This window comes from Eisenbergiella sp. OF01-20, assembly GCF_003478085.1.
Lineage (GTDB): Bacteria > Bacillota > Clostridia > Lachnospirales > Lachnospiraceae > Eisenbergiella.
The window spans coordinates 269,317-326,987 of record NZ_QUES01000002.1 but is presented as its reverse complement, the minus strand read 5'-3'; the positions used below and the strand labels follow the sequence as shown (position 1 = coordinate 326,987).

General features: G+C 50.1%; 44 protein-coding genes (1 of these 44 running past the window's edge). 37 read left to right on the top strand and 7 right to left on the bottom strand.

Annotated elements, in window-relative coordinates:
- The 12 genes from uvrB to leuA all read left to right on the top strand — a co-directional run.
- Positions 1-447, top strand: partial view of an excinuclease ABC subunit UvrB gene (gene uvrB, locus DXA36_RS05000; RefSeq protein ID WP_118676921.1) — the final stretch only. 1,539 nt of this gene lie to the left of the window's left edge; the window shows 447 of its 1,986 coding nt (coding positions 1,540-1,986); its start codon lies beyond the left edge, outside the window; it ends in the stop codon at positions 445-447.
- Positions 448-504: 57 nt separating this feature from the next.
- Complete coding sequence (gene uvrA / locus DXA36_RS04995; RefSeq protein ID WP_118676920.1) at positions 505-3,390, top strand: excinuclease ABC subunit UvrA; 2,886 nt, start codon at positions 505-507, stop codon at positions 3,388-3,390.
- A gap of 376 nt (positions 3,391-3,766) precedes the next feature.
- Positions 3,767-4,762, top strand: a complete 996-nt coding sequence (locus DXA36_RS04990; protein ID WP_009251444.1) for a rod shape-determining protein — start codon at positions 3,767-3,769, stop codon at positions 4,760-4,762.
- Between the two features lie 89 nt (positions 4,763-4,851).
- On the top strand, positions 4,852-7,101 hold the full coding sequence (gene recD2, locus DXA36_RS04985) for an SF1B family DNA helicase RecD2 (RefSeq protein ID WP_118676918.1): 2,250 nt from the start codon (positions 4,852-4,854) through the stop codon (positions 7,099-7,101).
- Between the two features lie 9 nt (positions 7,102-7,110).
- The gene (locus DXA36_RS04980; protein WP_118676916.1) at positions 7,111-7,836 is read left to right on the top strand and encodes a ComF family protein; all 726 of its coding nucleotides are present in this window, start codon (positions 7,111-7,113) and stop codon (positions 7,834-7,836) included.
- A 2-nt stretch (positions 7,837-7,838) separates the two neighbouring features.
- A complete protein-coding gene (locus DXA36_RS04975; protein WP_118676914.1) occupies positions 7,839-8,243 on the top strand; it encodes a hypothetical protein in 405 nt (134 codons plus the stop codon).
- Positions 8,244-8,300: 57 nt separating this feature from the next.
- Positions 8,301-9,281, top strand: a complete 981-nt coding sequence (locus DXA36_RS04970) for a hypothetical protein (protein WP_118676912.1) — start codon at positions 8,301-8,303, stop codon at positions 9,279-9,281.
- Between the two features lie 15 nt (positions 9,282-9,296).
- Entirely contained in the window at positions 9,297-10,166 is an 870-nt protein-coding gene (gene cdaA / locus DXA36_RS04965) for a diadenylate cyclase CdaA (protein WP_118676910.1), read from the top strand.
- The gene (locus tag DXA36_RS04960) at positions 10,150-11,460 is read left to right on the top strand and encodes a CdaR family protein (protein ID WP_118676908.1); all 1,311 of its coding nucleotides are present in this window, start codon (positions 10,150-10,152) and stop codon (positions 11,458-11,460) included. The genes cdaA and DXA36_RS04960 overlap by 17 nt, the downstream gene beginning before the upstream one ends.
- Before the next feature lie 90 nt (positions 11,461-11,550).
- Positions 11,551-12,900 carry a phosphoglucosamine mutase gene (glmM, locus tag DXA36_RS04955; RefSeq protein WP_118676906.1) on the top strand — a complete coding sequence of 450 codons (1,350 nt, stop codon included), beginning with the start codon at positions 11,551-11,553 and terminating at the stop codon, positions 12,898-12,900.
- A 138-nt stretch (positions 12,901-13,038) separates the two neighbouring features.
- Positions 13,039-13,302, top strand: a complete 264-nt coding sequence (locus DXA36_RS04950) for an HPr family phosphocarrier protein (protein ID WP_009251435.1) — start codon at positions 13,039-13,041, stop codon at positions 13,300-13,302.
- 93 nt (positions 13,303-13,395) lie between these two features.
- On the top strand, positions 13,396-15,084 hold the full coding sequence (gene leuA / locus DXA36_RS04945) for a 2-isopropylmalate synthase (protein ID WP_118677133.1): 1,689 nt from the start codon (positions 13,396-13,398) through the stop codon (positions 15,082-15,084).
- Positions 15,085-15,176: 92 nt separating this feature from the next.
- On the opposite strand, the gene DXA36_RS04940 is transcribed toward leuA, so the two are convergent.
- Positions 15,177-16,331 (bottom strand): DUF3048 domain-containing protein, encoded by a 1,155-nt coding sequence (locus DXA36_RS04940; RefSeq protein WP_118676904.1) that lies wholly within the window; start codon positions 16,329-16,331, stop codon positions 15,177-15,179.
- Between the two features lie 454 nt (positions 16,332-16,785).
- Here DXA36_RS04940 and rfbD point away from each other — a divergent pair, with 454 nt between their 5' ends.
- The gene (gene rfbD, locus DXA36_RS04935; RefSeq protein ID WP_118676902.1) at positions 16,786-17,628 is read left to right on the top strand and encodes a dTDP-4-dehydrorhamnose reductase; all 843 of its coding nucleotides are present in this window, start codon (positions 16,786-16,788) and stop codon (positions 17,626-17,628) included.
- Between the two features lie 83 nt (positions 17,629-17,711).
- Here rfbD and DXA36_RS04930 read toward each other — a convergent pair whose 3' ends face one another.
- Positions 17,712-19,526, bottom strand: a complete 1,815-nt coding sequence (locus DXA36_RS04930) for a DUF6020 family protein (RefSeq protein WP_118676900.1) — start codon at positions 19,524-19,526, stop codon at positions 17,712-17,714.
- Positions 19,527-19,595: 69 nt separating this feature from the next.
- A complete protein-coding gene (locus DXA36_RS04925; RefSeq protein WP_182478935.1) occupies positions 19,596-20,432 on the bottom strand; it encodes a helix-turn-helix transcriptional regulator in 837 nt (278 codons plus the stop codon).
- Between the two features lie 485 nt (positions 20,433-20,917).
- Here DXA36_RS04925 and gmd point away from each other — a divergent pair, with 485 nt between their 5' ends.
- The 21 genes from gmd (at position 20,918) to DXA36_RS04810 (ending at position 47,991) form a co-directional block, all read left to right on the top strand.
- Positions 20,918-21,988 (top strand): GDP-mannose 4,6-dehydratase, encoded by a 1,071-nt coding sequence (gene gmd / locus DXA36_RS04915; protein ID WP_118676894.1) that lies wholly within the window; start codon positions 20,918-20,920, stop codon positions 21,986-21,988.
- 53 nt (positions 21,989-22,041) lie between these two features.
- The gene (locus DXA36_RS04910; protein WP_118676892.1) at positions 22,042-23,820 is read left to right on the top strand and encodes an LIC_10190 family membrane protein; all 1,779 of its coding nucleotides are present in this window, start codon (positions 22,042-22,044) and stop codon (positions 23,818-23,820) included.
- 118 nt (positions 23,821-23,938) lie between these two features.
- Positions 23,939-24,889 (top strand): GDP-L-fucose synthase family protein, encoded by a 951-nt coding sequence (locus DXA36_RS04905; RefSeq protein WP_182478934.1) that lies wholly within the window; start codon positions 23,939-23,941, stop codon positions 24,887-24,889.
- A gap of 51 nt (positions 24,890-24,940) precedes the next feature.
- Entirely contained in the window at positions 24,941-26,008 is a 1,068-nt protein-coding gene (locus tag DXA36_RS04900) for a mannose-1-phosphate guanylyltransferase (RefSeq protein ID WP_118676890.1), read from the top strand.
- Positions 26,009-26,097: 89 nt separating this feature from the next.
- Positions 26,098-26,535 carry a sporulation initiation factor Spo0A C-terminal domain-containing protein gene (locus DXA36_RS04895; RefSeq protein WP_243114569.1) on the top strand — a complete coding sequence of 146 codons (438 nt, stop codon included), beginning with the start codon at positions 26,098-26,100 and terminating at the stop codon, positions 26,533-26,535.
- Between the two features lie 44 nt (positions 26,536-26,579).
- A complete protein-coding gene (locus tag DXA36_RS04890; RefSeq protein ID WP_118676888.1) occupies positions 26,580-27,509 on the top strand; it encodes a glycosyltransferase family 2 protein in 930 nt (309 codons plus the stop codon).
- 4 nt (positions 27,510-27,513) lie between these two features.
- Positions 27,514-28,269 (top strand): glycosyltransferase family 2 protein, encoded by a 756-nt coding sequence (locus DXA36_RS04885; protein ID WP_118676886.1) that lies wholly within the window; start codon positions 27,514-27,516, stop codon positions 28,267-28,269.
- A gap of 195 nt (positions 28,270-28,464) precedes the next feature.
- Complete coding sequence (locus DXA36_RS04880; protein ID WP_118676884.1) at positions 28,465-29,856, top strand: exopolysaccharide biosynthesis polyprenyl glycosylphosphotransferase; 1,392 nt, start codon at positions 28,465-28,467, stop codon at positions 29,854-29,856.
- Entirely contained in the window at positions 29,856-30,935 is a 1,080-nt protein-coding gene (locus DXA36_RS04875) for a hypothetical protein (protein ID WP_118676882.1), read from the top strand. The genes DXA36_RS04880 and DXA36_RS04875 overlap by 1 nt, the downstream gene beginning before the upstream one ends.
- Positions 30,936-30,942: 7 nt before the next feature.
- Positions 30,943-31,722, top strand: coding sequence for a glycosyltransferase family 2 protein (locus tag DXA36_RS04870; protein WP_118676880.1), 780 nt, complete (start codon positions 30,943-30,945; stop codon positions 31,720-31,722).
- A 74-nt stretch (positions 31,723-31,796) separates the two neighbouring features.
- The gene (locus tag DXA36_RS04865) at positions 31,797-32,951 is read left to right on the top strand and encodes an EpsG family protein (RefSeq protein ID WP_118676878.1); all 1,155 of its coding nucleotides are present in this window, start codon (positions 31,797-31,799) and stop codon (positions 32,949-32,951) included.
- Entirely contained in the window at positions 32,932-33,780 is an 849-nt protein-coding gene (locus DXA36_RS04860; RefSeq protein ID WP_118676876.1) for a glycosyltransferase, read from the top strand. The genes DXA36_RS04865 and DXA36_RS04860 overlap by 20 nt, the downstream gene beginning before the upstream one ends.
- A 2-nt stretch (positions 33,781-33,782) precedes the next feature.
- Positions 33,783-35,123, top strand: coding sequence for a glycosyltransferase family 4 protein (locus tag DXA36_RS04855; RefSeq protein WP_118676874.1), 1,341 nt, complete (start codon positions 33,783-33,785; stop codon positions 35,121-35,123).
- A 933-nt stretch (positions 35,124-36,056) separates the two neighbouring features.
- Positions 36,057-38,393 (top strand): glycosyltransferase, encoded by a 2,337-nt coding sequence (locus DXA36_RS33465; protein ID WP_243114568.1) that lies wholly within the window; start codon positions 36,057-36,059, stop codon positions 38,391-38,393.
- A 25-nt stretch (positions 38,394-38,418) separates the two neighbouring features.
- Positions 38,419-39,927, top strand: coding sequence for an RNA-binding domain-containing protein (locus DXA36_RS04840; RefSeq protein WP_118676872.1), 1,509 nt, complete (start codon positions 38,419-38,421; stop codon positions 39,925-39,927).
- Between the two features lie 160 nt (positions 39,928-40,087).
- Complete coding sequence (gene pseB, locus DXA36_RS04835) at positions 40,088-41,083, top strand: UDP-N-acetylglucosamine 4,6-dehydratase (inverting) (RefSeq protein ID WP_118676870.1); 996 nt, start codon at positions 40,088-40,090, stop codon at positions 41,081-41,083.
- 109 nt (positions 41,084-41,192) lie between these two features.
- Complete coding sequence (pseC, locus tag DXA36_RS04830) at positions 41,193-42,407, top strand: UDP-4-amino-4,6-dideoxy-N-acetyl-beta-L-altrosamine transaminase (RefSeq protein WP_118676868.1); 1,215 nt, start codon at positions 41,193-41,195, stop codon at positions 42,405-42,407.
- Between the two features lie 38 nt (positions 42,408-42,445).
- The gene (locus DXA36_RS04825; RefSeq protein WP_182478933.1) at positions 42,446-43,921 is read left to right on the top strand and encodes a glycosyltransferase family 39 protein; all 1,476 of its coding nucleotides are present in this window, start codon (positions 42,446-42,448) and stop codon (positions 43,919-43,921) included.
- Complete coding sequence (locus DXA36_RS04820) at positions 43,918-44,946, top strand: glycosyltransferase family 2 protein (protein ID WP_118676864.1); 1,029 nt, start codon at positions 43,918-43,920, stop codon at positions 44,944-44,946. The genes DXA36_RS04825 and DXA36_RS04820 overlap by 4 nt, the downstream gene beginning before the upstream one ends.
- Positions 44,943-46,256 (top strand): ATP-grasp domain-containing protein, encoded by a 1,314-nt coding sequence (locus DXA36_RS04815; protein ID WP_118676862.1) that lies wholly within the window; start codon positions 44,943-44,945, stop codon positions 46,254-46,256. The genes DXA36_RS04820 and DXA36_RS04815 overlap by 4 nt, the downstream gene beginning before the upstream one ends.
- A 328-nt stretch (positions 46,257-46,584) precedes the next feature.
- Complete coding sequence (locus DXA36_RS04810) at positions 46,585-47,991, top strand: MATE family efflux transporter (RefSeq protein WP_118677125.1); 1,407 nt, start codon at positions 46,585-46,587, stop codon at positions 47,989-47,991.
- On the opposite strand, the gene pseI is transcribed toward DXA36_RS04810, so the two are convergent.
- The 4 genes from pseI to pseG all read right to left on the bottom strand — a co-directional run bounded on the left by pseI (position 47,988) and on the right by pseG (position 52,244).
- Entirely contained in the window at positions 47,988-49,052 is a 1,065-nt protein-coding gene (gene pseI / locus DXA36_RS04805) for a pseudaminic acid synthase (RefSeq protein WP_118676860.1), read from the bottom strand. The two genes, DXA36_RS04810 and pseI, sit on opposite strands and share 4 nt — an antisense overlap.
- Positions 49,052-50,272, bottom strand: a complete 1,221-nt coding sequence (locus tag DXA36_RS04800) for a pyridoxal-dependent decarboxylase (protein WP_118676858.1) — start codon at positions 50,270-50,272, stop codon at positions 49,052-49,054. Before DXA36_RS04800 ends, pseI begins: the two co-directional genes overlap by 1 nt.
- A gap of 86 nt (positions 50,273-50,358) precedes the next feature.
- Complete coding sequence (pseF, locus tag DXA36_RS04795; RefSeq protein WP_118676856.1) at positions 50,359-51,087, bottom strand: pseudaminic acid cytidylyltransferase; 729 nt, start codon at positions 51,085-51,087, stop codon at positions 50,359-50,361.
- Positions 51,088-51,197: 110 nt separating this feature from the next.
- Positions 51,198-52,244 carry a UDP-2,4-diacetamido-2,4,6-trideoxy-beta-L-altropyranose hydrolase gene (pseG, locus tag DXA36_RS04790; RefSeq protein ID WP_118676854.1) on the bottom strand — a complete coding sequence of 349 codons (1,047 nt, stop codon included), beginning with the start codon at positions 52,242-52,244 and terminating at the stop codon, positions 51,198-51,200.
- 239 nt (positions 52,245-52,483) lie between these two features.
- On the opposite strand from pseG, the gene DXA36_RS04780 reads away from it, so the two are divergent.
- From DXA36_RS04780 to DXA36_RS04770, 3 genes are all read left to right on the top strand, one after another.
- On the top strand, positions 52,484-54,169 hold the full coding sequence (locus DXA36_RS04780) for a DUF6311 domain-containing protein (RefSeq protein ID WP_147366545.1): 1,686 nt from the start codon (positions 52,484-52,486) through the stop codon (positions 54,167-54,169).
- A 95-nt stretch (positions 54,170-54,264) separates the two neighbouring features.
- Entirely contained in the window at positions 54,265-55,944 is a 1,680-nt protein-coding gene (locus DXA36_RS04775) for a DUF6311 domain-containing protein (protein ID WP_118676848.1), read from the top strand.
- A 76-nt stretch (positions 55,945-56,020) separates the two neighbouring features.
- The gene (locus DXA36_RS04770; RefSeq protein ID WP_118676846.1) at positions 56,021-57,604 is read left to right on the top strand and encodes a glucosyltransferase domain-containing protein; all 1,584 of its coding nucleotides are present in this window, start codon (positions 56,021-56,023) and stop codon (positions 57,602-57,604) included.
- Positions 57,605-57,671: the final 67 nt, after the last annotated feature.

Sequence of the window (57,671 nt, the reverse complement as noted above, 5' to 3'; positions counted from 1 at the left end):
CTGGTCGCCATATTGGATGCGGATAAGGAAGGGTTCCTGCGTTCAGAAACATCTCTGATACAGACTATCGGCCGCGCGGCCCGGAATGCGGAGGGACATGTTATCATGTATGCCGACAAGATGACGGATTCCATGAATGCCGCCATATCGGAAACCAACCGCCGCCGGGAGATCCAGCAGAAGTATAATGAGGAGCATGGGATTACGCCTCAGACTATCAAAAAGAGCGTCCGGGATTTGATCAGTATCTCCCGGGTGATCGCCAAGGAAGAAGTGCGCTTTGAGAAGGATCCGGAGTCCATGGATGAGAAAGAACTGGAGAAGCTCATCGGGGATATCCAGAAGAAGATGAAGCAGGCGGCTGCAGATTTGAACTTCGAAGCAGCGGCAGAGCTTCGTGACAAGATGGTGGAATTGAAAAAGACACTTGCAAAACTGAAGGATTAGCAGGCCGGCGCAGGATATACCTGAACGGCAGGCTTTGAAAGGAGTATAAATTACAAAATGGAGCAGGAAAGCATAAAGATGAGGCCCCGTGAATATATCAGGATCCGTGGGGCAAACGAGCATAATCTGAAAGGGATTGATGTGGATATCCCCAGAAACGAGCTGGTGGTTCTCACCGGACTGTCAGGTTCCGGGAAATCCTCTCTCGCCTTTGACACAATATATGCGGAAGGGCAGCGCCGGTATATGGAATCGCTGTCCTCATACGCGAGACAGTTCCTGGGCCAGATGGAAAAGCCCAACGTGGAAAAAATCGAGGGGCTGTCACCCGCTATTTCCATTGATCAGAAATCCACTAACAGAAATCCCCGTTCCACGGTAGGTACCGTTACGGAAATCTACGATTATTTCCGGCTTCTGTATGCCCGTATCGGTATCCCCCACTGCCCGAACTGCGGGAAGGAGATTAAAAAACAGACGGTGGATCAGATGGTGGATCATATCTGCGGTCTGCCTGCGGGAACCAGGATACAGCTTCTGGCCCCCGTGGTGCGCGGCCGGAAGGGTGAACACGTCAAGGTTCTGGAAAGAGCCAAGAGAAGCGGGTATGTCCGCGTGAGAGTGGATGGTAATCTGTATGAGCTGTCCGAAGAAATCAAACTGGATAAAAATATCAAACATAATATCGAAATTGTGGTGGATCGTCTTGTGGTGAAGGAAGGGATAGAACGCCGCCTTACGGATTCCATTGAAAATGTGCTGGCGCTTACGGAAGGGCTGCTGATTGTGGATGTCATTGACGGGGAACCGGTTACCTTCAGCCAGAGTTTTGCCTGTCCGGACTGCGGAATCAGCATCGATGAGATCGAGCCGAGAAGCTTTTCCTTCAATAATCCTTTCGGCGCCTGCCCGGAATGCTTTGGACTGGGATATAAGATGGAGTTTGATATTGATCTCATCATTCCGAATAAACGGCTCAGCATTAACCAGGGGGCCATTGCGGTGATGGGCTGGCAGTCCTGCAATGATACCTCCAGCTTTACCAATGCGATCCTCCAGGCGCTGACCAGAGAATATCACTTCAGCCTGGATACCCCTTTTGAGGATTACCCGGACAAGATAAAGGACATTCTCATAAACGGAACCAACGGTCATGAGGTGGAGGTATATTACCAGGGACAAAGGGGAAAAGGAGTGTACCCGGTGGCGTTTGAAGGCCTCATAAAAAATGTGGAACGCCGCTACCGGGAGACCGGTTCGGATGTGGTGAAGCAGGAATATGAAACCTTTATGAGCATCACCCCCTGTAATGTCTGTCAGGGAATGCGCCTTAAAAAGGGAGCGCTGGCGGTTACGGTATGTGACAAGAATATCTATGAAGTGACTTCCATGTCTATCCGCAATCTGAAGACTTATCTGGAAGGAATGGAGCTGACAAAGCAGCAGCAGCTCATAGGAAAACAGATACTGAAGGAAATCCGGGCGCGGGTCGGATTCCTGGTGGACGTGGGGCTGGAATATCTTTCCCTGTCCAGGGCCACGGGTACCCTTTCCGGCGGGGAGGCACAGCGTATCCGTCTGGCTACCCAGATAGGCTCCGGGCTGGTCGGTGTGTGCTACATCTTGGATGAACCGAGTATCGGACTGCATCAGAGAGACAATGACAAGCTTCTGAATACGCTTAAGAATCTGCGGGATTTGGGGAATACCCTTCTGGTGGTGGAACATGACGAGGATACCATGCTCGCCGCCGATTATATTGTGGACATCGGCCCCGGAGCGGGTTCCCACGGCGGTGAAGTAATTGCCTGCGGTACGGCGGAGGAGCTGATGAAAAACCCCGAATCCATTACCGGGCAGTACCTGAGCGGCGCCCTTTCCATCCCGGTTCCCGACAAACGCAGAAAGCCTGCGGGGTGGATTAAGGTAAAAGGGGCGGCGGAAAATAACCTCCGTAATATTGATGTGAAATTCCCTCTCGGGGTCATGACCTGTGTGACCGGCGTATCCGGTTCTGGCAAGAGCTCTCTGGTTAATGAAATCCTGTACAAGACGCTGGCAAGGGATTTGAACCGGGCAAGGACCATACCCGGTAAAAATAAAGGCATCGACGGTGTGGATCAGCTGGATAAGGTGATTGATATCGATCAGTCCCCCATCGGACGTACGCCCCGATCCAACCCCGCCACCTATACCGGCGTGTTTGATATGATAAGGGATTTGTTCACCTCCACCCAGGATGCCAAGGCGCGCGGCTATAAAAAAGGAAGATTCAGCTTCAATGTAAAGGGCGGCAGATGCGAAGCCTGCGGCGGAGACGGTATCATTAAAATCGAAATGCATTTCCTGCCCGATGTGTATGTGCCTTGCGAAGTCTGCGGCGGAAAGCGTTATAACAGGGAAACGCTGGAGGTCAAATATAAAGGAAAGAATATATTTGACGTGCTGGATATGACCGTGGAAGAAGCCGTGACCTTCTTTGAAAATGTGCCCAGTATACGCAGAAAAATAGAAACGCTCTATGATGTGGGCCTTTCCTATATCAAGCTGGGTCAGCCCTCCACCACGCTGTCCGGCGGGGAAGCACAGCGGATCAAGCTGGCAACCGAGCTGAGCAAGAGAAGCACCGGAAAGACCATATATATCCTGGATGAGCCTACTACCGGGCTTCATTTCGCAGACGTGCACAAACTGGTTGAAATCCTGCACAGGCTGGCGGACGGAGGGAATACGGTAATTGTGATTGAGCACAATCTGGATGTGATTAAGACAGCGGATTACATCATTGATATGGGACCGGAAGGCGGCGACGGCGGCGGTACCGTAATAGCGGAAGGTACGCCGGAAAAGGTGGCCGATTGCAAGGATTCCTATACCGGGTACTATATTGGGAAAATGCTGGATAAAGCGAAGAAAAACAAAGTGCGTGCAGAGAAGCCGTGAGAGGAAGGGCTGACGGGTTGTCCCGGCAGGCCGTACGGATGAGGCTGCCGATAGGACAAGGCGTGAAAAACTGCCATTGGCAAAAGATAATAGAATACACCGGTAAAACGGTGTATTCTTTAATTTTTTATGAAAACACTTTCCATAAGTAAGGTTTTAGGTTATAATAACAGACGGTATATTTTACGCTTGCGTCGAACAGGCTATTGATTCGTTGCGGGGTATCTGATTGGATTTTTCGTAATTTTACGTGATTTGTAAAATATATATGCTTGATTTATAAAGATTGGTCCATAATATAATAGAGGCAGAAGGAAGCGCAGGGGATTGTAGGCATAAGTCTTCCGCGCCGTCTTCATTTGGAATGGAGGAGAATATGCAGTATACAGATATTGGAATCGACCTGGGTACCGCCAGTATTTTAGTGTATATCAGAGGAAAAGGCGTCGTTTTAAAAGAGCCAAGTGTAGTGGCGTTTGACAGAGACACTAATAAAATAAAAGCTATCGGCGAGGATGCAAGGCTGATGCTGGGACGTACACCCGGAAATATCGTTGCGGTAAGGCCGCTCCGCCAGGGTGTTATTTCTGATTATACCGTTACGGAAAAGATGCTGAAGCATTTTATCCAGAAGGCTCTCGGAAGGAAAACCTTCCGTAAGCCAAGGATTGCAGTATGTGTTCCCAGCGGGGTTACCGAAGTGGAAAAGAAGGCCGTGGAGGATGCAACCTACCAGGCCGGTGCGAGAGAGGTTTCCATTATTGAGGAACCTATCGCGGCTGCTATCGGAGCCGGCATTGATATCTCCCGTCCCTGCGGAAATATGATTGTGGATATCGGAGGCGGTACGTCTGATATTGCTGTTATTTCTCTGGGCGGTACGGTAGTGAGCGCTTCTATTAAGATCGCCGGTGATGATTTTGACGAGGCTCTCGTCCGCTATATGCGTAAAAAACATAATCTGCTGATCGGGGAAAGGACTGCAGAGGATATCAAAATTAAAATAGGTTCCGCCTATAAGCGTCCGGAGCCTGATTATATGGATGTGAGGGGACGTAACCTGGTGACCGGCCTTCCCAAAACCGTAAAGGTTTCGTCGGAGGAAACGGAGGAAGCCCTCAGAGAGCCTACCCTGCAGATTGTGGAGGCTATTCACAGCGTTCTGGAGAGAACCCCTCCGGAGCTGGCGGCGGATATTGCGGACAGGGGAATTGTCCTTACCGGCGGCGGAAGCCTGCTTCGCGGACTGGAGGAGCTGATTTCAGACAAAACCGGTATCAATACCATGACCGCGGAGGATCCCATGACGGCTGTAGCTATAGGTACGGGTAAATATGTGGAGTTTTTAGTTGGATATAAGGATGAAATCTAAGTAAGGATCTGTCAGGTATAGAGTAGGGCTACTCCGTCGGAGTAGCCCTTTTGATACCCGGCCTGTGTCCGGATGGTAGGAGTAAGCCGGTGGAAAAAAAAGCGGGTTATGTAGAACATATTATATACAGGAATACAGGAAATGGTTATACGGTATTTGAACTCGTCTCAGAGGGGGAAGAAATCACCTGCGTGGGTACCTTCCGTACTCTGGACGAAGGGGAAAACCTGGAGCTGACAGGCGGTTTTGTGGAGCATGCGGTCTACGGAAGCCAGTTTAAAGTGGAAAGCTACGAAGCGGTGGCACCGGAGGACGAGACCAGCATCGAGCGCTATCTGGGATCCGGGGCGATAAAAGGGGTAGGCCCGTCTCTTGCGGCACGAATTGTCCGGAAATTCGGAAAGGATACCTTCCGTATTATGGAGGAAGAACCGGAACGTCTTGCGGAAATCAAGGGGATAAGTGAAAGGAAAGCCATGGAAATCAGCACCCTGCTGGAGGAAAAGAAGGGGATGCGGGAGGCGATGATCTATCTGCAGAAATTCGGGATTTCCAATACCCTGGCTGTCAAGATATACAATACATATGGGCTTGAGGTATACGGCATCCTGGAGGAAAACCCCTACCGTCTGGCGGAGGACATTGATGGCATCGGCTTTAAACGGGCAGATGAACTGGCGGCCAGAATCGGTATCCATACGGATTCCGATTTCCGTATCCGCAGCGGTATTCTTTATACCATGCAGCTGGCAGCCATGGACGGTCATACCTATCTTCCTTATAAGGAGCTGATGAACAAAGCAGCCGTCCTCCTCGGGTTGGAAGCGGATTACGTGGGCATTCAGATTCCCAACCTTGCCATGGATAAAAAGCTGGTGATCAAGCAGGGGGAGGAAGAGGGAGCAGTCTACGCTTCTTCCTATTATTATGCGGAACTTTCCTGCGCCCGTATGCTGGAAGAACTGAATGTAAGCATGGTTTTTTCCGGGCAGCTGCTTCCTTCGGAGGAGGCCAAGCTCCTTACCGATATTGAGAAGCTGGCCAGGGGCCAGGGCATAGAACTGGAGGAGCTACAGCAGCAGGCGGTGCTGGAGAGCATCAAGCACGGGATATTTATCCTTTCGGGCGGGCCGGGTACGGGAAAGACCACCACGATTAACACGATGATCCATTATTTTGAGGCGGAGGGAATGGATATCCTGCTGGCGGCTCCGACGGGACGGGCGGCAAAGCGTATGACGGAGGCCACGGGATATGAGGCGCGGACCATCCACCGCCTTCTGGAGCTGAACGGCGCGATGCTGGAGGAGGAAAACCGGTACGGGAGAAATGCCGGATTTGAGAAGAATGAGGAAAACCCTCTGGAAGCCGACGTGGTAATTGTGGATGAGATGTCCATGGTGGATATTCATTTGTTCCAGTCCCTTTTACGGGCGGTTACCCCCGGGACCAGGCTGATACTGGTAGGGGATGTGAACCAGCTTCCCTCGGTGGGTCCGGGACAGGTGCTGCGGGATCTGATAAACAGCGACGCTTTTTCCGTTGTGGAATTAAAGAAAATATTCCGGCAGGCAGGGGAGAGCGATATTGTGGTTAACGCCCATAAAATCAATGCCGGACAGGAAATCCCCCTGGATAATAAGAGCCGGGATTTCTTTTTCCTGGAACGAAGCGATGTGCAGGTGATTTATAAGCATATGATCCTTCTGATTCAGGAAAAAATGCCCCGTTACGTGCAGGCGGGGCCGTTGGATATCCAGGTGCTTACGCCTATGAGAAAGGGGAATCTGGGCGTAGAGGTGCTGAACCAGATACTCCAGACGTATCTGAATCCCAAGGATGCATCCAAAAAAGAATACCAGGCCGGGACCGTATTATTCCGGGAAGGGGATAAGGTGATGCAGACTAAAAACAATTACCAGCTGGAGTGGGAAATTGTGAGTAAATACGGTATTCCGGTGGATCACGGGGTAGGGATTTTCAATGGGGATATGGGAATCCTGAAGGAGATCGACGAATATGCACAGACCGTAATGATAGAATATGACGAACAAAGACGGGTGACCTATGCCTTTGCCCAGCTGGAAGAGGTGGATCTGGCTTATGCCATAACCATCCACAAGTCCCAGGGAAGCGAATATCCGGCAGTTATCATGCCGCTTCTGGGCGGCCCCAGGATGCTTTTCAACCGGAATCTGCTGTATACAGGTGTGACCAGGGCAAGGAACTGTGTGACGATACTGGGTAGCCGGCAGGTGGTTCAGGAGATGATCGCCAACGAAAGTGAGGCCAGGCGCTATACAAGCCTGGATGCGAGGATAAAGGAAGTCATGGCTTAAAGGAGCCATATGACAGGAAAAAAGAATACAATACTTACAGCACTGACGGATTTATTATTCCCAAGGAGGTGCCCGGTCTGCGACAGGCCGGCAGAGCCGTCCGGCGCTTATATCTGCACCGCCTGCAGAAAGAAGCTTGTTTATATTACGGAGCCCAGGTGCTGCAAATGCGGCAAGCAGCTTCAGGAGGCGGAAAAGGAATATTGTCATGACTGCGGCACCGGAGCGCATATCTATGACAGGGGTGCCGCCCTGTATACCTATGGCAGCATCCGGCCGGCCCTGTACCGGCTGAAGTATGGGGGAAGGCGGGAGTATGGGGAATTCCTGGGAAGAGAGCTGGCCGCCAGGCTGGGCAGGGAAATCCTGTCCTGGAAGCCGGACGCGCTGGTCCCGGTTCCCCTGCATCCTGTAAGGGAGAAAAAACGGGGATATAACCAGGCGGCCCTTCTGGCGGAAGAGCTGGGAAAGCAGCTGGATATCCCGGTATTTCCGCACCTTGTGGAACGGACGCGCAATACCAGTCCCCAGAAGGAATTGGACGGTGCAGCGCGTCAAATTAATTTGAAAAAAGCTTTTAAAATAACACAGAATGATGTAAAATTAAATACGATTGTAATTATTGATGATATTTACACAACCGGAAGTACCATTGACGCAGTGGCATCGGCCTGCAGGGCGGCAGGCATAAAGCACGTTTATTTTGCGGCACTGGCGATTGGCAGAGGAATGTAGGGATGATAAACGAAAATAAAGTGGCGGTAATGACAAGGATGGCTGCATATGAGGCGGGGGACGGCAAGAAAAACCAGACTGTCTGCAACTATTTCAGAGGCGATTATGTAGGGTTCCAGATGCTGAAAACCTGGATCGCCGTGACCATAGCCTTCTGTATTATGTGCGGCGTCTATCTGCTGTTCCAGATGGACAGCATTATGACGGATTTTTACAGCATTGATCTGATAGCGTTTGCAAAGAAATTTGTATTCGCCTATGTTATCTTATGCGTTGTATATCTCTTCGCCGCATTTGTAATCGCCCAGAGAAGATACGGGCTTGCGCAGCGGGCAACGGTACGGTTTGGTAAAGAACTGGAGGAGCTGGACGGAAGGTCGGACGGCAATTCCGAGGAAGAGGAATAAGGGGAACCGGCCTGTGCATATCCGGGCCGTCACCGGGAATTCTTAAGAGGGACATTTATGACAACATCATTGCTTGAAGTGAGAGAGTATATCAGGAATTTTTATGTAAAATACGAAGAGTACATTGTGCCGGTCCTGAAATTTCTGCTGGCGCTGGTATCACTGCTGATGATTAACGGACAGCTGGGGTATATGAGCCAGCTGAACAACGTGGCTGCCGTGCTTGTAGTGGCTCTGGTATGCTCCTTTATGCCTAAGAACTTTATCCTTTTTGCAGGGGCGGGATTTGTGACGCTGCATTTGTATGAGGTATCACTGGAATGTGCGGTAATAGCGCTGCTTGTGTTCCTTCTGATGTTTTTGCTGTATTTCCGTTTTTCTCCGGACAGCGCGGTGCTGGTAATTGTGACCCCCATGCTGTTTGTGCTGAAAATTCCCTATGCCGCACCCATACTGGCCGGTCTGCTGGGGAACCCGTTTGCCGCGCTGACAGTGGCCTGCGGGGTTGTGATATACTATCTGATTTCCTATATGAATGGAAATGCTTCCATATTGGGGGCATCCCAGGCGGAATCCATGATCCAGCGGTTCCGTGATATCTTTGACGGTATTTTCGGAAACCGTGCCATGCTGATCATTGTTGCCGCCTTTGCGGTAACCGTGATTATGGTATATCTGATCAGAAGACTCTCCGTGGATTACGCATGGACAATTGCCATTGTGGCTGGGGCCCTTCTTGATGTGGTGATCCTGATGGTGGGGGATCTGATGTATGATGCCAATTTTTCCATCGGCGGGGTGATCCTGGGGAGCCTGGCAGCTATTGTTGTGGCAATGCTGGTACAGTTTTTCCGGTTTAATCTGGACTATTCCAGGACGGAAAAGGTACAGTTTGAGGATGATGAATATTATTATTATGTAAAGGCGGTGCCCAAAATGACGGTGGCTACGCCTGAAAAAAAGGTAAAAAAGATTACGACGCAGCGCAGCAATAAAAATGTGAGGCATACACATGCCAAAGGCACTGCGAGGAAATAGCGGGTTTAGGTGGATATGGAACAGATTAGGAGCTTTGCGGATAAATATTTGGCACATGTACCATCTTTGCGGGTAACGGATATCGTGGAGATTGTGATAATCTCTTTTCTCGTTTACCACATAATGGTATGGATTAAAAATACGAAGGCCTGGGCATTGTTTAAGGGTGTTGTATTTATTATGGTATTTATCGTACTGGCCGCAGTATTTGAAATGAATACCATTTTGTGGATTGCCAAAAATGTGGTTATGTATGGTGTGGTTGCGTTGGTGGTAATCCTGCAGCCGGAACTGCGCAAAGCGCTGGAACAGCTGGGTAAGACGGAATTCCTGGCATCCCTCCTCCCTTTCGAAATCGGAAAAGTGGAAGACGGCCTTTTCTCGGATAAAACAGTCCATGAGATTTCCAAGGCCTGTGCGGAGATGGGAAAGGTAAAGACAGGGGCGTTGATTGTGGTACAGCAGAATGACCCCCTAACAGAATATGAAAGAACCGGAATTGATGTGGACGGCATTGTTACCAGCCAGCTGCTCATTAATATTTTTGAACATAATACACCGCTTCACGACGGTGCTGTTATTGTACGCGGAGACAGGATTATATCCGCTACCTGCTACCTGCCCCTGTCGGACAATATGTCACTGAGTAAGGATCTGGGAACACGGCACCGGGCCGGGGTGGGAATTTCGGAAGTGTCGGATTCCATGACGGTGATTGTCTCGGAAGAAACGGGTAAAATAAGCGTTGCCTATTCCGGGGTGCTCTACCGCAGCCTGTCACCTGCCGAACTGGAGGAACAGCTCAAAAAGATACAGAATAAACCGGTGGAGGAGAAGGAGCACAGGCTTTGGAAAGGATGGCCGAAGAATGAAAAGAACAAATAAATTATGGCATAATCTCGGCCTGAAAATCATGGCGCTGGTTTTTTCCGTCCTGCTCTGGATGGTCGCCGTGAATATCAATGATCCCGTGGAACGGAAGGTTTTCCGGGATGTTAAGGTGGAAACCACGAATACCAACGTACTGACGGATGAAAATAAGCTTTATAAGGTGCTGGATGATACGGATACGGTGACCGTTACGGTACGCGCCAGCCGCTCCGTCCTGGAAACAATTAATGTGAGTGATATTACCGCAAGCGCGGATTTTTCAGAACTGTCCTTTACCAATACGGTGCCTATCCGGCTTTCCGTAAACCGCTATGTTGACAAACAGATTGAGAGCATCAGCGGGAGTATAGACAGCATGAAGCTGGAAGTGGAAGATAAGAAAGAAAAGCAGCTTGTGATTGAGATCGTCCAGAGCGGCGAGCCGGCAGAAGGCTATATCGTTGGGAAAATTACCACTACCGACGGAAATGCCATGAAAATTTCCGGCCCCGAATCCGTGGTGGATACGGTAAAAAAAGCTATAGTAGAAGCGGATGTGAGTGACCTGACGGACAACATCAATATTACGGAGAAGATAACACTTCTGGATGCGGAAGGTAAGGAAGTTACGGACAGCAGTATTTCACGGAGCGTGAACACCGCAAAGGTTTCCATAACCATACTTGCCACGAAGGAAGTACCGGTGTCCTTATCCACTATGGGTGAGCCGGCTTCCGGGTATGTGGCTACCGGTGAGATAAACTGTGCGCCGGCGGTCGTGACCATTGCAGGACGAAGCAGCGTAATCAAGGATGTGGGAGGCCTTGTGATTCCGCCGGAAGAGCTGGATATCACAGGGGCGACTGCCGATGTGACTAAGCTGATTGATGTGCGCGGGTACCTTCCTGAAGGCGTCAGCCTGAGCAATACAGGCGGAGAGGAATTCAACGGAAAGATCGCTGTGACCGTTAAGATAGAACCGCTGGTGGATATCACCCGGACGGTGGACAGTTCCAGGATCCAGGTCCTGAACGTACCGGAAGGATATTCGGTTACCCTCACTCCGGACAGTTCCGTTACGATGAAACTCCGCGGTCTGCAGGGAAACCTGGATCAGGTAAATACCGATACCCTGACCTGTACGGTGGATGTGGCGGAATGGATGAGTGATAACGGATTGTCGGAACTGAGCGAAGGGAGTGCGGAAGCGGAGGTTGACGTTTCCCTGCCTTCCGGGGTTATTCTTACGGCACCGGTCAGGGCGGCCCTTACGATTGAAAAGATAGCGGAAGTTACCCCGGAGGAATAAAGGGTTCCGGATTACCAGGGAAGCCGGTTGCCTGAAGGGTCCTGTATATGTGAGCATAAAGCCGTTTATAAGGCAGAATGAGAGGATAATATGGCTAGATTATTTGGTACGGATGGAGTGCGCGGAGTGGCAAATGAGGAACTGACCCCGCTGCTGGCTATGCAGCTTGGGCAGGCAGGGGCAACTGTTCTTACAAAAGAGAATGAACACAGGCCTACTATCATGGTGGGCTGTGATACCCGTATTTCAGGGGATATGCTGGCAAATGCACTGATGGCGGGGATCTGCAGCGTGGGGGCCAATGCGGTATATGTAGGTGTGATTCCCACGCCCGCAGTAGCTTACCTGACAAAGAAATACAAGGTGGAAGCCGGGGTGGTGATTTCCGCATCCCATAATCCCGTGGAATTTAACGGGATCAAGTTTTTTGACGGGAACGGTTACAAGCTGCCCGACAGTATGGAGGATGAAATTGAAGCGCTGATTCGCGGCGGTATGCATAATCTGGAGCTTCCCACAGGTTCCAGGGTGGGGAAAATTAAATACAGGACAGATGCCAGGGAGGAATATATCAATCATGCCATCCAGTCGGTGCCGGTGGATTTATCCGCATTGAAAATTGTCGTTGACTGTGCGGAGGGAGCTTCTTACTATACATCAGTAGAAGCGTTGAGAGAGCTTGGGGCGAATGTGGTGCCTATCCACAATATGCCCGACGGAACGAACATCAATTCGAACTGCGGTTCCACCCATATGGAAGAGCTGCAGGCCAGGGTGGTCTATGAGAAGGCCAACGTTGGCCTGGCTTTTGACGGGGATGCAGACAGACTCCTTGCAGTGGATGAAAACGGAGCCATTGTAGACGGCGATCAGATCATGGCTGTGGTCGGCAATCATATGAAGAACCAGGGCAAATTGAAAAAGAATACTATCGTTGCTACGGTAATGAGCAATCTTGGTTTTTTCAAAATGGGAGAAAGAGAAAATCTCCATATGGAGCAGACAAAGGTGGGTGATCGCTATGTGCTGGAGCGGATGCGTGAAATCGGCGCCAGCCTGGGCGGTGAGCAGTCGGGGCATGTGATCTTTCTGGATGAGAATACCACGGGGGACGGCCTGTTAAGCGCGCTGCATCTGCTGGAGGTCATGGTGGATACCGGGAAGCCGCTGTCGGAGCTGGCTTCTGTTATGACAGTAATGCCCCAGGCGCTGGTCAATGCAAAGGTACCGAACCATAAGAAAGATAAATACATGGAATATCCCGAGATTGCCAAAGCGATTGATGAGCTGAACAGTAAATTTGCCGGTGAGGGACGTGTGCTCATCAGGCCTTCCGGAACGGAACCCAAGGTCCGTGTCATGATAGAAGGTAAGGATCAGCGGATGATTGATGAGGAAGCCCACAAGCTTGCGGATTTGATTCAGAACATCATGCTGTAAACCGGGGGATGTGTACAGTGACTTCCCGGAGGGGTTTCCCTGCAAACCCCTTGAGATATGGACAGAATGATGATATACTAATTTTAGTGGGGTGAAGTGGTTTTCCCTACAGGGATGAAGAAACAGGAGGTAATGTTCATGGTAAGCCAAAAGGTGGTTATAAAGAATCCTACAGGACTGCATTTGAGGCCGGCCGGCATCCTATGTAAAGAGGCGATGCAGTTTAAATCGCTGATTACTTTTACATTCAGGGACAGCACGGCAAATGCCAAAAGTGTTCTCAGTGTCCTGGGGGCATGTGTAAAATGTGGTGATGAAATCGAGCTTACCTGCGAGGGTGAAGACGAAGAAGAGGCTTTGAAGGCGTTGGTTAATGCCATTGAAAGCGGCCTCGGAGAATGATAGATAAATCAGCCCAACTTAAGTTCCGTAAGACAAGGGATGAGGGCTGATTTTTTATGCCATAGGATGCAGAAAGAAACAAGGAGGCAGGTTATGCTGAATTATAAAAGATACCGTAAAAATCCGGTGGTTGCTTATCCGGTACGGGAATGGCCCAACAGGGAAATAGAGAAAGCGCCGGTATGGTGCAGTGTGGATCTGCGGGACGGAAACCAGGCTTTGATCGATCCCATGATTGTGGAAGAAAAGATAGAAATGTTCCAGTATCTGGTGAAGCTTGGGTTCAAGGAAATAGAAATCGGATTTCCGGCGGCAAGCCAGATTGAATTTGACTTTCTCCGACAGCTGGTGGATCGGAAAATGATTCCCGATGATGTGCGGGTTCAGGTGCTGACCCAGTGCAGGGAAGAACTGATTGACCGGACGTTTGAATCGATAGAAGGCTGTAAGCAGGCCGTGGTACATATTTATAATTCCACATCCACCCTGCAGCGGGATGTGGTGTTCCATGCATCCCGGGAAGAGATCATTGCTATTGCGGTCAAGGGTACCCAGATGGTAAAGGAGCGTGCGGCGGCTTTTCCGGGAAAGATCGTGCTGGAATATTCCCCGGAGAGTTTTACGGGAACCGAACTGGATTTCGCCCTGGAAATCTGTACGGCGGTACAGGAGACCTGGGGACCGACGAAGGAAGAACCTATTATTATAAACCTGCCTTCCACCGTGGAAATGAACACGCCTAATGTGTATGCGGATCAGATCGAGTGGATGGATCGTCATTTCAAGGACAGGGAGACTATTGTACTCAGTATCCATCCCCATAATGACCGGGGAACCGGTGTGGCAAGCTCCGAGCTGGCCCTTCTTGCCGGAGCCCAGAGGGTGGAAGGGACTCTGTTCGGAAACGGGGAGCGTACCGGAAACGTGGATCTGCTCACCATCGCCTATAATATGTTTTCCCAGGGCATTGACCCGGAGCTGAATATCGAGCATATCAATGAGATAATAGAAATTTATGAGAGATGCTGTAAGATGCCTATTGATGCGAGGCATCCCTATGCGGGCAAGCTGGTATTCACCGCCTTTTCCGGTTCCCATCAGGATGCCATTAATAAAGGCGTGCAGGCAATGAAGGAAAGGGACAGTCAGATCTGGCAGGTGCCTTATCTGCCTATTGATCCTTCGGATATCGGAAGGGAATATGAGCCTATTGTCCGTATTAATTCCCAATCGGGAAAAGGCGGCGTAGCTTTTATTATGGATACCTATTTCGGTTTCAAGCTTCCCAAAGCCATGCATAAGGAATTCGCTAATGTAATCCAGAAGATTTCCGAGAAGCAGGGTGAGGTATCCCCGGATGAAATTATGGATTCCTTCCGCAAAGAATATCTGGATAAAAAGGAACCCATCCATTTCCGCAAGCTGAAAATGGATGATCTCACAGGAGAAACCGCTTCTGAATTTGACACCAGGGTTACGGTGGATTATACCGATCATGGGGAAGCCGGCCAGTTCAGCGCTGTGGGCAACGGCCCTATCGATGCGGTGCAGAGAGGTCTTCAGGTGGAACTGGGTGTCCGTATCAAGGTGCTGGATTACGAAGAGCATGCGCTCCAGAGCGGATCCAATTCCCAGGCTGCTGCTTATATCCATCTGCTGGATGCGGAGACCGGACGGGTCACCTATGGCGTTGGTGTGAGCTCCAATATCACCAGGGCGTCCGTAAGAGCCATTTTCTCAGCGATTAACCGGCTGGAATTGGGGAAGCCCAATACCCCGTAGCGACATAAAAACGGCAGTACCCTGAATAAAGGTACTGCCGTTTTTGTCTGCGGACATCCCGCCGTCAGGCAGGAAACCGTGCATGCTGTTATTTATTCGTATCCGAAGGTATCCCCGTCTTCAACAATGCAAATCATGGTTTTTCCGGTATTCAGTTCTATTTCATTCCCGTCGTCATCATAGAATTTGGTGGGATCGTAATCACCGGTCTTTTTCCAGTTCACATGAATTCCTTTTCCGTTGGTGAAATAGTATCCGTCTCTTGTGGTATCATGATCCTGGAAGCTCAGATAACCCTTCGCATCCCTCACTTCATAATAAGCGAACTGTACAAGAACATTCTTAAAAGCCAGCTGTGCGTTATCAAAACCTGCATCCACATGGGGCTTCCCATATTCATAACGATAGAACAGGCCGTCCTCTTCATTATATTCAAAATAGGTTTTGGAAATGGGGTAACATTTCGCCATATCTATTTTTTTCACTGTAAGGGCATCACTATACTGTTCCAATGTGTTAGGGCTGGATTCTCCCACGAATTTGAAATGATCCGGATTATAATAGTTTTCCCGGTAGGTTTTGGAGATCCCCAGTTTATCAATGGCCTCGTTGGCTCCCTCCGCACTCAGATAGGCATTCTGAGGGGCTTTCCGGTCGGAACTGCGGAAATAAGCATTGCCGTAGATCCCCTTTTTGCCGGTGCCGCCGTAATTGGCGCCTGTTACGTTGTCGGTGCTTTTCTGTTCGATGACAGGTGCAATATAATAAGGCCCGCCAAAATGGAAATAAATGGCATCCCATTCAAAGGCCCAGTAAACGAAATAGTCCCTGGAGCTTCTTACGTTGCCGATACGTTTCATTTCTTCATTGTCCCAGTCCTTGAAAACGGCCATGAGACGCGTGATCTTGCCTTCCACAGGGCATTCGTACAGGATGTCCGCTTTGGAGAGGCTGTAATGAGGCAGTGCGGAGGAATCGTTGGGAATCATGACCGCTATAGGCCTCTGATCCGCAATATCCCCGCTGATCCATTCGTTGGTCAGAGGACTTCTCACCATTCCCTCTTCAGGAGGGACTTCTTCAGCAACCGTTTCCGTCTCTGTTTCCGATTCTGTTTCAGCCGGCACGCTTTCTGCCGTTTCTTCCGTTGCCGGTATGGTTTCTGTTTCCTCCTTGGCTTTCCCGCAGCCGAACAGCAGCATGGCCGATGACAGACCTGCCAGGAGTAATACACCCAGTTTTCTCATGATAAATCCTCGCTTTCCTTACTATTTTCTCGCAAGTGGCTGCCGTCCGCGTCCTGCCCGGGGATAATCCTTCCGGCAGCCCTCCCGGGCAGGATGCGGACGGCAGACACAGGTAAATACCGGCACTCCGCTATGTGCGCCGTTTTATGCAGGGCTTGCCAGGACCCTGCCCGTATGAAGTCAAACACACTCTAACAGACATTATAGACAAAAAAGGAAGGATTGTCACTAAAATTAAGGTTTTTTTAAGAATACCAAAGTGCCTCAGCCGATGCAGATAAAAAAGTTTGGTGTCAACCGGCGGCGCCTTCTATGTGGTAAAATCTGTGTGTTAGTGATATAATAAAAAAATGTAAAACTGTAAAGGAACGAAACAGTTGTAAAAAATGTAAGCATGCATGTGGAAGGCTTTGTCCGAAGCTGTCTGCCTGCGGAGAATTTGGAGGTTTCCTGAATGAAGAAAATTATTGTAACCGGATGCAACGGACAGCTGGGACGGGCTGTTAACCTTTTTTTTAAAGAGAATCAGGATATCAGTTTTGTAAATACAGATGTTGGTGAGCTGGACATTACCAATATTGATAAAGTTATGGAACTGGCCAGGGAGGTGCAGCCTTATGCGATCATCAACTGCGCGGCCCATACCGGAGTGGACGCCTGTGAAACGGAGTATGACAAAGCGTTCAAAATCAACGCTATCGGACCCAGGAACCTGAGTATTGCAGCCCGGGAAACAGGGGCGAAGCTGATGCATATTTCCACGGATTATGTATTTGACGGGAAGGGGACAAGGCCCTATGTGGAAACGGACGCTACCAATCCTCAGGGCGCATACGGATCCACCAAGCTGGCGGGAGAAGAATTTGTGAAAGATTTTGCCGGCAGGTATTTTATCCTGCGGACGGCGTGGCTGTACGGGGATGGAAAGAATTTTGCCAAGACGATGCTCCGGCTTTCCGAGAGTAATGATAAAGTGAGGGTGGTAGGGGATCAGTTCGGCTCCCCCACCAGTGCTTCTGAACTCACCAAGGCAATTAATGCGTTGCTTTTTACGGAAAACTACGGTTTGTTCCATGCTACCTGTGAAGGGTCCTGCAGCTGGGCGGAGTTTGCAGGGGAGGTATTCCGCCTTGCGGGGAAGAGCACGGCGGTTGAGGCAATCACTACCGAGGAGTTCGGGGCACCTGCACCCAGACCGGCGTACTCCATCCTGGAGAACCGGATGTTTAAGCTGACTACGGACTTCATGTTTGCCGACTGGCACGAAGCCATTGCGGAATATATGAAAACGCTGTAAAAAGCGGATATGAAAACAGCCCTGCCTGATTTATTTCCGGCAGGGCTGTTTTTCCGTAACAGAAGGATGTCCCGCAGGATGCATCAAATGTTGTTTGCTTCCAGTCCCGCATGAATCAAAAGCGGCATGGCAAAAATAAGGGAATAGAGATATCTGACGTCAGAGGCTACCGGCGTGGCCGCGCAGAGAGTCAGGACAACGGCAAAATAAGGGATAAACAGGATCCAGTTTTCTTTTTTCCCGTTCAGCAGACAATTGGCAAACAGGAAGATGGCCGCCCAGGTAAAAGCACCGATACTGTACAGCAGTCCGTATAGAGGGAAGATGGTATACAGTTTGGAAAGGATTTCCACAACTTTCGTAACCCCCTGCCCATGCAGCACCGGCTGCCAGGAAAGACCCAGTTCGTTGGGGGAGATCCCTTCATTGGTGAGCAGCCCGGGCGCATCGGGGAACCAGTAGCCCTTCGTTTGATCCACAAACGCATTCCAATAATCGGCAGGATATTCCAGGCCCAGACGGATCCATAATTTCAGATATTCCCCCTTGTGCGCTTCCAGGTATTCCGGGTGTCCGTACTGGATGAGGGCTTTTACCGGATCGGAAAGCTCCGGCTGGTAATAGCCGGGAATGGATGCATAATCCAAGGTTTTCCCTATGAGGGCAATCTGTTCCTCCGTAAGCTCACGCCCTTCCGCAACCACACGGGCGATCTGCTGGGCGGGGATGGACAGGGATTCTGAAAAAGCCGGTTTTTCAACTCCCAGGGAATCCATGACGGGGCCCTTGATCAGCATGGCGCTCCCCAGAATAAGCAAAAGGGAAGGCAGAAGAAGCTTCCACTGCTTCCGGAAGGCCGCCAGCAGAAAGGGGGCCGCCGCCGCTGTCACATACAGGCCGTTGGAACGCATCAGGCAGACAAGAATTCCCCACAGAAGAAAGGAAAGGAAAAGCAGCGGTTTCGTATAGAGCGGTTTCCCTTCCCGGTAAAGGGGAAGGAACTGATAGATACATAAAACAAACAGCAGAAGAATACCGGAAAAAAGAATATCCTTCCACATGGTGACTGCAAAAATGCCGTTATAGGGCACGAGCGCATAAAAAAGCAGAAAAACAAAACACAGCGTTTTTCCGGCCCGGCAGCGGATGAGCACGCGGATGCACGTAACGATAATAAGCGCCATGGCTGTCATCTGAAACACAGTATAACAGGCGATTCCCGCATAAACATTGTGAAAAAGGGCATTACCCAGGGAAGTGAACAGACGTATCAGCAGCGTGTGAACAAAAGGATGATGGTTGCTGTAACCGGTCATTCCCATGGCCTGGCTGTACTGGCTCAGGCTGTCCGGCGTCATTACCCCCGGAAAATGATACAAAAACCAGGGAAGCCAGCAGGCGAGAAGAAGAAGAAATAAGAACAGCCTCGTCTGTACGGAAAGGACCGGTGCCGGGGAATCCGGTGTTATCCGGGAAGCGGATATTCGGGTAGACCGGTTTTCCAGATACAGCAGAAGCAGGCGGCAGCCCCTGTAAAACAGGAAAAAAAGCCCGGCAGCCGTCATGAGCAGATAAACAGCCTGAAACAGCCGGTTTTCCAGGGAACCGGTAAGGACACTATGCTCTGCAGCCATATAAAAAAAGGTATAAAGCGAACCTAACACAGCCGCCGTACCCCTCCTCTTACGGAAGGAAATGGCATTCCCCTTTTTTTTGCCGTCTGCGGACAGCGCATGCCCGGTTTCTTTTTTATCGGCAAAAAGAAACAGCTGAAAGCACAGGAAAAACAGGACCAGGGTTATGATATTGGTAGTGGCGATGTGACCGATATTAGCCAGGGCAAATGCCGCGAAGTAACCCTCCGCAGCGTTGCGCCATATAGGTTTCCTTTTATTCATATATCTTCCTTTCCATATTCAACAATCCTGCGGGAATAAACGCCTGTAAATACGCATACTGCCGGATGATTACCACTTTTTACGATATTCCAGCGGGGTCATGGTTTCCGTTTTTTTGAACACCTTAATAAAATAGCCTGCGTCTGCGAAGCCGCATTGCACCGCAATTTCCTCAATGGAGCTGTCCGAAAAACGGAGAAGAGATTTGGCATGGGACAGCCTGCGCGCCGTCAGGTCGCTTCCGATGGTTACTCCATAATTTTTTTTGTATTCTCTGGAAAGATGGTATTTGCTGATGAAAAAAAGAGAGGACAGTTCTTCCAGGGAAATTTTCTCCATATAATGCTCCTCCAGATACTGACGCACCTGGGCAAGCTTTGGTGAGAGGGCGGCGCCCTGAAGCGTTTCCGGCCGGTTTTCCGTGAAAATAAGAGTGATGATGTCCGTTAAATACTTATGGGCGCTTAATTCCATAAGAGATGGCTTTGCCTGCATCAAACCGAACAGAGCGGTTAGACTATCTGTAAAAGGAGCCGTATCCGCCGGATGGAAAATGGAACTGCGTTCCTGTCCCTGATACGACTGATAAAAATCATCCGCGCCGTTTCCGTTAAAATGCACCCACATCAATGTCCAGGGATGCTCCGCAGAGCTTTCATGGGCGTATTGGTTCCTGCAGTTAATATAAACACAGTCCCCGGCCTGGATATAATGCTTCCTTCCACGGTAGGTCAGATACCCTTCTCCCTTCTGCACAGTAAGAAAAAGGTAAGAGCTGATATTCTCCCTGGAACTGACATGAGGCTCCATACTGGTCAGCGTACCGATTTCCTGCACGTATAAATAATGCTTTTTCGCATAAGAGGAGGGCGTTGCAAGAACGCGGTCCGATAACGATTTTCCCATGGCATCCCCTTTCCTGAAAGTTATAAACCCGAACTTCGCAGGTGCCAGACGGCCCTCCGCCCGCTGTCGGCGCCCCTCTCCCGGGACTGAAAAGGATTTTCGCAGGTCCATCAGACCAGGCATTCCGATGAGCCCAGGGGCGTCAAATGTGTCAGATGAGGCTGACACATTTGACTGGTCTCATCTCCATGGTCTGAAAGGCACCTGCGAAAATTCCTTTTCAGTCCCGGGAGAGGGGCGCCGACAGCGGGCAGAGGGCCGTCTGGCACCTGCGAAGTTCGAGTTTATATATTTGAAACGGTTCGATACCTTGCAGTAAAGGCATCCGTACAACTGACACCCATTATATAGCAAAAACAATACAATAGCAATATATTCCCATTTGTACGCAAGATTATAAATTGTTTTCATAGAAATTAAATGATATATTGATTTGCAGCCGCAGCAAAAAAAGCCCAAAGGGCAGAGACAGAGAGGTATGATATATGAAAAACGTAGCTTTGATTACAGGAATAAACGGGCAGGACGGTTCTTATCTGGCGGAATTTCTGTTGGAAAAAGGGTATGAAGTGCATGGTCTGGTAAGGCGTCACAGCATTTCCATAACCAGCAGGATTGACCATCTGATTCATTCCCCCTATAATAATGTTAAATTCTTTCTTCACTATGCAGACACGACGGATTCCAGCGCGCTGATGCGCATTATGGCGGAAATACGGCCTACGGAGGTTTATAATCTGGCGGCGCAGTCCCATGTGGGAATTTCCTTTGAGGTGCCGGAGTATACCGCGGATGCCACCGGAATGAGTACATTGAAGCTTTTGGAAGCGATCCGTATCAACGGAGGGCCCTGCCGTTTCTATCAGGCATCCACCTCGGAGCTGTTCGGGGGGCTTCCGGAAACAGCCCCCCAGAGTGAGAAAACGCCGTTTTATCCCAAAAGCCCTTACGGGGTGGCAAAGCTGTATTCCTACTGGATTACGGTAAATTACAGGGAATCCTATAATATGTTTACCTGCAACGGTATTCTTTTTAATCACGAATCACCCAGAAGAGGCGAGAATTTCGTGACAAGGAAAATTACGCTGGCGATTGCCGCCATTCTGGCAGGAAAGCAGGAAAAGCTTTCCCTGGGAAATATGAATGCCAAGAGGGACTGGGGTTTTGCCGGGGATTATGTGGAAGGGATGTGGCTGATGCTGCAGCAGGAAAAGCCCGGCGATTATGTGCTTTCCACCAATGAGACCCATACCGTGAGGGAGTTCGTGGAGGAAGCCTTCCGGGAAGTGGGGATTATTGTGCGCTGGGAAGGACAGGGTGTGAATGAAAAGGGATACGATTCGAAAACCGGCAGGCTGCTGGTGGATGTGAACCCTGAATTTTACCGGCCGGCAGAGGTGGAATTCCTGTGGGGGGACTGCTCCAAAGCGGAGAAGGAACTGAATTGGAAGAGAAAAGTGGATTTCAGGGGGCTGGTTGCCATGATGATGGATGCGGATATGCAGGAAATCATGGGAATGAGCTGCGAGGAATTTAAGCAACTGCGAAGGGACTGAACAGTTACGGTTTAAAAACAGGAGCCGGTAATCCGGCTTGACGAGGGGAAATTATGTTATTTGTTCTGCTGAACTGGGCATATATAGGCATAACTGCTTTTCTGGCGGGTTTTACGGTACTGATGCCTTTCCGTAAAACAGGGCCGGAAGAGGAAAGGGGATATGCCTGCCGCACAGGTACGGGGATTTTCATGGCCGGACTCGCTTTTGTTACGGTATATGCGGAAGGGTACAGCCTGTTTGCCGGAGTGGGGCTTGCTGCCAATCTTGGGCTGCTGGTTTTCTGCGCCGTCAGTGCTATTGTCCTGCGTAGACAGCTGTCTGCATTTATCCGGGAGAAATGGCAGGAAAGCGGGCCGGGAGGCCGGCTGTTTGCAGCGGTATTGGTATTGCTCATGGCTTACGGGACTTCACGGGGATATATGCATGTGGATACGGGCCTTTACCACGCGCAGGCCATCCGCTGGATAGAGGAGTACGGTGTTGTTCCCGGCCTGGGTAACCTTCACAGCAGATTTGCCTATAATAGTGCGGCCTTTCCCCTGTGCGCCATATATGGCATGCGGTGGGCGGCCGTCGGGTCCTGGACGGAAAGCATGCATGCCGTCCAGGGCTTTCTGGCGTTGTTGGTGGGAATACAATGCTGCGGGCTGGGAAGGCTGGTACGCAGGAAGCGGGTGCTGGTTTCGGATTTTGTCCGGTTAGGGGCGGTATACTATTTAACAGTACTGTTCCGGGAAATGGTTTCTCCCGCTTCCGATTATTTCGCCATGCTGTTCCTTTTTTATATCCTGATTGCCTGGCTGGATTTGCTGGAGCGCAGGGAAGCTTCGGTGGTTCCTTATGCGCTTCTCAGCCTTCTGCTGGTATTTACGGTAACCGTCAAGCTGTCGGCGGCGGTAATGCTTCTGCTGGTCCTCAAGCCTGCGGTCCTTCTCCTGAAAGGAAAACGCTGGAAGGAGATTGCCCTGTATATCGGGCTTGGCATATTGATTTCCCTTCCATGGCTGATACGTGGGGTCCTGATATCCGGCTGGCTGTTTTATCCGTTTACCTTCCTGGATGTGTTCCCGGTGGACTGGAAGCTTGAAAAAGGATACGCGGACTGTGATTCCAAGGAAATCCAGGTTTTCGCAAGGCTCCTGTATGACGTTAATCTGTATGACACCCCTTTTACCAGCTGGGCGGGAAACTGGTTTGCGTCATTGAAGGGGCTGGAAAAGCTGTGGGTTGCGGCAAGTGCCGGCTGTACGGTGCTGGGCATGGCTGCCATAGGAAGGGCGGCCCTGCTGCTGAAAAACAACGGCTGCCGCGCTGCGCGCTCCCCCCTCATGTTCAGGAAAAAGGCGGGAGATACCGGGGGAATAGCCGCATGGGACTGGATTCTGTATGCATCCGTCCTGATAATCGGCTATTTTTTCTGGCAGTTTTCAGCACCATTGATCCGTTATGGTTACGTATATGTACTGATGCTGCCCACTGCCGTGCTTGGATACGGTTATGTTTATCTGACGGAAAAAAACAAAAGGCTGGAACGCATGGGCTGTTATGCCTTTGCGGCCGGGGCGTCCGTTTTTCTCCTGATAAAAGGTTCAGGCCTTGCGGGCGGAATAGCGGAAACGGCGGGAGAACCATATTACATCCGGCAGCAGGGTTATGGAAGCTTTGCGGCCATTACTTATGAAGTTGACGGGGTAACGATATATGTGCCTGCGGACGGCGGGCAGATCGGGTATGATAAATTCCCCTCCTCACCCAGAATACAGGATATTGAATTGCGGGGAGAGGGAGCGCATGCGGGGGACCTGCGGTACGGCTTCCGGGCGCAGTGATCGGGAAACATAAGGGAACAACGGCTGCCACGCTGCGTGTTCCATCCTTATAGGCAACAACGCGCAACAGTCCGGGCTTGCCTGGACGGCAGCAATAAAACAGAAAAGAGGATAACAGATGAGCGGCATAGAAAAAACAGATAAGATTTATGTAGCAGGGCACAGGGGGCTGGTTGGCAGCGCCATTGTGCGGAATTTGGAGGCAAAAGGCTACGGACATGTGTTCGGCAGAACCCACAGGGAGCTGAATCTGACCAACCAGGCGCAGGTCACCGCTTTTTTTGAAAAGGAAAGGCCGGATGTGGTTGTGCTGGCAGCGGCAAAGGTGGGCGGTATCAACGCCAATAATACGGCTCCCGCAGAATTTGCATACGAAAATCTGCAGATTCAATGCAATGTGATCAAATGCTGTCATGACTTCGGGGTAAAGAAACTTCTGTTTTTAGGAAGCACCTGTATATATCCCAAGCTGGCGCCCCAGCCGATCCCGGAGGATGCGCTGCTTACCGGCCCGCTGGAGGCCACCAACGAAGCGTATGCCATTGCCAAAATAGCGGGGCTGGAAATGTGTAAGTTTTATAAAAGGCAATATGGGGATGACTTTATCAGCTGTATGCCCACGAATCTTTACGGCCCTCATGACAATTATGATCTGCAGGGAAGCCATGTGCTGCCGGCCATGATCCGGAAATTCCATGAAGCGAAGGTGAATGGGGCGGCGAGTGTGGAGCTGTGGGGAACAGGAACCCCTCTGCGGGAGTTTTTGTATGTGGACGATATGGCGGATGCCTGTGTATTCCTGCTGGAAAATTACAGCGGGGAACAGCATGTGAATATCGGAACCGGCAAGGAAGTGACCATCCGGCAGCTGGCGGAAACCGTGCGTGAAACGGTAGGTTTTGAAGGGGACATTGTCTGGAATAAGGATATGCCTGACGGAACCCCGCGGAAGCTGACGGATGTAACCAAGCTCCATGGACTGGGATGGAGCCACAGGGTAGAACTGGAAGAAGGTGTGAAGCTGGCTTATGACTGGTTTCAGGAACATGTACAGGAAGCAAGAAAATAACAAGGCTGGCGGGGCCGGACAGCAGGCCCTGAAGCGGGAGGATATGCATCTATGAAAACATATGGAGTCGTGATGGCTGGCGGCGGCGGTACCAGGCTGTGGCCACTTTCCACTAAAAAAATGCCCAAGCAGTTTCTGAACCTTTCGGGAAAAGAGACGTTGGTTAACGAGGCCGTTGACCGGCTTTTGGGCGTTGCGGACAAAAAAGATATCTTTATCGTCACCAATGCCTCCCAGAAGGAGGTAATGCTTGCGCAGACGGCAGGACGGGTGCAGGCGGATCATATCCTGTCGGAGCCGGCAGCCAGGAATACGGCGGCCTGCATCGGCTATGCGGCAGTGACGATTGTTAAAAAATACGGGGACGGTATCATGTGTGTGGTGCCTTCGGATCCTTATATCCGGGAAGAGGCTGCCTTCCGGGAAACGCTGCGGCAAGCGGTGAAGGCCGTGGAGGAAACGGATGCGCTGGTAACCATCGGGATTAAGCCCACCTTCCCTTCCACCGGTTACGGTTATATCCGCAGTGTGGAAGCGGTTGGAAAGCCTTACCGCAGGGTGGAGGAATTCGTGGAAAAGCCGGATGAAGAAACGGCGGCGGCCTATCTGCAAACCGGCTGTTATGCCTGGAACAGCGGTATGTTCATCTGGAAAGCATCCACCATACTTTCTTATTTTAAAAAACTTCTGCCTTATATTTACGAATGTCTGATGCAGCTGGCGGAAAGCTTCGGAACCCCCGGGGAGGAAGAGGCCCTGTGGGATATCTATCCCCGGATTCCTAAAATTTCCGTTGACTATGGAATCATGGAAAGGGCCGATCATGTGCTCATGCTCACCGGTGATTTCGGCTGGAGCGATGTGGGGGGATGGGACGCCTTTGACGCTTTGAAGGACCGGGATGAAAATCAAAATATCACCGTGGGAAAAACTTTACTTCTTGACAGCAGGAACTGTACCGCGTATTCTGTAGACAAGCTGATTGCCGCCGTAGGCGTTACCGATTTAATCATTGTACAGGCAGGGGAAGCCGTTTTGGTGTGCCCCCAGTCCGAAGCGCAGCGGGTGAAAGAAATCGTGGAGACGTTGTCGGATAAGGGAGAAAATTCGTATTTATAGTGCGAAATTTATCGATTGATTTTCATTCTATTTCCTTTTATACCGTGCTATTATTGTAGATGGACCTGGAAAAAGCAGGAAAAATGCAGATGGATTATTTGGAATGCATGACTGCAGGAAAACGGGAAAGTCGTTTATGCGGCGGAATGAGAGGGAATGATATGACGGAAAATGGTAACGCGTCTTCGATGGAACGCTACGTATCGGAATTCATGCTTGAGCTGGGAGTGCCGGCTCATTTGAGGGGATATTATTATCTGCGTGAGGCCATTGTGCTCACCGCTTTGGACATGGAACTGGTAGGAAGTGTGACAAAGCTTCTTTATCCCAATATCGCTAAAAACAACCATACCAATATACAAAGAGTGGAAAGGGCAATACGCAACGCCATAGAGGTTTCCTGGGAAAGAGGGAACCCGGCGGTATTTGAAGATCTGTTCGGCTACAGCGCCGCTTCCGGGGCGGTGCGGCCTACCAACAGTGAATACATAGCCAGAATAGCGGATAGGATACGTATGGAAGGGTAACCGTCCGGACGAATCGGTACGGTTACGAATTAGGAGGAACATTCATGAGTCTGCTGAGTGTCATAGTCCCTTGTTATAACGAGGAAGAAAATGTAGATTGTTTTTATGAAGAATTGATGAAAAATACCCCCTTCTTTGAAAAAGAAGGGCTTGAAGTGGAGATCCTTTATATAGACGACGGTTCCAGGGACAGGACTGTGGAAGAAGTTAAGGATTTGAAGAAAAGGGACGACAGAGTGCGTCTGGTATCCTTTTCCAGAAACTTCGGAAAAGAATCCGCTATTTATGCAGGGCTTCAGAAAGCAAAAGGGGATTATGTGGTGATGATGGACGCCGATTTACAGGATCCGCCGTCCCTTCTTCCGGAAATGTTTTCTTATATCAAAGAGGGCTATGATTCCGTTGCGACCAGGAGGGTGACGCGTAAGGGGGAGCCTCCTGTCCGTTCTTTTTTTGCGAGAATGTTTTATAAGCTGGTGAACCGTATATCCAAGACGGAAATAGTGGACGGGGCCAGGGATTACCGTCTGATGACCAGGCAGGTGGTGGACGCTATCCTGCAGATGACGGAATACAACCGTTTTACCAAAGGGATTTTCGGCTGGGTGGGGTATTCCACCAAGTGGCTGGAGTTTGAAAATGTGGAACGTATGCACGGAGAGACCAAATGGTCCTTCTGGAAGCTTTTTATCTACGCGCTGGATGGAATTATCGCTTTTTCCACGGTGCCGCTGGCGCTGGCTTCTATCCTGGGAGTGGTTTTCTGCTTTATCGCTTTTCTGCTGATTCTGGTAATTATAGTAAAGACACTGGCTGTCGGGGATCCGGTGGGAGGCTGGCCTTCCATGGTATGTATTATCTGTATGGTGAGCGGGGTCCAGCTTTTCTGCCTTGGAATTGTCGGGCAGTATATGTCCAAAACGTATATGGAAGTGAAGAAACGTCCCATTTATCTGGTAAAGGAAGAATTGTAACGCGATGAAATACGATTTGGTGAGTATTGTCATGCCTGTCTATAACGCCGGCGCTTTCCTGGAAAAAACGGTGGAAACGGTACAGGGACAGACATTTAAAAACTGGGAGCTGATCGCGGTGGACGATTGTTCCACGGACGGCAGCTTCGAAGCTTTATGCGCGCTGGCGGAAAAGGACGGAAGGATCCGGCCGGTGCGGCAGGAGCACAACGGCGGAGCGGCAGCGGCCAGAAACAGGGGTGTGGCGCTTGCACAGGGCAGGTACCTGGCGTATCTGGATGCCGACGATTTGTGGGCAGCAGCAAAATTGGAAAAAGAGCTTGCTTTTTTAACGGAAAAGCAGGCTGCTTTTGCATTTACAGGATATGAGTTCGGTGACTGCAATGGGCTGGGAAACGGGAAAATCGTCCATGTGCCGGAGACACTCACATACAAAAAAGCACTTTCCAGAACTGTGATTTTTACTACCACAGTTCTTTTTGACCTGCAGAAAATCAGCAGGGATCTGGTCTGTATGCCTCAGGTAAAAAGCGAGGATACTGCTACCTGGTGGAAAATCCTGAGAAGCGGCTACACAGCGTATGGGTTGGACGAGAACCTGGCTGTCTACCGCAGGCCGGCACAGTCCCTGTCCTCCAACAAGCTGGAGGCAATCAGGAGAATCTGGCACCTGTACCGCGGACAGGAAGGGCTTTCCCTGTTTACAAGCCTGTACCACTTCTGCTTCTGGGCCCTGCGTGCGGTTGCAAGGAGAGTGTAGGTATGATAAACTTATTGTAACTATTCAGCAGGTCAGCGCATTTACTGCGCTGACTGTAAGAAAGTGATTCAGGAGTGCAATAATCCATCGCCGAAGGCGATTTAGAATGGATTTTTGCAGAGTAACTGTGAGGGTACTGAACAGTTACAACATATTTTATAAAAGCCGCCGAGGCGGACGGATGGGAGCTAATAAATGAATCAAACGGAATCCAGGAAAAGACTGCTGGTTTTACTTATATCATATGTAGGGCTGCTGGCTATGCTGGGCGGCTATGCCGTTGCTTATTTCGGTTATTATTATCCTGCTATCCTCAGATATGATACAAAGCTGTATTTTAAAGGCCATCTGTTAATCCTGTTCTTTTACCTGGTGGTCCTGTTCTTTTTTTCCAGGACCTACGGAGGACTGAAGGTGGGGTATCTCAAGCCCATGGAGGTTTTTGGATCCCAGGTATTCGCTCTGCTGTGCACCAATATTTTTTCTTATCTGCAGATGGCGATGATCCACGGCAGCCTGATACCTCCGCTGCAGCTGTTTATGGCGTTTTTGGGACAGGTGGTGTTTGCTGCCTGCTATACGTATCTGGCGAACCGGATTTACCGGAAGCTTTTTCCGCCCAGACAGCTTCTTCTGATTTATGGGGACAGGCCGATTGCGGATATCCTGCAGAAATTTGCCAGTAGAAAAGATAAATATAATATTTCCAAATGCCTGAATATATCGGCCGGTGCGGATGCTATCCTGGATGAAATCGAAAAGGGGTACGGCGGTGTGGTGCTTTGGGATATTCCCACAGGTGTGAGGAATAAGCTGATTAAATATTGCTACAGCCGTTCCGTCCGTATTTATATGATGCCTAAAATCCCGGATGTCATTATCAAGGGATCGGAACAGCTGCATCTTTTCGATACCCCTATTTTCCTTACAAGAGAATTTAATCTGACGGTGGAACAACGGATTATCAAACGGTGTATTGATATCGTATGCGCCCTGCTTCTGCTGGTGGCGGCTTCCCCCTTTATGCTGATTACGGCAGTTGTGATCAAGCTGTATGACGGCGGCCCGGTTCTGTACAAGCAGATTCGGTGCACCAGGGATGCCAGGGAATTTAAGATATTGAAGTTCCGCAGTATGCGTGTGGATGCGGAAAAGGATGGAGTGGCCAGGCTCGCCGCCAAAAACGATTCCCGGATTACCCCGGTGGGTAAATTCATCCGTGCGGTGCGCATTGACGAGCTTCCCCAGCTCATCAATATTCTCAAGGGGGAAATGTCCTTTATCGGCCCCCGTCCGGAACGGCCGGAAATCATTGCCCGCTACATGGAGGAAATGCCGGAATTCGCTTTCCGTATGAAAGTGAAAGCAGGGCTGGCAGGCTATGCACAGGTCTACGGAAAATACAATACCACCCCTTATGATAAACTGAAGCTGGATTTGACTTATATTGAGGATTATACGGTGTGGATGGATATCAAGCTGATGCTTCTGACTTTGAAGATCCTGTTTAAGGCGGAGAGTACGGAGGGTGTGGATACCGCACAGATCACGGCGATGAAGTCGGATTCCGAAGAGGATAATAGTTGATGAAAGAAGAAAAATTCTGGCAGGAGGGCATGGACGGAAAGCGTTTTGCCCTCTGTCTTTTCCGTAAGATATGGATGCTTCTGGCTGCGGCCCTCATTGGAGGGGCGGCGGCAGGAGGAATTTATCTGTTCCAGGCCCTGGTGCTGGCAGGACCTGTTCAGTATCAGGTGTTTTCCCAATACCGGATTTATTTTGACAAGGATAAATACGGGGAAATTGCAGATTATTATAATGCCTATACCTGGGGGGAAATCATGAGGACCGACCAGGTGGTGGATTTTGTGATGGAAGCGCTTCCGGAAGGCATAACCAAGGAACAGGTGAAGGAATCGGTCTCTGTGGGGCAGATGAATGATATCAAGGTGATGCCTTTATATATCACTACCGATGATGCCGCCCTGTCGGAGGAAATCGCCCGGGGGTATGAATATGGTCTGGGAGAGTTCGCCCGTTCCATCGAGGGACTGAGCGATATGCAGTGTTGGCTGGTGGAGCCTGCAGTCCCAGTGGAGAGGGCCACAAAAACCGGCAATGCCTTCGGCCTTGGGGCTGTCTGCGGTGCGCTTCTTCTGTTTCTTGTTTTGACTTTCCATTATATTATGGACGATTCCATCTATCTGGAGGAGGATTTCCGGAAACGTTGTGCGGCCCCTCTGCTGGGTATTCTTACCTGTAAGAAAAATGAAAAGCTGAAACAGGAGCTTGCAACGAATGCCGCCTATCTTCTGAAAGGGGCCAAAGGGCTTTGCCTGATAGAGGTGGGAAAAGGGAAGAATGCCGGCTGGCGGAAAGGAACGGAAACGGATTCCGGCAAGCGGCGTGGAGAAGTGGAAGCCGTGCTGACGGCCTGCATGGCGGACGGTCCCGCACTCAATTGGGCGGCCTGGCCTTTCGGCCAAAAGGACTGTGAGGATATGCGCAGGAAAGATGGCGCTGTTCTGGTGGTACCCTGGGGGTACGGAAACGGCAGGGCCCTGACCCACATCCTGCTGCAGCTGGAAAAACAGCAGATACCCGTGAGAGGGGCTATTCTCACGGATGCGGATGATAAATTCCTGAAGGCCTATTACAGAAAGTGAGAACGAAATGAAGCTGGAAATTCTTGTTTCCGCAGTGAATGAGGATGTGGATACGCTGGCAGAGCGTATGAATCTGCAGGCGGACGCTGTTATTGTAAACCAATGCGGGGAAAATACCTATAAGGAATATCGTTACCAGGAGCATCGGATAAGGTGCTACAGCTTTGCGGAGCGGGGAGTGGGCCTTTCCCGGAATAACTGCCTTATGCGGGCGGAAGGGGATATCTGCCTGTTTGCAGACGAAGATATTATTTACCGCCCCGGTGCCGTCAGGGCCATAGAGGCGGAGTTCGTGAAAAATCCGGGGGCCGATATGATTCTGTTTAACATGGAGGTGCCCCAGGACAGGGCGACCTACCATATAGACGGTTATGGGAGGGTGCGCTGGTATAACTGCGGAAGGTATCCCACCTACAGCTTTGCGGCAAAGACGGAGAAACTGAGAGAAGCGAATATCGCCTTCTCCCTTTTGTTCGGGGGCGGTGCCAGATACAGCAACGGGGAGGACAGCCTGTTTCTGGCGGAATGCATCCGGAAAGGGCTGAAGGTTTATAAGGCTCCTGTCACCATAGGGAAAGAGAACGGAAGGCCCTCCACCTGGTTTCATGGATATAATGAGAAGTTTTTTTATGACAGAGGCGTGCTTTACCGTTTCCTGTACGGGAAGGCGGCGTATCTCATGGCTCTGCGTTTCCTGTATAAGCAAAAAGAGGTTATGTGCAGGGATTACTCCTTTGGTGAGGCGTTTGCCCTGATGAGAAAAGGGATTCATATGCGAGAGGTATAAGTTTGAAAGTTCCTTTCAAACGATTCATTCACGCAGTATCGCAGGCAAGCCTGCGATAGGCAGGGGGTATAACAATGATTTTTTACGGGCTTCTGGGCGCGGCTGCCATAGCGCTGGCATGTCTGGTTAATCAGGAGGCTGCCGGCAGGGAGCATGGGGCCGGCGCAGTTACGAGGCGGCAGGCCATGAACGGGGCTGTGTTGTTTACGTTGTTTCTGCTTATGGCCGGCGTCGCCTCCCTGCGCATCGATGTGGGAAACGATTACGGGAATTATGTGACCACCTTCCACGAAATCTATGTGGGCGGCTATGTGGTGACGGAACCGGGGTTCAATCTTTTGGTAAAGCTGCTGTACCTGTTGGCGGGCGGGGAAAATTATCTGCTGGTATTTGGTTTCTTTGCGGTGGTTACCGCGATCCTTTTTCTGAAAGCCATGTATGATCAGAGCGTGGATTTTACCATCTCCTTCGCTTTGTTCATGCTGCTTGGACTTTATTTCAGGACCTTTAATACGGTGCGGTATTATTTTGTCCTTGCCATTACGCTGTACAGTCTGCGGTATGTGCTGAAACAGGAATATGGGAAATTTATTTTACTCATCCTGTTTGCGGCACTGTTTCATAAATCGGTGCTGATCGTGATTCCTCTGTACCTGATTGCTTCCTGCCGCTGGAAAAAATGGCAGGTTATCCTGGGAAGCATTCTGGCGGCAAGCCTTCCGCTGTTCCGGGAATTCTGGATGGGCGTGGTACTGAAGCTGTATCCCTCGTATCAGAATACTATCTATCTGCAGAAGGACACCGGCCTGGAGGGAAGCCTGATGGGGATTATCCGCTGTGCCGCCGTATTGGTGCTGGGATGTTGTGCCTACCGGGAAACGATTAAGGAAAATAAGGCGAATCTGCTGTATTTTAAATTGAATTTGCTGGGGCTGGCCCTGTATACATGCGCTTCCTTTCTTCCGCTGGTATCCCGTTTCGGGTATTATCTGATCACGGCCCAGGTGTTTCTGGTGCCGGGTATTCTGAAAAATATGCCGGATACCCTTCAAGGCGGCAAATCCCTGCGTAATAAGAAAAGAATCATGTATGTTTTCACAGCGGCCTTCTGCCTGTTGTATTTTGTATATTTTTTACTGACGGCACACCAGGAAGGCGTGCGTGTGCTGCCTTATCACAGTTGGATTTTCACAGAAAAGGAATGGTTGAATGGCTCATTTATTTTTTAGTATTGTGGTGGCGGCCTTAAATCCGGGGGACAAGCTTTTCTCCACGCTTCACAGCATCCTGGATCAGGATTACGGGAATTTTGAAATTATAATCAAGGACGGGGGAAGTACGGACGGATCGGTACAGCGTCTGTTCGGGGAAGGGGTACCGCGGGAAATACCGGCGGACAGCAGGATCCGTTTTTTCCAGGAACCGGACGGCGGTATTTATGACGGTATGAACCAGGCCGTGAAGAGGGTGCAGGGACAGTATGTGCTTTTCCTGAACTGCGGGGATCGGTTTTTCAGCCGGAGTGTTCTGTCAAAGGCCGCCTCCTTTATGGAACGTTGGCAGGGAGAGAACGGGGGAAAGGGACGGTGCTGCATCTTTTACGGGGATCAGTTTAACCAGCTGCAGAACACGCCGGTACATTCGGCTCCTGTCATGAATGATTTTACCTGTTACCGGAATGTGCCCTGCCATCAGGTCTGCTTCTATGACGCCGGGCTTTTTGAACAGCGGGGATATGATACGGATTACCGGGTGCGGGCGGATTATGAGCATTTTCTGTATGCGGTCTATGATAAAAAGGCTCCGGCGGTTTATATGCCGGTAACCGTGGCTTTCTATGAGGGCGGCGGATTTTCGGAAACAAAGGAAAACAGAAAGCGATCCGCACTGGAACATAAGGTGATAACCCGGTACTATCTGGGGTGGGGGAAAAGCACGCTGTACGCTTTTCTTATGCTGGTTTCCCTGGCGCCGCTGCGCACCAGGATCGCGGAAAGCCCTGTGATGTCCGGTGCCTATAATAAGGTGAAATCAGCCATTTACGGAAGGAGAAAGTAAGCATGCGTATTTTATGGCTGTGCAACATCTGCCCGCCAGCGGTGGCTTTTGCATTGGGGCAAAGGTACAGTGTGCGGGAGGGCTGGCTGACCGGTGCATTAAACCGGTTTTTGGGGGAGCAAGAGGCGGATATGGAGCTTGCCGTCTGTTTTCCGGCAGAGGGGGAGCTTGCCGCATACCAGAAAAAAACGGTGCTCCGGGAACTTTCTGAGAAGGCGGAGGACGGGGGGACGCCTTCCGGGGAAAAAGAGGTTATGGTTTATGGCTTCCGGGAGAACCTGAAGCGGCCTGAAATTTACGACCGTTGTATGGAAAAAAGATTTGCTGAAATCCTTGCGGATTTCCAACCGGATCTTGTCCATATTTTCGGGACGGAATTCCCTCATGCCCTTGCTATGGTGCGAAGCTTCGGAAAGCCGGAACGTATCCTGGTGGGCATTCAGGGACTGGTTGGGGAATGTGCGGAAAGCTATATGGCGGATTTGCCGCTGCCGGTACAGAAAAGGGCCACCTTCCGGGATAGGATACGTAAGGACAGCCTGCGCCAGCAGCAGGAAAAGTTCCGTATCCGCGGGGAACGGGAAAGGCTGGTGCTGCAGGGAAGCGCTCATGTGACCGGCCGGACGGAATTTGACCGGCTGGGGTCGCTTGCATGCAATCCCCGGCTTATATACCATAAAATGAATGAAACCATGCGTTCCTGTTTCTATGATGGAAAATGGAAACGGGGGCAATGCAGATCTTATGAAATATTTGCCAGCCAGGGGGATTATCCGCTGAAGGGCTTTCATTATCTGCTCCGGGCTATGCCGGATATCCTGGAGAAATTTCCCGCAGCCCATGTGAGTGTGGCGGGAAACCGTATAACTGCCTATGGCAGCAGGAAAGAGAAACTGAAAATTTCCGGGTACGGAAAGTATCTCCGGGATATTATCCAGGAAAACGGACTGGCGGACAAGGTTTCCGTGCTGGGCCAGCTTTCCGACAGACAGATGAAGGAGGCCTATCTTGGCAGCCATGTGTTTGTATGCCCTTCTGCGCTGGAAAATTCGCCTAATTCCCTGGGCGAGGCTATGCTGCTGGGCCTGCCCTGCATCGCGGCGCGTACGGGCGGCATTCCGGACATGGCGGAGGATGGGAAAAGCGCCCTGTTTTTCGAAAAGGGGGATATCCGCGGGCTGGCCCAAAGTGTCATCCGGGTATTTGAAGAGGACAGCCTGGCACAGGAGCTGTCGGAGGCAGCCAGGGAGCGGGCCTTCCGGAATCATGACGGAAATGAAAATTACAGGCGGCTGATGGAGATATACCGTGAAATATTGCAGGATTGGCTACACATTGTATAGCCAATTGAGTTGGTCACATGTAAGAGACATAATGCGATTGAACTCGGAGTTGGTTTTGTGGCAGCCTCATTGGAAGAGGGGGCAGGGAGGAATTGGAACTGTTAAGAAGACTGTGAATAACAGGATAAAAAGAAAATAAGCTGTGGAATTTATTTCTTGAAAATGTTGCAATGTGAATACAGAGGTGCTATTATAATAATATAAAAGGTGCCACCGATAGACGGTTGCCCCATCAATTAATCAGTTTAGAAATAACCGCCGATCTTTGTTAGGGACACGGCGGTTATTTCTTTGCTTCTATGTAAGCTATCAGAAGAGGAATGATGATTGCAAGAATCATCAAAACCAGCGATAACAGTTCAAAGTCGCTCATTATCCATTCCCTCTTTCGTACTAAATTCCTGCAAGCAGGTTTCTATGTAATCAGAGGGTCACAGTCCCTCTGTAAGAGGGCAACCGCCTACCGTGTAGGGTAGCACCATTGTCATTATAGCAGAGTAATATTACGATAACAAGTATATTTGTGGTTGATTGAGAAAAAATAGTAACAGTTTAGTCCCGGCTGAACTGTTACTTCGGCGATACTTAAAAAAGAGAATTCTATTGACATAGAAAGCGTCGTTGCGTATAATAATATTATAAAGAAAAGTGTGCTTTTCTAGTGGGCTGACACTAAAATCGGATATGCTTACCAGCCCATAGCTGGCCGTTGGCAGACAACACTAAAATTAGCCACAAAGAGAGAGTATATAGCACTGTGGTGTTATTACTCTCTCTTTAAATTTATAGAAAATTATAGGGGTTTAAATGAAATTCGCCAAGGAAGAAGCGAGAAGGAATGTATTGAATTGCGCAAAGCAATCATAGAAGTGGTGTTTTATGAACGGAACTATCAGCATCTAACCGGAAATTTCTTATTAACAAGGAGCGGCCATGAAACTAACCTTCATTTCTAACTACATCAATCACCATCAAATCCCTTTCTGCAACGGTTTATTCCAGGAGCTGGGAGAGGATTTTACCTTTATACAGACGGAGCCTATGGAGGAGGAGCGGGTGCGGATGGGCTGGGCGCTGGATGTCGGGTCCATTCCCTATGTGCATCTGCTTTACGAAGAGGAGGAGATCTGCCGGGGTCTGATTGACGGCTGTGATCTGCTGCTGGCCGGGTGGATGGAGAACGAAGAGGTGATCGAAAAGCGGCTCGGCAGCGGAAAGCCGGCAATCCGTATCAGCGAACGGATATACCGGGAAGGGCAGTGGAAGGCCATATCCCCAAAGGGGCTGCTCCACAAATACCGGGAGCACATCCGGTATCGGAACAAGCCGGTATATCTGCTGTGTGCAGGGGCCTATGTGGCTTCGGATTTTTCCCTGATCCATGCATATCCGGGGAAAAAGTTCCGCTTCGGTTATTTCCCGGAAAAAAAGGAATATGCCGGCGGGGAACTGGAACGGATGAAAGGATCGGGCGAGGAGATACAGCTTGTGTGGGCCGGCCGCCTGATGCCTTTGAAGCATCCCGAATTCGTGGTGAGGCTGGGCGGGGATTTAGCGCGGATGGGTTATTCTTTTCATATTCATCTCATCGGCAGCGGGGAGATGGAGGAAACGATACGGCAGGATATCCGAAGCATTGGGCTGGAGGAGCGGATTACCATGTATGGGTTTCTGGAGCCTGCCCGGGTAAGGGAGAGAATGGAAAAAAGCCATATCCATCTTTTTACCAGCAATCATCTGGAAGGCTGGGGAGCCGTGGTGAATGAAGCCATGAACAGCGGCTGCGCCGTGGTGGCAAACCGGGAAGCGGGAGCGGTTCCTTATCTCATAGAACATGGGAAAAACGGCATGATTTACTCCGGCGGAAGCTATGAGGAATTCCGGGAGGCTGTCTGCTTTCTGATGGAAAACGGAGAGGAAAGAAGAAAGATGGGACAGAGAGCCTATGAAACGGTCTCCCGTCTCTGGAATGCGGAGAATGCGGCAAAGCAATGCCTGCGGTTTTATGAAAACCTGCAGGAGGACAGGGTGGAACCGCCCTGCGAAGGGCCGTTCAGTGTGGCTCCTGTCATATGGCCGGGAAGAAAGGGGAAAGGGCTCCATAAGGTCTGCTTGTCGTATAATGGCCGGTCTACTTCCCGATATGCCTCGTTGCCGTCAGCCAACGAAGCTGCCGCATCGTCTCCTTCCTCCGCCTTGCCTATCGGGAAATATCCACAGCCATTCTTGCGGGAACAAACGTTATGGAGCGCTGGAATGAGAGAACCGCTTATTTCTGTCATTATCCCGATTTATAATATAATGGACTGTCTGGAACGCTGTGTGGAATCGGTGTGTGCCCAAACGTACGGAAATCTGGAAATCCTGCTGGTAGACGACGGGTCTACGGACGGCACTGCCCGGCTGTGTGATGAGCTGGCCCGCAGGGACGGGAGGATCCGGGTGTTCCACAAACCCAATGGAGGTTCCTCCTCCGCCAGGAATTATGGAATAGAACGGGCGGAGGGAGAATATCTTGGTTTTGTGGACAGCGACGATTATATCGAGCCGGAAATGTATGCCCGGCTGATGGAACAGGCGCAGAAGGGCGGCTGGCAGATGGTGCAGGCCTCCAGAGATGAAATCGGTGAAAATGGGGAAAAGAGGCCGGATGTATGCCGGCCGCCCGAACAGATTTGTTTTATGACCAGCGAAGAATTCCTGCGTGAACTGTTGCTTCACAGAGGAGACTGCTCCTTCTGCACCAAGCTCACCTCCAGAAATCTGTTGGGAGACAGGAGATTCCCGGAGGGCGAACTGAATGAGGACTTTTTCCTTCTGGTAGAGCTTCTGCAGGAAAACGCCGGCGTCTGCATCCTCCCCCTGCAGCTGTACCATGTATATTACCGGATAGGAAGCAATACCAGGAAAAAGGATAAAAAATGTTTTTCCCGGGTTTTTGTAGATATTGTGCGGAATGCGGATTATGTGCAGGGCGTGGTGGAAAAGAAATATCCGGCTCTTGCAGAGGAAGCAGTCCGTTTCGGACTGTACCAGAGACTGGATTACCTGCTTCATATACCGGTGGAACAAATGGTTTCCGGCGATCCTTTTTATACGGCAGTTAAAAAATACTGCCGGGCCCATACGCCAGATACCATAAAATCACCGTATTTAACCCGAAAACAAAAGATTTACCTGCTGCTCTTATCTGCCGCTCCCAAGACGGTGCGCAGATTACATGGCGTGGTGATGAGGCTGAGAAAGTCAAATACCCCGCCGCAGGTATAAGCCGGGGCGGGAAAGGGAGCTGTGAATGCTTGATTTTGCGGAGATTGATAAATATAAGGAAAATAACCGGATAGAAGCAAAAAGGGCCCAGGGCGGCTTTCCCCAAAGCCTGTGGGAGACCTATTCCGCATTTGCCAATACCGTAGGCGGCGTAATATTGCTGGGAGTGGAGGAACTGCCGGATAAATCCTTCTGCCCTGTCAGGCTTCCTTCCCCGGAATGGCTCTTGGAGGAATTCTGGAGAAGAGCCGGGGATACGCAGGTGGTCAGCGCCAATATCTTAACCCGGGATCAGGTCCGTATTGTGGAGGCATGGACGGGAGGGACAGGCAGTAAGGATAATGCAGACGAAAAGGAACGAATCGTAGTAATCGAAGTCCCCCGCGCGGACCGGAGGAAAAAGCCGGTATTCATAGGAAGCGATCCCTATATGGGTTCTTATCGAAGAAACGGGGAAGGGGATTACCGCTGTACCAGGGAAGAAGTGGAAAGCATGCTCCGGGACGCTGCGATCCTTTCCCAGGACGGCCGGGTTTTCCCGGATATGGGAACCGAAGCCCTGGATGAAACAACGATGGATCACTATCTGCAGGCATATTTTGACTATCACAGGAAAGCCTCCCGCCCGGTGCTTCCTGTCCCCAAAGAAACGTTATTTGAAGAACTGGGGGCTTTGCAGAAAGACCAAAAAGGGGAATACCACGTCACCGCGGCCGGCCTTCTCCTGTTCGGTAAGAATGCCCGGATAAGGGAGAAATTTCCCCGCTTCTGCCTGAAGTACGAAGAACCGGAAAAAGATTGTTCCCTGCAAAACGGTTCCTCCGAAGGCAGTACGGAAGAAGGCTGTGCGAATCTGTTTGCCTTTTTCCGCCTGGCTTCCATGCGCATATTGGCGGATACCGGCCTTTTCGGTTTCCAGGATGCGAAAGAGAAAGCCCATAAAAGGATACAGGAAAACCTGGCAGAAGGAATCCGGGAAGCCCTCGCCAACGCCCTCAGCCATGCGAATTATTACGATCGGAACGGTATTTTAGTCCGCAAAGAAAAAGAACAGATCCTGATAGCCAACCCCGGGGATATGCGCGTCGATGCACAAGCTGTGTTAAGAGGCGCCGCACCGGATGCAAGAAATGAAAGAATCAGCAGTATGTTCCACCTCATAGGGATAGGGGAAGGTACCGGAAAAGGCCTGGCGCGAATCCGCCGCATCTGGGCCGGGAAGGGCTGGAACAGCCCCAGGCTGCTTGAAGAATTCAATCCCGACCGGGTAGTCCTGATCCTGCCCCTCACCGGGAATGAAGAAGCCAGAAAGGAACTGCACCAAAAAGGCCGCCGGGAATACCTGGAAGCCCGCACCCTTCCCAGACTTCTCGATTACCTCACCGATCATGTCCAGGCGGATCTCCCCCGGCTTGCACAGGCCCTGGACATATCTGAAGAAGAAGCCCAAAGCTGTATTGACCTCCTTCTTAAAGAAGAAATCATAGTATCCCAGGAGAATAATCCGGATCCTCTATACCGCCTGAAAGACTAAAAATAAAGTCATTCCCTATACCGGTAACCGGAAAAGCAATCTGCACCCCTCCCGGAAGCCCCACATTGCATTAGCCCCGCCGCTATGATATAATGCCGTTAGGAAAAAGGAATAGACTGTCTGAAAAATTGGGAGACTATACACAAACGGAGGAAAGTTCATGTTAGATAATAAAACCATACTGATTACAGGCGGTACCGGCTCGTTTGGAAAAAGCTTTACCAAATACGTACTGGCCCATTATAACCCCAGGAAAATTATTATTTATTCCAGAGATGAGTACAAGCAGTTTGTCATGCAGAATGAGTTCAAAGAATACGAATCCAAAATGAGGTATTTCATCGGGGATGTAAGAGATAAGGAACGTCTCAAAAGAGCTTTTGAGGGTGTGGATTATGTCATTCATGCGGCTGCGCTGAAGCAGGTGCCCGCCTGCGAATATAATCCCAACGAAGCGATCCGTACCAACATTAACGGTGCCCAGAATGTCATCGATGCGGCTCTGGATACCAATGTGAAGAGGGTGGTGGCCCTTTCCACGGATAAAGCGGTAAATCCGGTGAATCTGTACGGAGGAACCAAACTGGTAAGTGATAAGCTGTTTGTGGCAGCCAATGCCTATGCGGGGAACAAGGACATCAATTTCTCCATTGTGCGCTATGGAAATGTGGCGGGAAGCCGCGGATCCATCATCCCGGTGTTTGCAAATATTATTAAAAACGGCGGCACTGAGCTTCCTATCACCGATTTCCGTATGACACGGTTCTGGATCAGCCTTACGGAGGGCGTGGAACTGGTGATCAAAGCGCTGACGGAAGCAAAGGGCGGGGAAACCTTTATCAGCAGAATCCCTTCCTTTAAGGTGACGGACTTGGCCGAGGCTATGCTGCCCGGCTGCAAAATGAAGGAAATCGGTATCCGTCCGGGAGAAAAGCTTCATGAAATCATGGTTACCACGGAGGATTCTTTTAATACCTATGAATATGATAAGCATTTCATAGTCTATCCCCAGGTGGTATTCAATGACAGACAGGTACCGGATATGAGCGGAACCAAGGTGCCGGAAGGCTTTTCCTACAGCTCCGGAAACAATACCGAATGGCTTACCGTAGAGGATATCAGAGAGCTTCTTAAAACGGTGGATTTGGAAAAATAAAGAAAACAGGCAGAGGGGGCCCGCAGGGTTTCTTACTCTTACGGGCGACCGGAGGAGAGGGGGCTTCGGAAGGGCACCCTCCTTTTGCGTTCGGGAAAGGACAGGCATTATGAAAGAAGATATGAATAACATTCCTGCTATAGACGGCGGTAGGCCGGTAAGGGATACCAAGATTTTTTATGGACACCAGTATCTGGATGAAGCGGATTACCAGGCGGTTCTGGATGTCCTGAAAAGCGATTATCTTACCTGCGGACCCAAAATAGAAGAGCTGGAGGACAGGCTGTGCCGGCTGACAGGAGCCGGACATGCCGTGTCGGTGAGCAATGGGACGGCAGCCTTACATATCGCCTGTCTGGCGGCGGGTGTAGGGCCTGGAGATGAAGTCATAACCACCCCCATTACTTTTGCCGCCTCTGCAAACTGCGCGCTGTACTGCGGGGCAAAGCCGGTATTTGCGGATATCAATGATAAAACCTATGAAATCGATCCGGACAGTGTGGAAGGCTGCATTACCGAAAAAACAAAGGCGGTGGTGGCAGTGGACTATACCGGGCAGTCTGCCGATCTGAGGGCGCTTCGGAAAATCTGTGATGCCCGCGGCCTTATCCTGATTACGGACGGCGCGCATTCCATCGGTACTTTTTATGAGGGGAAACCTACCGGATCCATTGCGGATATGACCACCTTCAGCTTCCATCCGGTAAAAACCGTAACAGCGGGGGAAGGCGGGGCGGTAATGACCGACAGCGACGAGATGTACAAGCGTCTGATGCTGTTTGGCAGACATGGGATTACCAGAAACCCGGACTGGATGGAAAATCCCCCCGACGGCCCCTGGTATTATGAGCAGGTAGAACTGGGATATAACTATCGCATGACAGATATGCAGGCTGCTCTTCTCATCAGCCAGCTTGACAAGCTGGAAATGTTCAAAGCCCGCCGGAAGGAAATTGTAAAACGCTATAACGAAGCTTTTTCCCGGATTCCCCAGGTGATGGTGCAGGAGGAAATCCCGGAGTCGGATACCACCAGACACCTGTATATCCTGCGTATCAGACCCGAAACGCTGCGCATTGGAAGAAAAGAATTTTTTGAGGCGCTGGAAGCAGAAAATATCTGCTGTAATGTCCACTATATTCCGACCTATTATTTCCCGTATTATCAGAAGCTGGGATATAAAAAAGGATTATGCCCCAAAGCGGAGAAGCTGTATGAAGAAATTATCAGCCTTCCGCTGTATTACGGCATGAGTGACAAGGATGTGGGGGATGTGATTGCGGCGGTGGAGAAAATTGCCGCCTATTATGCAGAAAAAATATGAGGAAAGACAGAACCTGACGAATGGCTGAAGGAGAGAGTATGCAGACAGAAGAAAGGAAGAGCGGGGGAACGGGGAGGCATTTTGAGGATATAATCCCTGAAAGCAGAGGACGGATCTGGAATTTCCTTATCTGGGGCAGTGTTGTTTTTTTTACACTACTTTACCTGTCATTGATTTTTAATAATAATGTATGGACGGATGAAATATTCAGTATGAATCTGTTCCGTGAAAACTTCGGGAAGATTGTCAGGGATACGGCAGCGGATGTGCATCCTCCCCTGTACTATTTCCTGGGACGTTTTTTCCGGCTGCTGTTTGGGGAAAGCCTTCAGGTCCAGAAGGTACTGACCATAATCCCCATGAGCCTGACCTTGGTTCTTGGTGCTACCAAAGTCCGCCGGTTTTTCGGAAACGGCGTATCTTTTCTGTTTCTTATTTTTTTAGGCTGCATTCCCTGTTCCATGGAATATGCGGTACAGGTACGCATGTACTCCTGGGCGCTGCTGTGTGTGACTGCCTGTGGGCTTGCTGCCTGGGAAGTTTACAGGGAGGGCGGATGGCTTTCCTGGATTATGCTCAGTGTATCGGCGGTGGCGGCGGCATATCTGCATTATTTTTCTTTTGTGTCTGTAATTATTATTAACGGGCTCTTGCTTCTCGTCCTGCTTTTGACCCGGGATAACCGGAAAAAACTGGGGAAATGGTTACTGTTTTCCCTGGCTATGGTGGCGGCATATCTGCCATGGCTGCCTTACTTTTACGCCCAGGTGACCAGAGTGGAAGCGGGCTACTGGATACCGCCTATTACGGCGGAAACTGTCTGGAGTTATTTTGAATGGGCCTTCGGCCTGGAACCCATCCCCCAGACTGCTTTTGTATACCTGGGAATTTCCCTGCTGGCCGGCATGTTCTGTCTGCTTCTTATGAAAAAAAAGGAGAGGGGAATGCGGGAAAAAGGAGGGTTTGCCCTTTTGTGCATGGCAGTCCCCGCACTTACGGCAGCGGTAGGAATTGTCCTTTCGTTGATAAAACAGCCCATTTACCGGGATCAATATGTGTTTCCGGCAATGGGGCTGTTCTGCCTGTTTCTGGCGATAGGATTTGGAAGGATCCGGAAAGAGGCGGCTGTCCTCCTCCTTGCGTTTGTGCTGTTTACAGGCGCTGTTTCCTACCGGGATGAATACCGGGCGGAGTATAAAGCCACACTGACGGATCAGACAGAGGAGTTCTTCCGGGAAAACCTGGGAGAGGACGATTTCGTGGTATATAATTATCAGGCGTATTACTTTAATTATAAGTATTATTTTCCGGAGGACAGGCTTTTTTATGTCCGGGATGTGGATTTGTCACAGGATTTTGATGAAATCTGGTTTTTGGATACGGATTTTGAATGGGATTTTGTCCCGGATCAAATCATCCCCTACAATCTGCAGATAGAATATGTGGGACATTATGGAATTGAATACAATGAGTTCGATCTCTACCGGGTGACCAAAGGGGGGAGTGCGGAATGAAACTGAGCGTTATTGTTCCTGTTTATAATACGGCAGGTGAGGGCAAGCTGGAGTATTGCCTGGATTCCCTGGTGAAGCAGACCTATAAGGATATGGAAATAATCGCTGTGGACGACTGCTCCACGGATCATTCCCTGGAAATCCTCCGGCGTTATGAAAGGCAATACCCGGAACGGTTCCGGGCGGTGCATTCCCCGGAAAACCGGAAGCAGGGCGGTGCAAAGAATCTGGGACTGTCCCTGGCAAAGGGAGAGTGGATTGGTTTTATTGACAGCGACGACTGGATAACACCGGATATGTATGAGGTCATGCTGGCCCGGGCGGAAGAAACCGGAGCGGATATGGTGGGCTGTGATTATTGCCTGACCCATGAACACAGCATGAAGGAGGGGCAGGTGGTCCCCAATAACAAGCCGTCACAAACAGGGGTGCTGGATCATGAGAAATATGCCTCCCTTATTCTGGACAGCGGAAGCCTGGTGGTAAAAATCTACCGGCGTGAGATTATCCTCGGCTGTGACAGCCGTTTCCCGGAAGGTATTTTTTATGAGGATAATGCCCTGGGGAATACCTGGATGCTGCGGGCCACGAACTTTGCTTATATCCCCAGGGCCATGTATTATTATTACCAGCATGAAGAATCCACCGTGCATACCATCACCCGGAAACGGTGTGAGGACAGAATGGAAGCCGGCCGTATCATGGTGGCGGAGGCAAAGAAATACGGATTCCTGGACGCATATTATAAGGAACTGGAATGCAGCTTCACAGTCCTGTTTTATGTGAATACCCTCTTTACTTATATGTTCGGCGTGAAAAAAAAGGAGCTGTCCTTCGTGAAGGCTTTGGGAAAAGAGATGCGTGATACGTTCCCCGGCTTTCAGGATAATCCGTACTACCAACAGCGTTTTAATGAAGAAGAGAAAAAGCTGGTGCGTCTGCAGCAGAAGTCTTCCCTGGGATTCATGCTTTATTTTTCCCTGTTGTGGGCATACCGGAATTTCAGGAAAGGGAACAAGAAATGAGAGCAGCATTGATAGGAGCGGGAGAAGAATCCCTTCATACGATACAAAAAGCACAGGAGCTGGGAGTCCGGGTGACGGCGCTGGATGGAAATCCCCGGGCGGCGGGCCTGGCGGCGGCCGATGAGGGCCTGACAGTGGATATAGCGGATGAAAAAGCTGTGCTGGAGGCGCTGCGGTACAGAAAGCCGGATTTTCTGATAACAGGGCCGATCGGCAGGTATCTGACAACTGCGGGAGCTGTGAATGATGCGCTGGGGCTTCCCGGAATCAGCAGGCAGGCCGCGGTGCTTTGTACGGACAAATATCTGTTTCATAGAAAGCTGCAGGAAAAGGGACTCAGGAACTGCCATTGCTATCTGCTTGCGGCAGGGGAACCAATTCCAAAAGATGCATTCGGAGAGCTTGATTTTCCTGCTATTTTAAAGCCCAGGTATGGTTCCGGCAGCAGGGGGATCTTTTTCCTGAAGGAGAGAGCGCAGCTGGAAGAGGCTTTGCCCGGGCTGTGTGCGGCGGGTGTGCCGGCGGGGGCCGGTAGAAAGCCGCAGGAGCTGATTCCGGAAGAGGATTATGTGCTGGAGGAGGCTGTGGGCGGCGTGGAATACGGCGTGGATGCCGCAATGGACGGAGATCGGTTTTGTATGATCCTGCTGCGCCGAAAGCTGCTGACGGCGCCGCCTGCCCGCCAGGCGGTGGGGTATCTCTCCATTGCTCCCGGGGGTAGCGGCGCGGATGCACGGCTTTGTGAGAGGGCGGAGGCTTACCTGTCTGAGGTGACCGCCCTGCTGGGACTGAAAAACTGTCTCCTGCATGCGGATTTGATGATAGGGGAAGACCATATTTTTGCCATAGAACTGTCGGCACGGCCCTCCGGCCATAATCTGCATAATCTCTTCACGCCTATGGCAACGGGGGTGGATATGGCCGGGCAGTATATCCGCAGCCGCTGCGGCATGGCCTGTTCTTATGTGCCGGAAAAGACGGAAAAGCTGATGATCCATTATTTCGATTTGGAAGAATGTCTCGTAAAGAGCGTACCGGAACCGGGCGGACTGAAGCTGCCGGAGGGGATTGTGCTGAGGGCCTGGAACTGTACCATCAAGCCGGGGGATTCGATGGAAAAGGTATCCACCGGGCATTCGCTTATGGGGCGGGGCTATTTTATCCTGCAGGCGGAAGAAGGGCTTCAACAAAGTGCGGACGAAACCGAAGGTATGCTGAAGCATGCCGCCGATGGGGTGCTTGGGCAGTTTGACGTGGAACGGTTATATTTTAAGAAAAAGCCGGAGATTTTTGTGGAAAATTGCCTTTGAACAGAAGGATAAAATCCGGTATAATAGGAATACAGCGTGTGGCATAACTGCGTAAATCCGGTTGACTGCCACACGTTTTTTTGTGTGTATGGGTAAGCCGGAGTAATCTAAGGAACCGTCCGGATTTGCCCGTACGGTTGCTAAAATAATTCTATAAGGGAATTCCGCGGCAGTATCGAACAATAGAATGCGCGGAATACAAAGCGTGTGGCCAGAGGCATAAATCCAGCTCTCAATGGCACGCGCTTATTTTTTTGCCGGGCTTATGCATACGGTCAGCGCACCGGCATGTATAGGGCTTGTATTCATAATCAGGAGGTTATTTAAAATGGAAGCAAAAGCAAATGCGTTTTTGGAAACGGAGAAAGTGGGCACTTTGATGGGCAAATATGCCGTGCCCTGTATTATTTCACTGCTGGTGGCGGCACTGTATAATATCGTGGATCAGATATTTATCGCAAATGCCGGTTATTTAGGTTCTTATGGAAATGCAGCCAATACGGTAGTGTTCCCGCTGACAGTGGTGGCGCTGGCGGCTGCCGTAATGATCGGAGACGGCTGTTGTGCTTTTGTAAGTATCAGCCTGGGGGCCAATCAAAAGGAAAATGCACACAGAAGCATCGGAAGTGCGGTAATTCTGTGTGTCCTGGCCGGCCTGGTGCTGACGGCTGTTTATTTTTTGTTCCGGGATCCCATCCTTACCATGTTCGGCGGAAGGGTCAATGAAGAAACCTTTCAATATGCCAAAGAATATTTTAGCTGCATTTCCATGGGGATTCCATTCTATATGTTCGGCCAGGCCATGAATCCGATCATCCGTTCCGACGGAAGTCCTAAATTCGCCATGGTTTCCACGTTGGCAGGAGCCGTAATCAATATAATATTAGATCCTCTGTTTATTTTTGTGTTCCGGTGGGGGATGATGGGAGCGGCGGTTGCCACGGTAATCGGTCAGGTAGTAACGGCGGCTCTGGCCGTTTGGTATTTGTTCCATATGAAGGCTGTCAGACTGGAAAAGAAGAGCTTTCATTTATCCGGAAGGCTGGCGGGAAAATTTCTTCCGCTGGGAATCTGCAGCTTTTTGTCACAGATTTCCCTTGTGGCGGCCATGGCGGCTATCAACAATATGATTCGCAAATACGGCGCCCTGGATCCGGTTTTCTGCAAGACGGAATATGCCCAGATTCCGATGGCGGTAGTGGGAATCGTCATGAAATTCTTCCAGATAGTCATTTCCATATCCGTGGGAATGGCGGCAGGCTGCATTCCCATAGTAGGGTATAATATCGGGGCAGGAAGAAAGGACAGGGCCAGGGCACTTTTTACCCGGCTGCTGACGGCGGAAGCGGTTGTGGGTGCGGTTGCTTTTCTTATTGTAGAGCTGTTCCCGCGGCAGCTCATTGCGGTATTCGGGGCAGCCAATGAAAGTGTATATTATACGGATTTTGCAGTGAAATCCTTCCGTATTTATCTTTGTATGATGATTTTCGCCTGTGTGAATAAGGCTACCTTTATATATTTACAGTCTCTGGGAAAAGCGTTTTTGTCAACGGCGCTCTCGATGGTGCGGGAGGTGGTGTTCGGTGTTGGTTTTGCCCTGCTGCTGCCGCTGTTATTCGGCCTGGACGGGGTATTGTATTCCATGCCGGTATCCGATATTCTTACCTTTCTGGTTTCGGCAGTCATAATCCGGTATACTTACCGGACATTAAAGGCAGACCCCTGTTTCATTTAAAGCGGCTGCCCGTTGATCAAATCCCAGGACAGCGGTGTACCCCTGCGGATATCGCAGGCCGCCTTCTGCCCCAGTATCTGCTCATAATACATGGTGTGCAGCCCGTTGCCCGGGCGGATGGAACGGACATTTTCGGAGGTCAGCGCTTCCCCGCGGGAAATATCCTGAACGGCAAAGAGCGAACGGGCGCCCTCGTGTTCAAGCTCCTGCTTGGGAGTGAGACGGAATTCCGGCGATCCCAGGGCTTTTTCCATGATACGGATATTCTTTACCATTTCGGCAAATTCTTCCGGCTCCATGGAGAAGGCTCCGTCGGGGCCTCCGTCACTGCGGCGCAGCGTCAGATGCTTTTCCACCATTTTAACCCCGAGAGCGATGGAACCGGAAGCAACGGCAGGGCCCATCGTATGATCGGAAAGCCCCATCAGACAGTCAAAGGCGGTTCCCAGGGTAGGAATCATATTCAGGTTGATATCCTCATAAGGGGTGGGATAGGAAGAAACACATTTCAAAAGCATGATGTCTTCATTTCCTTCCTCGCGGCATACCCGGAGGGCGCGTTCTATATCCTCCAGATGAGCGATTCCTGTGGCAAATATGACAGGCTTATGGAGGCGGGCAATCTTACGGATGAGAGGAATATCGTTGATTTCATAGGAAGCCAGCTTGTAGGCGGGCATATTCATAGATTCCATAAAATCTACGGCGGTAAAATCAAAAGGGGAGGAGAAACATTCCATTCCCAGCCGGTTTGCCTCTTCCATCAGCCGGGGCTGCCAGTCCCAGGGGGTATAAGCCTCCTGATACAGCTTGTACAGAGTGGTTCCGTCCCAGATGGTTCCCTGGGTGATTTGAAAACAAGTGTCCTCGCAGTCCATGGTTATGGTGTCCGGGGTAAAGGTCTGCAGCTTGACGGCATCGGCTCCGGCCTCCCTGGCGGCATGTATGATTTCCATGGCGCGGCCGTAATCCTGAAGGTGGTTGGCCGACATTTCGGCCACGATGAAAACAGGAGCGTCTTTACCCACTTTACGGGAGCCGATGGTAAAATTTTTATTCATCACAATTCCTCTCTTTCTGTGTAATTTTTCTGCATAAATTCTTTTACATCCCATTGATCACGGGCCTTAAACAACGAACCATCCCGATGTTCCACATAAACGGGCGGGAAATAATGGATAAAAAGAGGATTCAGACACATCGTATAACCGCCGGCTGTGTCATAAATAATTTGATCCCCGGGCTTCAGGGCGGGGCCGTCCGTTATTTCAAAAAGACGGTCATATTCCATACAGGTAAACCCGGTTACCCACTGGCTCTTTACCAGAGGGCGGCTGCCCGGATCATCCATATAACAGATATGATGGGGGTAGACATGCCTGGTCACCAAAGGGTTTAAGTTGGTCCGGCTGCCGTCGGTTACCAGGAAAGAACGTCCCCGGATTTCTTTGGTATCCTTTACGGAGGTCACAAAGGTGGTAGCCCTGGATATCAGGGAGACCCCGGGTTCCGCAATCAGTGTAGTATGCTCCGGATCGAATTTTGCACGCAGCTTCTGGCAGATGGCCGGAAAATAATCCCGGTAATCCGGCTTGTCCTCTCTGCCGCCGAAATAGCCGCCGCCCATATCCACATAGGAAAGGGTAAGATTGTATTCCTCTGCAATCCGGACAGCCATGCTGGCCAGAGCGGCATAGACATCCACAGTCCGCGACTGGGTGGAGGAATGGAGATGAAGCCCCGCCACCGTTACATTGGGAAGCGCGGATAACCGGAGAATAACCTCCTGCAGTTTTCCGTTTTCATAACAGTAACCGAAACGGCCGCCTTCTTCTTCCACGAGAACCTCTTTGGGACACAAAGCGGCAATGTCACAGTTTACCCGAAGGCCGACCGAAAACTGCCGCTGCGGATAAGAAGCGCTCAGTTCCTCCAGCCAGCCCGGTTCTTCGGTGGAATCCAGGTTAATATAGCCGTTTTCGGACAGTATCGTCTCAAATATTTTTCTGTCTTTGATAGGGCCGTTATAAATCATATGGGAATTCGGGAACCCAAGCTCTCTTACAAGCCGGTATTCCGTGTCGGAAACGATTTCCGCATAAAAGCCCTGCCCTTTCATATACTGGAGGAGCCAGGGAAGAGAATTGGTTTTTACAGAGTAGCCGACCAGGTGATTGGGTCCCCAGCTTTTGGTGAGGGCCTCCTTAAGCATGGAGGCATCTGTGTCCAGTCCTGCTTCCGAGATATAGTAATAAGGGGTCTGCAGTGTATCTGCGTTCATGGGTTTTCCTTTCTGTGTGGATATTCTATAGATTCCAATAACTGTTCCGTGCCTTCACAGTTACAGATTCTGCATATTGCAGTATTTTAGTTCTGCATATTGCAGTACTTTAGTTCTGCAATTGCCCAGTCTTCTTCCGTATCAATATCCTGAACTTCCATTTCCGGCATAGGCATAGGCAGGAGATCCTCCACATCCGTAGTGTTGTCCCGGAAAAAAGCATCTGTCCGGCAGGCATAGAACTGACCGCAGTCATGATACATTTTCTCCAAATCCTGGGAACGGGCGGAAAGGAATTCCGGGTACTTGCGGCGGATTCTTCCGTCTTTGAGGATTAGCCCTCTTTGGGGCGGATAAGAAAACGGGACTACGGGCATGACCGATTCCGCTTCCTCCAAAAGAGCCATGGCAGTCTGCAGTTTTTTGGCTGTAACAAAAGGCGCGGTAGGATAGATACAGCAAAAACGCTGGAAATAGATCCCCCGGCTCTTGTATGCCAGAAGAACCTCCCGGATGACATCATCGGTGGAAGCATAGTCGTCCGCAGTCTCGGCGGAACGCAGGAAAGGAACGCTGGCTCCGTACTCCCGTGCAACGGCGGCGATTGCTTCTTCGTCCGTGGAGACCATGACTTCGTCAAAAGCGCCGGAGGAGAGTGCGGCGCAAATGGAATAGCTGATGATAGGTTTTCCGCAGAAATCCCGCACATTTTTATGAGGGATCCTTTTGCTTCCCCCTCTGGCAGTAATGATGGCTACTGCTTTCGGCCGGCCGGTACCGGCAGGTGTTTCTAAGGCTGTGTTTAAAGTATCCATAAGTTAAGTCTCCTTATCTGAATCTGATCGTGATTGAAGCAGCAGTCCGGACAAGTCTGAACCGTTTCCGCACCCGGCCGATTTCATCGCTTCGCGACAGGCAGCCTGTTTCAGGAATCCAGCAGCCGGATCAGGGCATCGGCGATTCGGCCGGCGCCGTTTCCGTCTATCAGCCGGTGCATGGAAGATGACAGGCTTTTCCTGCCTTCATAATCGGACGCCAGCCGGTGCAAGGTCCGGCACAGGACGGATGGGAGATTAACCGCAGTACGCACATCCCCTGCATAAGGGACCGCCGCACAGGCCTCAAACTGCCTGGCTGTAACGAGCTGGTTATCCGCCATGGTAAAACTGACGGTGGGCACACCTGCCGCACATAGCTCACAGAGTGTGGTTCCTGCGGCTGATACGGCCAAATCGCAGCGCTGCATTAGGGCGGCCATTTGCTCCACATGCCCATGCAGGATAAACCCGGGATGGGAATGTGTCAGCTTCTCCAGGGCTTTCCGGCCGGAATGCATGGGGCCGGCGAGTATATGGCAGCGCCAGTCCCGGCTTACCGGGGATTCCAGCAAAAGGTTTACCAGGGATTCCGCCAGATGGCAGGGATCCGTACCTCCTGTGGAAATAAGCACCTCTCGAATCCGGGGACTGACTATGGGACGGATACCTGCGAATTGCTTCCGCAAAGGCGTATAGGCCGGGCCGAAAAGCGTCCATTCCGCCTTATGATAGAACGCAGGAGAGACGACGGCATCATAATTGATGAGCAAATCTACCGGATAATCAAAGGAATACAGATCATCAATATAAGCAGTTCTGGTCCTACATTTAAGCATTTCCAGATAGGCGGGAGTTATAAAGTAGGAATCCACTAAAATCCCGCCGATTGCGATCTCGGATAATAAAGACGACAGCGGAGCGGATTCCGATTCCGGGCACCGGTAATCGGTATGAAGAGGATAAATGGGAAACTCCTCTCCGGATTGGAAAAAGGATCGGAGCAGCCCGGCGCTTACCTCATCTGCCACTGCAAAAAATACAGACACCTCTTTATCATGCAGAGCCTGTGCCACCGAAAGGCATCGCATCAGATGACCGGTGGCAATATCCGGGTTCCCGTCCGTCCGTATAAGAATACTTTTTTTTATCCCCATAACCGCCTCCTGGCTGAATAGTTACGCTTATTATACCTTTTACACGCAAGATGGTAAAGAGGAAATGGGACAGCTTGCAGGAGACATGGAAAAGTGTTATACTGGCATCAGTTATCGGTTCACCGCACTTTATTCCTTTTCGGGCAGTCGTCGGGGGCAGGCAGGCTTGCTTTTGACGACTGTCTGCGGATCAGATATTGATTCATCGGGAACGGGGAATAAAGGGATGGAGGAGGACTGTGGGACAGGGAGGTCAAAGGGTTACCGTGCAGGGCATGTTGAATTATTGGAAAAAAAATAATGTGTGGATACTTGGTGCACTTGTTGGAAATATCACTTTTATCTGTATTTTCGGTATTCATGTGCTGAATGTGACCTATACGGACTGGCTTTTGGGCGGAGGGGATATTACCCAGAATTACCTTGGCTGGTGCTTTTTCAGAAACAGCGACTGGTTTTTTCCCATTGGCCTTATGGATAATGCTTCCTACCCGAATACGGTATCTGTTATCTTTACGGATTCCGTACCGTTATTCGCTGTTTTTTTTAAATTGTTCAGGGCGGTTCTGCCGGACAAATTCCAATATTTCGGGATCTGGGCCATGCTGTGCATGGGTGCCCAGGGAGCTTTTGGTGCTCTGTTGATTTATCATTATGTGAAAAAGAAAGCGGAAGCCGTTGTGGGCAGTCTGCTGTTTGCCATTACTCCGGTGATGCTGGGGCAGATGTCGCTGAATCTGGCTTTGGGAGCCCAGTGGCTGATCCTGTTGTCTTTGTATCTGGGAATTTACAGGCTGGAGATGACAAAGAAAAAGTATATGATATCATGGGGGATTGCCGGCCTGCTTGCAGGAAGCATCCAGCTATATTTTGTACCGATGTGCGGCTTTATTCTTTTGAGCTTTCTGCTTGCCGATATTTTACAGCGAAGGAAGTGTATAAAAAATCTGCTGGCTTTTTTGGCTTACATAGGTGCTGCAATAGGGGTTATCGCCCTTTTGGGGGGATTTTCCCATAAGCATTTACCGGATACCACCCTGCTGGGGCAGTCCGGCTTTAATTTCAACGGTCTGTTGAATCCCCAGGGCTGGTCCCAGGTGTTAACGGATCTCCCCGTATATGGGGTGAATTCCTCGGAAGGCCTTGCTTATCCCGGTACGGGAATCCTGCTTACGCTGTTTGCGGGGGCGTTGGCCTGGGTGCTGCACTTTATATATAAGTTCTTTATCAAGAGGGAAAAAGAGCCGTTTTCCTTTCAATGGAGCTGGGAGGAAAATGGGATTGCTTATCTGATACTGGTGGTTATTTGCGTTTTTGTGGCGCTTTCCCCCAAAGCGGCTTTTGGAAGTGATCTTATCTGGAATCTGGAGCTTCCGTCCTGGCTGGCTTCTCTATGGCAGCGGATTGGCAGCAGCGGACGTTTTATCTGGCCCGTGGTTTTCCTGGTTATCCTGGGAAGTGTGGTATGGATGGAGAAGAGAATGCCATGGGAAGCCATAGCGGCGTTGCTTCTGGTGATATTCGGCGTCATTCAGATCGTTGACGGGAAATGGCAGCTGATGCAGAGGCAGGTGCAGTTCGGGACAGATTATACTTATGAAAGCAGGCTGGAGGATGAACGGTGGGAAGAATGGGCGGCGGATGATAGTCTGAAGCATGTGGTTTTTGTTTCCTATATGCTGGATGATGAGGATTTGATGTACAGTCTGAGTGTTTTTGCCGCCCAGAACGGTATGACGGTAAATTATTTTAATTATTCCTGTCAGACGATACGCAGTCTGGCGGCGGAGGATCTGATTGATGAGATGGTTCATGTGAGGGAGGACACTCTGTACATTTATAAAGGGACGGATGAAGGACTTTGTATAAATACACGGATGGAGTATGAAGAAATGGATGGAGTGATTGTTGGCACGGTGAAATGATTTATGGGAACTGTGAAAGGACTGAACAGTTACCATTTATGCTGCGTATGGTCTGTAAAGGCCGGACATAATATGTGAAGTGCAGGAGAGTGACAATGGAACAGGTAATGACAGAGAATGGTTCGTTATGGGAAAAAAACAGAGTATGGCTGCTGGCCGCTTTTCTTGGAATGATAACCTTTATATGTATTTACGGAATCAGAATCCTGGATTTTACTTATGATGACTGGCTGCTGAATGGGGGGGATCTGTCTCAGCATTATCTGGGCTGGTGTTTTTTCAGAAACAGTGACTGGAGTTTCCCGGCAGGACTGATGGATAAAATCGCATATCCTAACCATGTATCAGTCATTTTTACAGACTCTGTTCCTCTGCTCGCCCTTTTTTTTAAAAGTCTCGGGAAATTTTTGCCCGATACCTTCCAGTATTTTGGGATGTGGGGAATTTTATGTTTTGGATTGCAGGGGGCTTTCGGTGCGTTACTGATTCGTCATTATAAGAAGGACGAGGTAACAGCGATTATGGGAAGTCTTTTTTTCGTTATTACACCGGTTATGATATACCGGATGTTTATGCATACGGCGCTGGGAGGCCAGTGGCTCCTCTTGTTTGCATTTTGGCTGGGGTTGGAGAGAAATCATCTGTCACCGGTTAAAAAGGTGGTTTTATGGACATTCCTGGGCTTCCTCTGCGGAAGCATCCATCTTTATTTTGTGCCCATGTGCGGACTCATCATGTGTGCTTTCCTTTTGGAAGAGTTGATCCAGAAAAAAAATCTGTTCCTGTGCCTGCTTTCAGGAGCCGGATATTGCGCAGCCGTAGTAACCACCGTCTATCTGCTGGGGGGCTTTTCTCATGATCATCAGTTGGATGCAGGCGGGTTAGGACAGTTTAGTTTTAATCTCAATGGGTTAATTAATCCGCAGGGATGGTCAAGGCTGCTGCCGGATCTACCGCTTTATGGGGATGGGGCCGGGGAAGGACTGGCATTCCTTGGAATCGGGATATTGATTTTGTTGGTAATCGAAGGGATATCTTTTGTAATTTTTTTCGTAAGGAATAAAACGAAAGAAAACGACGGAGAGCGCTCCGGCAGCACGCAGGAAAGATATGGAAATGGTATTGCATATATACTGATAGGTGTATTATCATTAGTGGTATCTTTTTCCCATCAGCTGGCATTAGGGAGCCGTGTTATATGGGAGATACCCTATCCGGATAAATTAATATCCTTATGGGGAATGTTCCGTTCCAGCGGACGCTTTATCTGGCCGGTGGTATATGCCCTGACATTGTGTGCCGTTGTTATGTGGGATCGGATATATAAAAAGAAAAGGGCCGCTGTAATCATTTTAGGGTTGCTGCTTATGGTACAGGTTTGGGATTCTTTTCCCCAGCTAAAGATGAGGAATGATGAATTTGGCAGAGAACAGATATATGAAAGCGGACTGACGGATGAAAAATGGAGTGAGTGGGCCGGGAATAAGGAACATCTGGTATTTGTATCCTATATTATTGAAAATCAGGGACTTCTTTACAGCTTAAGCGATTATGCTGTGAAAAATGAAATGACGATAAATAATTTTTATCTGGCTCATTCGGCGGCCAGATCCGATATCAATAAAGCGCTGGAAGAGGAGTTACAGCATCCGCAGAAGGACACCTTGTATATTTATAAGATAGAAGATGAAAATTTATGCAAGCAGTACGGGATGGAGTATATACAGGTTGACGGCATTATTGTGGGTACTGTGAAGTCAGGTACCCCGCAGTAAGCTGACGGGGTATCTGGTCTTCGCTCCGCTTAGATCGATGCCGCGGGAATGAAAAAAGAAAAGGAATGAAAGATATATGAATGAAAAGGGAGATATCCTGAAAATCCTGAATGATAAGATACCGTTTACGATGAAGGTATGTTTTCTCTCCGGTATGATATCGGGACTGCTTATGCATGCTTATATGCTCACAAATAAATTACCGAACTGGGACGATATCAATAATGTGGGCAGCTATGCGGTGGGAGCGGAATTCGGACGATGGTTTCTTAAAATTGTCCATCTTTTAACCGGGAAGTGGAGTGTCCCCTGGCTGAGCGGAATCTTTGCGATTGTCCTCATTTCTGCGGCGGCCTGCTTCGTGGTGTCTGCTTTGGGGCTTAAAAGCGTCACGTCGGCGGTGCTTATTCCGGTAATGATGTTATCCTTTCCCAGCATGTGCAGTCTGTTTACTTTCATGTTTACGGCTGATTGTTATGCGGTGGGGATTTTGCTCTCATGTGCCGGTGCCTGGTTTATCAGGAAGTATAAATACGGTTTCCTGCCGGGAAGCGTGTGTCTGGTTTTCTGCATGGGAATTTATCAGGCGTATTTATGCCTTGCCCTGGGGATACTGGTAATGGGCCTTTTCCTGGATATGCTGGAGGAGGAGAGCAAGGCCGGTATCGTTTTCCGCAAAGGGATTAAAGCGTTCGTGGCGGCCTGCATATCTGTCGTGCTGTACACGATTATTTCCCGGATGATATACCCTCAGCTGGACGCTTATAATGGTCTGGAGAATATGGGAAAACTGGATTTAATCCGGCTTCCCAGGTTGATTTTACGATCGTACAGATGGGTGGCGGAATATTTTATCCTGAAGCCGTTCTCTTTTATTACAGGGACCGCCTGGGTGTTGAATGTGGCTGTCTGCCTCCTGACTGCCGGACTGGTAATCGCTTTTTTTGTAAAAAAAAGATTCTACAAAAATGTGTGGACGGTTCTGCTTTATGGTTTCCTTACCATGATGGTCCCTCTGGCGATGGGCTCCATCATTATTATGGCCCCTGATGCCAGTGTCAGCATGCTGATGCTTTATCAGTATCATATTTTATATGTGTTTTTGGCGGCACTTCTGGAAAAGAGCCAGGATACGGAAACCGGGCTTTTCCTGGCGGCGGGTAAGATAAAAACGGGACGCCTGCTGGCCTGTGTGATAACGGTTGTGATTCTGCTGGTAGGATATCAGAATTTTGTGGTAACCAATCAGGCGTATTTCCGTATGGGAATCGCTTATGAAAGGGCGTATGCTTATTATAACAGGATTATGGAACGCATTGAGGCCACGGAAGGTTATAGCCCGGGACAGCCGTTTGCTCTGATTGGAGAATATGGGCTGAGTGAAACGCCGGATTTACTGGGCAGCTATTCCCTTGACGGAGACAGATTTGAGGATCTGTCCGGGGTGGCCAAGGAAACGGGACTCCTGACCAGCGGTGTCCGCCACAATTTCATGAAGACCTACATCGGCGTGGAAATGCCGGATGTGAGCGAAGAAACGGTTAATGCCATCAAAGAAACCGAAGTGTATAAAAACATGCCCACTTATCCTGCCGACGGCTGTGTGAAGCAGATAGAAGGCGTTTGGGTGGTAAAGACCTGCGAGGAAACGAAAGGGTGAAGAAAGGGTGTAGATAAAAAAGTTTGGCGTCCCCCGGCCCTGCTTCCCTGTGCGGCCTGTTGCCCTG

Excerpts from the sequence above, each read along its gene's own strand:
- DXA36_RS04775 (WP_118676848.1), top strand. The coding sequence starts at position 54,265 with ATGGAACAGGTAATGACAGAGAATGGTTCGTTATGGGAAAAAAACAGA.
- DXA36_RS04960 (WP_118676908.1), top strand. The coding sequence starts at position 10,150 with ATGAAAAGAACAAATAAATTATGGCATAATCTCGGCCTGAAAATCATG.
- rfbD (WP_118676902.1), top strand. The coding sequence starts at position 16,786 with ATGAAGAAAATTATTGTAACCGGATGCAACGGACAGCTGGGACGGGCT.
- DXA36_RS04810 (WP_118677125.1), top strand. The coding sequence starts at position 46,585 with ATGGAAGCAAAAGCAAATGCGTTTTTGGAAACGGAGAAAGTGGGCACT.
- DXA36_RS04925 (WP_182478935.1), bottom strand. The coding sequence starts at position 20,432 with ATGGGAAAATCGTTATCGGACCGCGTTCTTGCAACGCCCTCCTCTTAT.
- DXA36_RS04910 (WP_118676892.1), top strand. The coding sequence starts at position 22,042 with ATGTTATTTGTTCTGCTGAACTGGGCATATATAGGCATAACTGCTTTT.
- DXA36_RS04840 (WP_118676872.1), top strand. The coding sequence starts at position 38,419 with ATGCTTGATTTTGCGGAGATTGATAAATATAAGGAAAATAACCGGATA.
- DXA36_RS04770 (WP_118676846.1), top strand. The coding sequence starts at position 56,021 with ATGAATGAAAAGGGAGATATCCTGAAAATCCTGAATGATAAGATACCG.
- DXA36_RS04890 (WP_118676888.1), top strand. The coding sequence starts at position 26,580 with ATGAGTCTGCTGAGTGTCATAGTCCCTTGTTATAACGAGGAAGAAAAT.
- DXA36_RS04975 (WP_118676914.1), top strand. The coding sequence starts at position 7,839 with ATGATAAACGAAAATAAAGTGGCGGTAATGACAAGGATGGCTGCATAT.
- gmd (WP_118676894.1), top strand. The coding sequence starts at position 20,918 with ATGAAAAACGTAGCTTTGATTACAGGAATAAACGGGCAGGACGGTTCT.
- DXA36_RS04950 (WP_009251435.1), top strand. The coding sequence starts at position 13,039 with ATGGTAAGCCAAAAGGTGGTTATAAAGAATCCTACAGGACTGCATTTG.
- DXA36_RS04855 (WP_118676874.1), top strand. The coding sequence starts at position 33,783 with ATGCGTATTTTATGGCTGTGCAACATCTGCCCGCCAGCGGTGGCTTTT.
- DXA36_RS04875 (WP_118676882.1), top strand. The coding sequence starts at position 29,856 with ATGAAAGAAGAAAAATTCTGGCAGGAGGGCATGGACGGAAAGCGTTTT.
- DXA36_RS04885 (WP_118676886.1), top strand. The coding sequence starts at position 27,514 with ATGAAATACGATTTGGTGAGTATTGTCATGCCTGTCTATAACGCCGGC.
- DXA36_RS04820 (WP_118676864.1), top strand. The coding sequence starts at position 43,918 with ATGAAACTGAGCGTTATTGTTCCTGTTTATAATACGGCAGGTGAGGGC.
- DXA36_RS04905 (WP_182478934.1), top strand. The coding sequence starts at position 23,939 with ATGAGCGGCATAGAAAAAACAGATAAGATTTATGTAGCAGGGCACAGG.
- DXA36_RS04895 (WP_243114569.1), top strand. The coding sequence starts at position 26,098 with ATGGATTATTTGGAATGCATGACTGCAGGAAAACGGGAAAGTCGTTTA.
- DXA36_RS04970 (WP_118676912.1), top strand. The coding sequence starts at position 8,301 with ATGACAACATCATTGCTTGAAGTGAGAGAGTATATCAGGAATTTTTAT.
- DXA36_RS04870 (WP_118676880.1), top strand. The coding sequence starts at position 30,943 with ATGAAGCTGGAAATTCTTGTTTCCGCAGTGAATGAGGATGTGGATACG.
- pseC (WP_118676868.1), top strand. The coding sequence starts at position 41,193 with ATGAAAGAAGATATGAATAACATTCCTGCTATAGACGGCGGTAGGCCG.
- leuA (WP_118677133.1), top strand. The coding sequence starts at position 13,396 with ATGCTGAATTATAAAAGATACCGTAAAAATCCGGTGGTTGCTTATCCG.
- pseF (WP_118676856.1), bottom strand. The coding sequence starts at position 51,087 with ATGGATACTTTAAACACAGCCTTAGAAACACCTGCCGGTACCGGCCGG.
- pseG (WP_118676854.1), bottom strand. The coding sequence starts at position 52,244 with ATGGGGATAAAAAAAAGTATTCTTATACGGACGGACGGGAACCCGGAT.
- DXA36_RS04825 (WP_182478933.1), top strand. The coding sequence starts at position 42,446 with ATGCAGACAGAAGAAAGGAAGAGCGGGGGAACGGGGAGGCATTTTGAG.
- DXA36_RS04990 (WP_009251444.1), top strand. The coding sequence starts at position 3,767 with ATGCAGTATACAGATATTGGAATCGACCTGGGTACCGCCAGTATTTTA.
- DXA36_RS33465 (WP_243114568.1), top strand. The coding sequence starts at position 36,057 with ATGAAACTAACCTTCATTTCTAACTACATCAATCACCATCAAATCCCT.
- DXA36_RS04815 (WP_118676862.1), top strand. The coding sequence starts at position 44,943 with ATGAGAGCAGCATTGATAGGAGCGGGAGAAGAATCCCTTCATACGATA.
- DXA36_RS04900 (WP_118676890.1), top strand. The coding sequence starts at position 24,941 with ATGAAAACATATGGAGTCGTGATGGCTGGCGGCGGCGGTACCAGGCTG.
- DXA36_RS04880 (WP_118676884.1), top strand. The coding sequence starts at position 28,465 with ATGAATCAAACGGAATCCAGGAAAAGACTGCTGGTTTTACTTATATCA.
- pseI (WP_118676860.1), bottom strand. The coding sequence starts at position 49,052 with ATGAATAAAAATTTTACCATCGGCTCCCGTAAAGTGGGTAAAGACGCT.
- pseB (WP_118676870.1), top strand. The coding sequence starts at position 40,088 with ATGTTAGATAATAAAACCATACTGATTACAGGCGGTACCGGCTCGTTT.
- DXA36_RS04930 (WP_118676900.1), bottom strand. The coding sequence starts at position 19,526 with ATGAATAAAAGGAAACCTATATGGCGCAACGCTGCGGAGGGTTACTTC.
- cdaA (WP_118676910.1), top strand. The coding sequence starts at position 9,297 with ATGGAACAGATTAGGAGCTTTGCGGATAAATATTTGGCACATGTACCA.
- DXA36_RS04860 (WP_118676876.1), top strand. The coding sequence starts at position 32,932 with ATGGCTCATTTATTTTTTAGTATTGTGGTGGCGGCCTTAAATCCGGGG.
- DXA36_RS04865 (WP_118676878.1), top strand. The coding sequence starts at position 31,797 with ATGATTTTTTACGGGCTTCTGGGCGCGGCTGCCATAGCGCTGGCATGT.
- DXA36_RS04980 (WP_118676916.1), top strand. The coding sequence starts at position 7,111 with ATGACAGGAAAAAAGAATACAATACTTACAGCACTGACGGATTTATTA.
- uvrA (WP_118676920.1), top strand. The coding sequence starts at position 505 with ATGGAGCAGGAAAGCATAAAGATGAGGCCCCGTGAATATATCAGGATC.
- DXA36_RS04940 (WP_118676904.1), bottom strand. The coding sequence starts at position 16,331 with ATGAGAAAACTGGGTGTATTACTCCTGGCAGGTCTGTCATCGGCCATG.
- DXA36_RS04800 (WP_118676858.1), bottom strand. The coding sequence starts at position 50,272 with ATGAACGCAGATACACTGCAGACCCCTTATTACTATATCTCGGAAGCA.
- glmM (WP_118676906.1), top strand. The coding sequence starts at position 11,551 with ATGGCTAGATTATTTGGTACGGATGGAGTGCGCGGAGTGGCAAATGAG.